The organism is Ferruginibacter sp. HRS2-29 (genome assembly GCF_024343615.1).
Lineage (GTDB): Bacteria > Bacteroidota > Bacteroidia > Chitinophagales > Chitinophagaceae > Ferruginibacter.
Genome location: NZ_RJUB01000159.1, coordinates 115,343 through 173,013, shown reverse-complemented (window position 1 = coordinate 173,013; position 57,671 = coordinate 115,343). Strand labels below are relative to the sequence as shown.

Here is a 57,671-nt window from a genome sequence, read left to right as displayed (position 1 = left end):
GGCCATGCCAAAGCCATATACTTTACCAAGGCCATTATCGCCAACCGCAAAACTGAAGAGTGTTCCCAATGTATTTCCCAGGTTCAAGACACCGCTGCTGAAATCGAGTGCTTTGCCCGGAGCGCCAATGTAGGCACGCACACTTTTTAACGGGCCGTTGGTATGTCCGCCACCGGCAACACTATAGCCTATAAGGCTCCCGGCGTTGATACCGGCATTGAAGGATACACTGTTTTCCAATGTCCAGTAAGGAGTGCTGTTGTAAGTACCGTTGGCATTGCCGGTAAAGATATAGGCAGCGCCACCTACAGCATTTGCGCCTATGATACCGATGCCGGTAGAGAGTGGTTCGCCCACAATGATATCGCCGATACCATCGCAGTTGGCATCATACATATTATCCATGGATGAGCCAAAGAGAGCATTCACATTTATATCGAGAGTAAGTAATTGTGTAAGCAGGTTGGGGCCGCGGGGCGATGTGATGGTTTGTGCGGATACGCCGTTGCTGTTTTTGGGAAACACATAAATATTACCCGTTTTCAGGCGCAGGCCAGGCAGGAGATCACTCAGCACGGATCCCGAAGGGGCGCCTACGAGTATGTTGCCGGTTCTTACACCATTGGCATCCCGCACACCTTTTACTTTATAACCAAACAGGTTGGCAACAGGCCCCAGCAACGGGCCGCCACCAGTAAGCTGTTGAATATTATTGGGATTGATATTGGTACCCGCCGCGTTACCCCTGTATACATAAGCAGTACCGCTCAGCAGGCTGTTGAGCCCGAGGCTCACGCCACCGGGTGCGCCTACTACTACCGTCTGCCGGTTGTTGTTGGAATGTGCACCACCACCATCTACACTGAAACCAAATAACAACCCCCCGAGATTGACGAGCCCGGGTAAAGAGACCAATGCAGGTGCATTCAATCTTGTAGCGGTATTGGTACCAATGTTGGAAGACAGGTATACAAATGCAGCACCGCTTCTCACCGGCACCAGCTCCAGCCCGGCATAACCGGGTGCACCTACCACCAGTTCCTCCAGGCCATCGCCATTCATATCGCCGGCGGCGGCAACCGAAAAACCGAAGAGTGCATTGATGGTCACGTTCGCACCCAATACATTGAGGATACCATTACTGAACAACCCGGCGCCGTTTAAGAACACTGAAGCTGTAGGGGCAGAAGGGCCGGCTGCGAGAGTAAGCCCGTTGAACACATATACCCTTCCTGCCGTAACGGTAGCAGTGGCCGGGGATCCGGCCACATTGGCGGTATACGATTCTCCCGGCGCTCCTACTATGATATCATTGTTGATGCTTCCTGCCACCGTACTGCCCACTACGTTTCCGGCCGCCACACTGAAACCGAACAACGCGTTCAGCAAAGGTGTAGCAGATCGCAACGTGCGGGAAGGCACAACCGGAAGCCCGGTAGATGAACCGAAATACAGGAACACCGCACCGGCACCGGCAATGGTATTGCCGCTGATGACATCTATCGCCGCTGGCGAACCTACCGCGATATCGTCGAAGCCATCATTGTTTACATCTCCTACGCCGGCGACCGTGTAACCATACAACGCATCGATCTGCAATTGCAGGTTGGTAAGCAGGCCGGGGAGTACCCCGTCCGCAGAGGTTTCCCATTCGGGAGCGTGTGTAAGCGGATCTACGGTGATGGGATATACGGCTTTGGAATCATCGATCACCAGGGCCATTTCATGTTCATTTCGCAATTCCATTTTTGCGATGAGTGGCGTGTGATGGGCATCCCACACTTTCAGCCCATCGTAGTTGAGCACACGTTTTCCCGATCGTTTGTCATTGAGTGTCAGCGTCTGATCGTTGAGCAAAGCGGCTTTCAGGTCGCCGGAAATTTGGAGCATCACGCGGAGGTCTTCAGTACCGGAAGGTTTTTCATGCACGATAAAATTTTGTCGCAGTCCTTTTTCCGTATTGTTATATTCAACATCGAATGCTGAATAATTGTACAACAAATGATCATCTGCAGCCTGCACTACCGCGGGGGAAGCATCAACGGAAAGGCCGCCCTTGCTGATCGCCGTGAGTTGCATGGTAGAAGACCAGTTGCCATCTGACGGATTAAAACGGATCGGTTTGGTGGTCAATGTTTTGCCATCTGTGATAAAACTCAGCCGTTGTTTGCGGTTGATCACCAGTTGTTTTCCATCAACGTTTTTGAAATAGTACTCCTGCTTTTGCAAATATTCTTTGGCGGCAGTTTCCCAGTTTTTGTCGGGTGCAATCTTTTTGAGATCGTTGTTTACAAGTGGATGATTTTGAGGAGCCAGTACATTTTTTGATAATGTTGATTGCGCCTGGCTGAGTGCGGGTACAACAATCAGTACCTGCAGGAGGAGTAGTAATTTTTTCATAGTAACGAGGTTTATTTAAAAAAACTTTCAGCTTTTCATCAACATCGGATTCGTATACAAACGTACGTAGGCGTGCTTCTTAGGGAAGTCCCCAAAAAATTCATTGTAATCCCCTAAAAGATCAAGTTGTGAATGAATTCGTAACCATCTGGTTCAAAAAATACTTCCCTTTTTATCTTTTTGGCACAATTTTGCAATGAAATCTTACGTAATCTTTTTGAAAATAAACCGAACCCCTACCACCTATGACTTCTTCTCCATCCCGCACCAACACTGCGGACCCGCTCTATAATTACATGCACAACGTGGCTAATAAATCAGAATGCGGATCCATCAACGACATCTTTCAGATACCCGCCGGCAAAGGCAAAGGCTTTGTAAAAAGTTTTTTTGTGGAAGAAGGTTTCTGCATGGGATACTATCATTTTTGTATGCACGAGGATATGTATTACAAATGGACAAACGACCGGGAAGACAACGGTGAGCAGACCTTCAAACTCATTTTCCGGCTAAAGAACAGCGAATACATTCATCCCGAAGACGATGGCAGCTGCACCCGTAATTTTGCAACACAGGATTCTACCATTCTCTACTCCACCGATTTTGAACGAACGGTTTTTGTACCGCAACATCGCTGGTACAATGCCATCGGCATGATCTTCTCCGAAACATGGCTGCAGCAAAATTTCCGCGAAGCCTCCAGGAGCATACACGATATGGTGAACCTGCTAATCAGAAAAAACAAACCCACGTTCATTTCCGAAAACATGGATCCGGCGCATTATGATATCGTGCGTGCACTTGCCCGTGAAATGACCAAAAAAGAATTTGCGCCCATACATGTAAAAACAAAAAGCCTTTTGCTGGTCAACGATTTTCTCGACCGCATCGTAAGCCGGAAAACATCCGACATCAATTCCAACCAGACCCTTTACCAGGCCGAGATGCAAAAAGTAGAATCGCGGCTCAGCGATTTTTTCAACAAGCCTTTCCCCAACCTCACCCTGCTCGCCAAAGAATTCAACATGAGCCCGGCTACGCTCAAGCGGCATTTTAAGATCGTGTATGGAAAAAGCATCCATCAATATTACCTCGAAAAGAAACTGGCATTGGGAAAAGAAATGATCGAATCCAAAAAGAAATCGATCTCGGAGATCGCGTATACATTGGGATATAATAAGATCAACAGTTTTTCAAAAGTGTTTAAGAAATATTATGGGAAGCTACCGAAGGAAATGAATTGAAGGGATGGATGATCTGTGATGATCACCCAGGTGAACGCTGTTTAGGGATGGAAGGATATTATATGGATTGGCACGCTCAGCTAAGTTATCGAAGGGTCGAAGGATTGCCTTCGAAAATTACCGTTTTTCAAAATTGGCCTTTTGTGTCTACCTTTTTTTGGGGGCGCAAGGGGGACACGAAAACGTGTCCATCGTCCTGTTTTTTTATTTTGTAGACACGCTTGCCTAATTTTCAAAAATCCGTTTTTTTTATTTTTTGCTTTTTACGGGTCGTTTACTCTCCCTTTTTCACGCATCACTTATCAGCCATCACTCTTCTGCCATCATTCATAACCGAGGAGTTACTAAATGTTTAATCCACGAATAAACTTAATAGTTCAACACGTTAATTATTAAAAAGTTTATATATCTTGATCTTACCAACAACTACCTGTATGAAAAAATTTAAAAAGATCTTCGGCCGCACGCTGCTTATTATTCTTGTACTGATTGGCGGAGCAATTGCTTATGTAAAATTTGCCCTCCCCAATGTAGGGGCAGCGCCCAACCTTACGATCGATAAAACCCCGCAGCGGGTAGAACGCGGGCGCTACCTTGCCAACCATGTGACTGTGTGTATGGACTGCCACTCTACCCGCGACTGGAGCCGGTTTTCGGGCCCCATGCAAGCGGGTTCCAAAGGGAAGGGCGGCGAATTATTCGATCAGAAATTCGGCTTCCCCGGATCGTTCTATTCCTCCAACATCACACCTGCCGGCATTGCCGGGTATACCGATGGCGAACTGTTCAGGGTGATCACTACCGGGGTAAATAAAAAAGGCAAAGCCTTGTTCCCCGTAATGCCTTACCACAATTATGGCAGGATGGATGAAGAAGATATCTACAGCATCATCGCTTACATACGCACGCTGGCCCCCATACAAAACACGGTACCCGAATCGAAAGCAGATTTCCCGATGAGCATTCTCATTAATACCATCCCTTCCAAAGCAGCGCTTACCAAAATACCCTCCCCGGCAGATAAAGTGGCGTATGGCGGATACCTCGTAAATGCCGCGGCCTGTATGGATTGCCATACACAATTCGACAAAGGCAAGCTGGTAGCAGGATCCGAATTTGGCGGCGGCAGGGAATTTCCTTTCCCGGATGGAAGCATCGTGCGCTCATCGAATATTACGCCGCATGAAAAAGGGATCGGCCTGTGGAGCGAAGATCAGTTTGTAAATACCTTTCACAGCAAAACCGATTCGCTTACGCAATCAGTCGTAATAAAACCAGGCGGGTTCAACAGCATCATGCCCTGGACGATGTATGCCAAAATGAAGGAAGAAGACCTGAGGGCGATCTATGCGTATTTGAAAACGATGAAGCCGATCGATAAAAGCTGGGAGAGGTTTACAGTGAAGAAGCAATAATTTTATTACAGGGTTGAAGCGGCGAGAACAACAAACTATTTGTTGCTTTTGCAGGGCATATAAAAAGAGGCGGCGTTCCGACAGCAAGAGAGATCTTTAAGAACGGAAAACAATCATGAAACTGATTTGCATCTTACATAATTTTACTTCATCAATAATTTCAAAATGACCAGATTATTCCTTCTGTTATTGCTGCCCTGTATATCCTTTGCACAGGCCGACAGTACCGATATCATTGTAAGGCGTATGATGGAGAAACAAAAAATTGTGGGGCTTTCGCTGGCTATCATAAAAAATGGCCAACCTGTTGTAAATAAAGGTTATGGCCTGGCCAATGCAGAACTGAATGTTCCTGTAAACTCTGAAACGGTGATCAGGCTTGGCTCGGTGAGCAAACAATTTTTTACCACGGCTATCTTAAAATTGATGGAAGAAGGCAAACTGGATATTGAAGACACGGTGCATAAATTTTTTCCGGATGCCCCCGAAACATGGCGGCCGATCAAAATAAAACACCTGATGTCGCATACATCCGGTTTGCAACGGGAAGGACCGGCATACGATAATTTCAAAATTCAACCGGATATCTACATCATCCGTTCGGCCTATAATTTACCACTGGTATTCACAACCGGGGAAAAATACCAGTATTGCAACCTGGCTTATTTCATGCTGGCAGAGATCATCACACGGGTAAGCGGCATGCCCTGGCAGGATTATATACACGACAACTTATTTGTACCGGCCGGGATGAACAACAGCTACCTCACCGATTTTTATATCATCATTCCCAATCGTGCAAATGGATACATGCATCGTGGCGATACCTTGCTGAACGCCACTTCCATGTATGCCATACGGCCCAGCGGCGGGTTTCTCTCCACCACTACCGATATGATCAAATGGGAAAAGGCATTAAGGGAAGAGAAGATCATTTTGAAAAAAGAGCATTGGGAAAAGTTATGGCAGCCATTTATCAAGACTTCGGATAAACCCGGTTCGAAAGAATATTATGGTTTCGGATGGCTGACGGATGAATACAACGGCCACAAACTGATCTGGCATGGCGGGTCGAATACTGGCTTCCGGTCTACCTTTACACGATTTGTAAACGACGGGCTTTCCATCATCATCCTCACCAATACAGATGAAGCAAATCCGAGGGCTATCGCAAATGAATTGGCGGATTATTATTTCAGAAAATAAATTCTGCCTTAGGTATTATTTCCAGCAATGGCTTGACAGAGAGATAAGAGCAGGAATGAAGCAGCTGCTTAATGACAGATCCGGGTAGAAATAGATTTATAAAAAACGGGGAGTAACCTGCGGCCAATAATTTGAAATTTTATTCAAAAATCGTCCTCCACTCATAAGGGAGTACCACTACTGTGGTTCATCCTCCCTGAAATAATTCTGAATTATTAAATAAAACGTCTTGTAGCAAATACCCTCCTTTGATTCTGCACGTTCCACAAATTGGCTGCGGTGAAAATCTTCTTCGGTTGCGCCTGCACGTTAGTGGCTAATGTTTCCGCTACTACGCTGGTAAGCTGTGTAAGTTCTGTTGCTGTTAAATGTACAAGTGCTGCTGTTGTTGTTGATTCAGTTCTCATGACTGTATTTTTTGTTGTTGAGTTGATTGTTTTTTTGATCGACCTATCTGGCCTTAATTTTTAATTCGTAATTCTTAATTGATTAGGCGAACCTCCTGATTGAAACCGCTTTCCTTTGTTTCTGAATGCTCCACAGATCGGCAGAAGTGAATGCTTTTTTAGTGGTTACTACTGCCAGTGTTTCGGCTACCTGTGTTGTCAACTGGTTCAATGTTTTTGAACTTAATGCTGCAAGAAATGTTGATTGAGTTTTCATGACTTTGTGTTTTATTGTTGTTGTTTAAAATGTTGTTGTTTTGTTTTCTAATAGTCTAACGAGGTCCTGTTTGTTTTGTTACAGATTTTTTAGCCTCCTGCTGTTTTCTGTTATCAGCGGTTAAAATCTTTTTTAAGAGGAGGATTGCTGGTTTGAGTTTTTTTTAGTCCCTTTCTCTTACCCTTCTTTCCCTTTTCCCGTTGATAGAACAAAGATATAACATTACTAGGTACTATACAACACATAGTACCTATTTAAAAATAGTAATTACTAATACATTTTAGTTTAATTCAATGAAATACATACAGTTAACTTATTCAGGCTGGGTTAAAAGGTTTTTTCAGGTTTATATGAACGGTAAATATCCGGGACAATCGGTATTTGAAGGAACGTCACTTTTAAATTTTCGACCAGGGGAGCAGGAAATTAAGCACACAAGAAGGGGCAAGTAGAAACCTGCCCCGTTTTGAAACAAACCTTTACCTACAGTAAAAGTGTATTTTAACTGATGATATTGTAAACGTAAAAATGTGGGGAGTACGGATGGGTGCCGGTGCGCACCTCATATACTAGACGAGGGCACAACTCAAAAGGTTTTGTAACATTCGAGAAATTACTACAAGAGTATTTACATTCCTCCGTTAGTAAAACTGCCAGACGAAATAACAATAAACTGTCTTAATTTTAAAGCCTATGAACAAAAGATCTTCATTGATACTTGCCCTGCTACTCGTGATACTACTGGCTTCAGTGGTATTTAATATATACCTGTTTAAAAAGAATGAAGACCTGGAAACGAAAGTGAAAACGTTCATTCCGGCGGCACTGAGCCTGGAATCGGAGAATAAACGGTTGCTTGAAAACGAAAAAGCCTGCCAGGAAAAACTCGATCAGCTGACCTTTTTCCAGGATAGCATCCTGAATGTATTGAAGAAAAATAATCCTGCACTTACACCGGAAAACCAATTAATGACACCTTATCCCTCAACCACTCCGGCAGATCCATCCATACAACAGCAGCAGGCTCCGATGCCGCAGACCGGAACGTTTAAGGACCTGAATAAAGGAATACAGTAAATGTAAGATCTATGATGTGAGATGTATGATATCTTCCGGATAGGATGATTTACAGAATAACTGAATATTCGCCAAGCAGGAAGATATCATATATCCTACATCTACCATCATACATAAAAAGAGCCGTTCATTACTGAACGGCTCTTCCGAAAATATATTTGTATTTAATTATACCCTGAAGTGAGCAAACGCTTTGTTAGCTTCAGCCATACGGTGTGTATCTTCTTTCTTTTTGTAAGAAGCACCTTCACCTTTGCTTGCTGCTACGATTTCGTTCGCCAGTTTGTCTGCCATGCTACGGCCATTCCTTTCGCGGCTGTAACGTACCATCCATTTGATGCTGAGAGATATCTTCCTGTCCGGACGAACCTCTGCAGGAATCTGGAAAGTAGCACCACCGATACGGCGGCTACGTACTTCAACACCTGGAGTAATGTTAGTCAAAGCTTTTTTCCAAACTTCATATCCGTCTTCACCTGTAGTTTTAGCTACTTTATCCAGTGCATCGTAGAATATGTTGTATGCTCCACTCTTTTTACCTTCCCACATAAGGTTGTTTACAAAACGGGTAACCAGTTTGTCGTTAAACTTTGGATCTGGAGCCAGAGGGATTTTTTTGGGCTGTGTTTTACGCATTGTTATTTATTTTTTCAGCGGCTGTAATAACCACCGGGAAATTTTTATTTAAATTATTTTTTAGCTTTTTTAGTACCGTATTTACTGCGGCTCTGCTTGCGATCTTTCACACCGGCGGTATCCAGGCTACCACGAACGATATGATAACGTACACCCGGCAGATCTTTCACCCTACCACCACGTATCAAAACGATACTGTGTTCCTGCAGGTTGTGTCCTTCTCCCGGAATATATGCGATCACCTCGATCTTGTTAGTCAAACGAACTTTGGCTACTTTACGCAAAGCTGAGTTTGGTTTCTTAGGCGTTGTCGTATACACCCTGGTACATACACCACGGCGCTGAGGACAAGCATCAAGAGCCCTTGACTTGCTTTTTGCCTTAATAATTTCTCTTCCTTTTCTTACTAATTGTTGAATAGTTGGCATTAATTAACCTTTTTTTTCGGACGGCAAAGGTAAGGGAAAATTTAGATGAAAAAAGAAAAAAATATAAAAAACTTTTTTGATTACATGAATTTTAGCGAATTACACGAATTACACTATTTTTTTATACAAAATCCCATACAATTCCAAGTACCTTAATTTATTCTTTATCATGCATTAAAGAAATATTCCCGCATTGGCGGGAATATAATTCGTGTAATTCGCTAAAATCCGTGTAATTAAAACTAGGCTTTCACCATCCACCCGTGTGTATCTTCCCTCTTGCCATAACGGATATCATTGAGCCTTGATTTGATCTCAGGGGCTGTTTTCCAGGCATTTGTATCAAATTCCATCACATAGTCCTTATAACGCAGTTCCTTAATCATAGAGATGGTAGCTGCAGTACCCGTACCGAATACCTCGTACAGCAACCCTGCCTTATGGGCATCTATCACATCATCAATGCTCAACGGGCGTTCTTCCACGTTGAACCCCATTTCTTTAAGCAATACGATCACGCTGTCCCTGGTAACACCGGCCAGTATAGTACCCGCTTCCAGGTCGGGGGTGATGGCTGTATTGCCAATGATGAAGAACACGTTCATGGTGCCGCATTCCTGTACATATTTGTGCTCATAAGCATCTGTCCACAGTACCTGGTCGTACCCTTTCTTTTTGGCTTCAGCGGTGGCAAACATGGCTGCCCCGTAGTTGCCGGCAGCTTTTGCATACCCGATACCACCGGGTACGGCACGTACATATTGCTCTTCCACGTAAATACGCATCGGGGCACTGTAATAAGGGCCTGTAGGGCTCAGAATGATCATGAATTTGTATTTTTCACTCGGGCGCACTCCTATCATTTCATCTGTGCTGAACATGAACGGGCGGATATATAAAGCATGGTCTTCCTTATTCGGTATCCAGTTGCTGTCCATTTCGATCAGTAATTTCATCCCTTCCATGAAAATATGTTCGGGTACCTGCGGCATCTGCATCCTTTCCGCGGAAATATTGAAACGGCTGAAATTGTCGGCCGGACGAAAGATATAAGGTTCTCCCTGTGGGTTTTTGTAGGCTTTGATGCCTTCAAAAATAGCTTGTCCGTAATGGATGGCTGCCAGCGAAGGCTCCATCAGCAGCGGCTGATAAGGCTTTATCTCAGGGGTTTTCCACTCACCGTCTTCATAATCCACTTCCAGCATATGGTCGGTGAAATATTTTCCGAAAGGAATATTCTCCAGATTGATATCGTTTAATTTACTACGTTCTACCTTTGTAATATTAAAATCAGCTGCTGCAATCATAATCATTAATTTTACTGCAAAGAAACGAAAATTCGGGGGGATAAAACACGCTTTTATGAGTTTAGACAATATTCAACTACCACCTGTTTTGATGCAGGATCTGTATAAAAAATCGTTGGTTGATTTAGATTCCCGTCAAAAGACAGTCGCGGAGCCTGTAACCGGCAGCTGGCCTTTTTTAGGCAAAAACGAACGCTCGATCGTGCTGATTGTCAATGAGAAAGACACCGCTTTTTTATCCGAGAACGATCTTGCATTCCTTATGGGAGTACTGGGTGCCTGCAAACTATCCATGGCGGATGTGGCGCTGCTCAACCTTTTCAAAGTGCCGGCCATGAATTATGAAGGGCTGATGCAACAATTTTCTCCTTCCACAGTGATCTTTTTTGGGGTAGAGCCGGCAGATATAGATTTTCCCTTACAATTTCCTCAATACAAGCTGCAGAACTATAACAACCAGACGTACCTGTGTGCACCACCTTTATCGGTGCTTGCTGCGCAAAAAGACCAAAAGGTATTGCTTTGGGGATGTTTGAAAACAATGTTTGGAATTGCTTAATCAATAAGACATCTCTCTGCCCCCCTGCCAACTCATGGTCTCACCAACCGCAGAGAACCAGAGAACACAGAGTTTTCGCAGAAATAAAAATCAGACAATGACCACATTAATATTTGCCACCAATAATCAAAACAAGGTAAAGGAAATAAGGGCCGTATTGCAAAATGGTTTTGAGATCATCACTTTGAAAGAAGCGGGTATCGATATCGATATTCCAGAACCGCATGATACGTTGAGCGCAAACGCTACAGAAAAATCTACCGTCATCCATCGCCTGACAGGCAAAAATTGTTTCAGTGAAGATACCGGCCTGGAAGTGGCCGCACTGAACGGCGAGCCGGGTGTAAGAAGCGCCCGTTATGCCGGAGAGGATAATAATTTTCAACATAATGTATTGAAACTTTTGGCAAACATGGAAAATACGGAGGACCGCTCCGCACAATTCCGCACGGTGATCTCTTTGATCCTGGATGACAAGGAATACCAGTTTGAAGGGATCTGCAAAGGCCACATAACACGCCATCAGCAGGGCGCCGGGGGATTTGGTTACGATCCTGTTTTTATTCCTGAAGGAAGCGATCGGACATTCGCCGAAATGACGATGGAAGAAAAAAATATTTTCAGTCACCGCAAGAAAGCGACTGCACAACTCATACAATTTTTAAACGCTCAGTATGGCAAGGATAAAAGTTGATATCCCCGAAAAAATATTACTCACGGTTAAGTTGCCCGTACGCATCACCGACATCAATTACGGCAACCACCTGGGCAATGACGCATTGATCAGCATCATCCATGAAGCCCGGGTGCTTTGGCTGAAAGAAGGCAATTACACTGAATTGAACATTGGCAATGCCGCCCTCATCATGAGCGACCTGGCAGTGGAATATAAATCAGAAGCTTTTTATGGCGATGAACTGTCTGTTGCCATCAGTGTGGGGGATGTAGGCCGCGTTAATTTCGATATTTACTTCCTCGTGACGAACCAGCACTATAAGGTGATCGCTAAAGCCAAGACAGGTATGGTGTGTTATGACTATACGGCGAAGAAAGTGGCACAGTTGCCGGAGGGGTTCAAGCGTTTCCTGGAAAAGTAGTTTTACAAAGTTCAAGAGGTTCAAAACGTTCAAGAGGTTCAAAATGTTCAAGGGTTAATCAATTTTTTAAACATTTTGAACCTCTTGAACCTCTTGAACATTTTTGAACATTTTAAACTTTTAAACCTTGGCTTTGCCACACCCTCCAGTTCTCTTCCGCCTGTATCAGCAGCATATCATAGCCGTTCATGATGGTGGCACCATTGGCCTTGGCCAGGCGAAGGAATTTTGTTTCGGCCGGGGTGTAGATGAGGTCGTAGCAGTAATGTTTGCTATGGATAAATTTATAAGGCAGATCGGGTGCCGCGTCTGTATCGGGCGTCATTCCAACAGGAGTGCAATTGATGATCACTGTGTATTCTGCAAGCAGGGATTCATCAATATCGTAGTAACTGAGCTCCTCTGCTCCGGGTGAACGCGAAACAACTTTGAAAGGAATATGCAACTGATCAAGTGTATACTTCACCGCATTGGAAGACCCGCCGGTGCCGAGTACCAGGGCTTTGTTGTGGTGTGGCTGAAGCAGCGGAACAAAAGACCGTTCAAAACCGGTCACGTCGGTATTATACCCTTTCAGTTTTCCGTTGGAAAATTTTATGCAATTCACAGCCCCGATTCTTTCAGCTGCATCGTTCAGTTCGTCCAGGAAAGGGATCACCGATTTTTTGTAGGGAATTGTTACCGCCAGCCCTTTAAGCTCAGGCTGATTGCGCAACAGGGCAGGAAATTCATCGATACTTTCTATAGGGAACAGTTCAAAAAAACAATCGCCCAGGCCTTCCTGCTCAAATTTTTCGTTGAAATATTTCTTTGAGAAGGAATGCCCGAGCGGAAAGCCGATGAGACCGTAAAGTTTCATTCAATGGAAGTTTATTATACAGGTTCAAAAGGTTCAAAAGGTTCAAAAGGTCAAAAGGTCAAAAGGTTGTTGAACCTTTTGACCTTTTGAACCTTTTGAACTCTTTAAACTTTCTTATCAAGATAAAGCTCAAACGTATCCCCCCGAAGGCCGATGCGCATTGCTTCCAGTGCTATCACTTCGTGAGGTGCTATGTTACCGAGGTTTACATTACAACCGATCAGTTCGAGGAAATACAGCTGTTGTGCTTTTTGCGGAGCTTCCCAGAGGATCTTTTCTTCAGGTATCTGGGTAAGTATCTCCTGTACCAACCCTTCCCTTACTTCACCGGTTCCGCGGTAGATACCCACGTTTCCGGCTTCCCTTGCTTCAGCAATCACGTATTCTGCTCCTGCAGCCAGCTCGGCCCGCATCAGTTCGATCCATTTGTAGGGAGGAATGATATGTGCGGCATCCTTGCTACCCACCTCGCTCAGCACTATTCCATGTTTTGACAATTTTTCGATATACCCGCATTTTTCCGAATGTGGAATTGTGATAGAACCATCACTTACTTCCATATAACTTACACCGTATTCTTTACAAACGCTGATATAATCATCTACCTGGTTGCGGATCAGGAAGGCTTCAAACAGCGTTCCGCCGAAATATACCGGCATGTTGTGCTCGCGGTAAACTTCGAGTTTCGCCTTAAGATTAGGGGTAACGAAGGAGGTACCGAAACCCAGTTTAACTATATCTACGTGTGGAAGGCCCACATCCATCAGGTTTTTTGCTTCCTGGGTGCTGAGCCCCTTGTCCATTACCATGGTAAGTCCGTGCGTTCTTGGTCGAACGGTGCGTTCAGGAATTTGCGTAAGGTTAAAATTCATAAAATGCTATCGTGTTTTGAGGACGCAAAGATAATGCAGATGTATGATGTATGATGTATGATGTGTGATTTCTTTCGGGTGAGGGTTTTTGAGTTGGGAAAATTGTGAGGTTTAGGGGTATAGCGTTAAATAAAAATCGCCGCTGACAGAAGCAACGGCGATACTATTTTAACCTTCCTTCCGGAAGACATCATACATCATATATTTACAACGATTTTTTCTTCTTATACCGTGCAATGATATCCACCACCTGCTGGTGCTGCAATATAGCCGGATTGATTTCGATGAATTTTTTGATGAGCTTCGGACTCTGGGCCATGCCGTTTTCGAGGTACACGAGTGCTTCCTTGAATTTGCCATTAGCATACAAAAACATGCTTTTGTAAAACAAAAAGATCGGTTTGCCTTCTGTCTGCTCCAGTGCAAACTGAGAATATTCGATCCCGTCTTCGTACAGGCCGGCCAGATGCAGGCATTTGAGGAGTTCTGTCCAGCCGTTGAGATTTTTTGGCCTTACCCTTACCACGTTGCCAAAATAAGTGATGGCTTCATCAAAATTATTCAGCTGCATATAACACTGACCGAGCGCCAGGTTATATTCCGGCTGCATCTTGTGCATTCTGGCAGCTATCTGGAGGCTTTTGATGGCATTCTGCCAGGATCCTTCATTCATATAGGTTCCGGCAATCTTGTAATGCATCTGGCTGTCTTCCTGGTTGAGATGGCTCGCTTTTTTATAATTGAACCTCGCCTGGGCGAAATTGGCCATTTTATCATAACAATGACCGATGGCTTCATAGATCACATACTCCGGCCTTGCCAGTTCCAGTACCTTTTCGAGCACTTCTATGGCATCTTTGTATTTGCGCAGGCGCAGATAAGCATCGCCGAGATTGCGGTAAGCATAGTCGAATTTTTCGTCGATCGCTACTGCATACAGATAGGCTTCAATAGCTTTTTCGTGTAATTTGATCCCCTGGTAAGCTGCGCCAAGGTTGAACCAGGCCAGTTCATTGAATGGATATTCTTCCACAATGCCCTGGTGCAAACGGATACTTTCCTCATTCCTGCCGGTAAAATCGGTCCAGAAGCAGATCTTGTATAAAGCTTCCTCATTATTGGGGTCCTGCCGAAGGATCATTATCAGGCAATCAAATACCTTTTCGAAATTTTCGTAATCGTCGTATACGTCGGCCAGTTCAAATAACAGATCCAGCTTTTCGTCACCCTCAAAGTTGATGATGGCTGTTTCCAGTACCTCCGCGGCCTTTTCCTGCATATCGAGTGCCAGGTAAACATCCGTTTTGAGTATATAAAGGGAAGTTTCGTTGCTATCCAGCAGTTCAGCCTTTTCCAATGTGGATAAAGCTGCCTGGTAATGACGTAAAATGATGAGCTGGTTGGCTTTCTGCAACAATAACGTGGAAGAATAGGGATATTGCTCCGTGGCGTACTCCGCAGCTTCGAGCGCCTGCTTATATTGCTCTTTTTCGTCTAAATGGTCTATAATCAGTTCAAAGCCATCTTCTTCAATAAAAGAATTGGGCTTACCGGCCTTAAGATTCTCGTATTGGATTAATAAAGCTTTTAACTCCTCTCTGTCCTGGCGATAAGGGTATTTACTCATGTATTTGTGGTAGGTTATTGTAATTTATGCAATATTGATTAAAAAAAATTGTTTTCTAAACAATATTAATTATTAACATACGTTGTAAAACTATATGTAGAAATATTTGATGAACGGCATCCGGATTGTAAAAAATTTAGTATATTTGTAACAGAATAATTAACACAAAATGAGCAACCTTAAAAAAATAGCACTGCTGGCCTTTCTGATGAATGGTATCATGTTCTCTTCCTTCGCGGACAGAGGCGTGAGCAAGAAGGCTAAAACCAAGGTTACGCTCAACATAAATACCACTAATTCAGGCTTTTCCAACAATCTTTCTTTCAATCTTAAATCAGGATTGAAATATAAAGGTTCCCTTTTATCAGGTACCACAAAAACCTCTCCTACTACTATAATACAAAATAATGTGGTTACTTACCAGAAGGGAAATTCAGTTTATGTGATCCCTTACAAACAAAAGATTATTGTTCCGGAAGTTCGCCAGGGCTATACTGGTATGAAACTGATCATAAAACCGAATTTATAAAAGAACTTATTTGATAAAAAAATCCCGCCTTTGGTGGGATTTTTTATTTCACTTCGTCATTGGGGTTGCACCCCATGACGAAGATAGATTTACCCCCTTCGGGGTTTGCATTCTTAATTCGTAATTGACTAGTTTCCTTTTTTCAACTGCTGGTTCTCCTCATACGTCATTACCCTGTAGCCAGTCCTCGGTTCTTCAAATTTTGCAGAAGCAACCGCTTCATAGCTCACTTTCGACAATGTGTATTTGAAAGTGAGGTTGCCGGATTTTATTTCATATTGCACCGGCAAGCCAGGCAACTGGTCAAATGAATTGTTGTACTGACGGTTTGCGATCGTAATATCAGGAGTGAAATAAATGTTGAATGTTTTACCATCCTGCATAGTGGCCGTGGCTTTTTTACAATCGTAACCACCCATAGATACGATAGCGGGATCGATGGTAAATTTCAGGTTATCGTTCCATTGATTCTTTTGCGCCCAGTTTTCTTTGGTAGCAGTGATCATCAGTTTCTGCCCGCTGTATTCACGCAGAATGAAGCCCTTTCCTTTTTGATTGTCATACACGGTCGTTTCGGTACCCAATGAACTTGTCATATCCGACCTGCTGAGTGTAGGCTTGAGGGAGATCACCAGTTGCGCCCCGGTAAGATTATTTCCGATCGCGTTTGAAGATGATTCGATAGCGATATTATAAGTGACAACACCTTCCGATAATTGTTTCTGTGCAAAGCTTTTATTGCCCATCGCAAAAACAAAAGCCAGCAACCCGATCCTGTAAATGAATTTCATAGTTTCCTTTTATAGTTTAAAGATAACGTAATCTGTAACCTTGAAGTTGTTTGGACTGCCGTAAATTAAAAACTGCACTAACAGGTAGTGCAGTTTAAAGTTATTTTAACGTTTGTTTATTTTTTCGTGGATTTATTTTTTTGCTCCTGCAGTTTTTTCTGTTGTTCCTGCATCGCTTCCATTCTTTCCGCCAGCTTCGATTTCTTTACCGGCTTTTTGCGGTTTTCGGCTATCTGCGCCAGTATCTTATCGTGGTTGATAATGTATTTCTGGATCACTATCTGCAGAATGAGCGTGATAGAATTCGACACGGTATAATACCAGGTCAGTGCAGCCGGCAGGTTGTTGAACACGCCCAGCAAAAGCACCGGGAAAATGTACGGCATGTATTTCATCACAGGATTGTTATTATCCTGCATGTTGTTCATGCTGTAGATGGAAATGATGAGGCTGGTGATCACCGCTGTGAGCGTGAACAAACTTACGTGATCGCCATAAAATGGAATAGAGAAAGGCAGCTTCGCGATACTATCGTATGCAGCCAGATCCGATGCCCACAGGAAGTTCTTTCCACGCAGGTCGATATTTGACTGGAAGAAATAATACAGCGACATGAAGATCGGTATCTGCAGCAATGCCGGCAGGCATCCGCCTAACGGGCTCACACCCGCGGTTCGCCAGAGTTTCATCTGCTCCATGCTGAAAGCCTGCTGATCGAGCTCGCCGGTCTTGGGATCTTTAAACTTCTCCTTCAGCGCATCCACTTCCGGTTTCAGCACTTTCATTTTTGCACCACTGAGGTAACTCTTGTAAAGGATTGGCGAAGTGATCAGCCTGATGAGCAGTGTAAGCAACAGGATCACAATACCCATGCTTGCGATGTTACTTTGCAGGAAATTAAATACCGGCAAAAGGAAATGGCGGTTGATATATTTTACAAAAGAGAAGATGCCGCTGCCGTAAGGCACCATGTTCTGCATCTTGTTGTCGTATTTTTTGAGAATATTATAATCACTCGGACCATAATATAACTGCAACGGAACTACCGCTGACGGCCCGGCGGCAATCGCATAATGTGCATTCACTGTTGTACGTACGATGAAGGAATTGGTGTCGGCCGGGGCTTTCCATTCCACAGAAGCCGAACTGAATTTTGATTTTGCCGCCAATGCGGTAATGAAGAACTGCTGTTTGGTTCCGATCCAGTCTACCGGTTTGGTGAAATCTTCGGAGCCTCCTGAGCCCAGTCTTTCAAAATCGAATTCATTGTTTTTTACAAATCCTATCTCCGTCTGGGTAGCTTCATATTTATGATCCTTTTCAATCTGCTCCGCTTCCGTTTGCCAACGCAGGTTCAGCATATTGCCGCTAAAAAGATTATCAGCACCGTTGACCGAGATAGTAAAATCTATCATATAATCATTTGGCCTGATCGTATATTGGTGTATGATCTTCCTTCCTGTAGAATCGCCGGCTACAAATGAAACCGTCTGGCTCTTATCAGCATTCACCACTACAGGTTGCGCAGCAAAAAGGATATCAGAAGATTCGATTGTATGGTTTGAACTTTCGTTCACCTTATACGAAATATTGTTGAAGTTCCCTTGTTGTAAAACTACCTGGGTACTATCGAACTTTTTATAATTTTTCAGGACAACCCTTTGAGGTTGTGCTCCCTTTGTATCAAAAACGATTTTTACCAGCTCATTTTCCAATACTACAGAATCAGCTTTCAGGCCTGTTTGCTGAAAAGCGTTCTGGCTTTGCGCTACAGCTTTTGAAGTGTCGATCTGTTGATTTTGTTTTGCCTGTAATTGAGCAGCGGCCAATGAATCAGCTTTTCTTTTGGCTACCTGTACCGGTTCATTTTCAAATGCCTGCCTGCTTTTATTGTTGATGAAAAGCATGGCGACCAATAATACCCCTATCAGCACAAAACCGATCACCGTATTTCTATCCATTCCCATTTTACATGTTTTAAGGCAGCAAAGGTAATCAGTTTACTATTGCTTTGCAGCGAATTTTTTATAAAAGAAAATGCCCTTTTTCAAGGGCATTTTCATATCGGGATTCTTTAATCGCTTATTTTTTAGGAGCAGCAGCGGCAGCAGCAGGGGCAGCTTTACCGGCAGGTGCTTTAGCAGCACTTGCTTCTTCCTGTTTCAACTGACGTGTCATGGTTACAGCCGCGATAGGAATACGTGGAGAGTTCAATACTTCCATGTTTTCTGCCGGGATGTCCTCAACGCGAATGTTTTCGTTCAATTCGAGGCCAGAGATATCCACTTCCAAAAACTCTTTAAGGTATTTTGGCAAAGTTTTGATCTTGATAGCTTTCATTTTGGTTACCAGTTTACCACCCGCTTTAACACCTGCAGGAGTACCTACATATTTCAGCGGCAGTGTAGCGATAACTTTTTTATCATCTACCAGTTCCAGGAAATCCACGTGAGTCAAAGCATCAGATACTTTTCCAAATTGCAGATCTTTCAGGATGCAACGGTAAGTTTTACCATCCACTTTAATTTCTGCGATCATGAACTCAGAAGTATACACGATGTTTTTGAATGATGGAGCCGGAGCTGCAAAATTGATTTCTTCTTTACCACCGTAAATTACAGCTGGCACAAGATCCTGAGAGCGAAGTTGGCGGGTGGCTTTTTTTCCGCTTTCGGTCCTCAGTTGTCCTTCGATTGTAATCGTTTTCATTATATGTTCATTTTTTATGAGGTGCAAAAGTAGGGGAAAACGGCTGAAAAACAAGGGATAAAATAAGTTTGCCAGAGATTCACCACGTTCCTTTTACTGGAAACACCTGGTAACTCTCTGGCAACTATTGATATATAATCAGTTATAGTCTATTTATTCCTGAGGCGGCCACGGATGAACAAGCTATTGATGCTTTTATTTTCGTAAGCATTCCGCAAGGCTACCGCAAACAATTCATCAACAGACAGCACTTTTATCTTTGAAGATTTCTGCTTAAGTGGAATAGTATCACATACCACCAGTTCCTCCAGCACACTGTTTTCGATATTTTCATACGCTTTGCCGCTAAGTACAGGATGGGTACACAATGCCCTCACGCTTCTCGCTCCTTTTTCTTTCATCAGGGCGGCGCTTTTGGTAAGTGTGCCACCGGTATCGCAGATATCATCGATAAGTACTATGTCGCGGTCGGTCACATCGCCGATCACCACCATGCTGGCAATTTCATTCGCCCTTTTGCGGTGTTTGTCGCAGATCACCATATCGCATTCGAAGAAGGAAGCGATCTCCCTGATACGGTTGGCGCTGCCTACATCAGGTGCGGCGAAAGTGAGGCTTTTGAGGTTCAGGCTTTCGATGTAGGGAATGAAGATAGCAGAAGAATCGAGATGATCAACCGGTATGTCAAAATATCCCTGTATTTGCGGAGCGTGCAGATCCATCGTCACTACCCTGTCGGCGCCCGCAGCTACCAGCATGTTCGCCATCAGTTTGGAACCGATTGCCACCCTTGGCCTGTCTTTCCGGTCTTGCCTGGCATAACCATAATAAGGCACTACTGCTATCACTTTGTAAGCCGATGCCCTCTTTGCGGCATCGATCATCAACAGCAATTCCATCATATTATCAATCGGAGAAAATGTACTTTGTACCAGGAATACAAAACGGCCACGGATACTTTCCTGAAATTCGACACCGATCTCGCCATCACTGAATCGCTGTATATTTACTTTCCCCAGCGGTTCTCCAAACTTTTTTGCAATTTTTTCTGCCAGGTATTGAGAGCCGGTTCCGGAAAATATTTTAGCATTAGATTCCATGTCAATAAGAATTGGTGGTGGTGAACGATGTGCGAAAATACATTTAGTTTACATGAATTAAAATTTGATTTTTATGGAAAATTTAGATAAGGCTGTTTCAAAGCCTATCAAGCATTGGGCGCCAGACGACCAGCCCAGGGAGAAGATGATGCGCAAAGGCGCTGCAGCGTTGAGTAATTCTGAATTACTGGCTATATTGATCGGCAGTGGGAGGAAAGAAAAATCGGCTATCGATATCTCGAAAGAAATATTGCGAATGGGCAACGACAACCTGAATGAACTGGGAAAACTGTCTTTGAAATCTTTTCAGAAAATAAAAGGGATTGGGCTGGCAAGGGCCGTTGCTATAGCGGCTGCGCTTGAGCTGGGCAGAAGAAGGAACAGCGCCGATCTCATCGAAAAAATATCGGTGAAGAACAGCGGGGAAGTAGCCCGGTATTTACAGGTGATGCTGAAAGATTACCGGCATGAAGTATTTGCTGTGCTATACCTCAACAGGGCCAACAAGGTAAGAAACTTCGAAATAGTAAGCCAGGGCGGAATGACGGGCACAGTAGCCGATCCGCGGGTGATACTGAAACGTGCTTTGGAAGAGGAAGCCACTTCCATCATCCTTTGCCATAATCATCCTTCAGGCAACCTGAAACCGAGCCGTGCAGACAAGGAACTGACCATTAAAATAAAGCAGGCTGCTTCTTACCTGGATATCATCGTACTCGATCATATTATTGTAAGCGAAGAGGGATATTTCAGCTTTGCCGACGAGGGGCTGATATAAAAAGCCCCGGATTTATCCATCCGGGACTTCATTCTCAAAATTATTTATTTAGTACGGCTATATATTAGTTTAGTGCATCTATAAAAGCGATCAGTTTCGCTTCTTTGTTATCATCAAAAGATGCGTTGGCCAAAAATGCCTGGGCTTTTGCATTCCCTTTAAATTCTTCCCGAAGGAAATTCGCGTTTGGCTTTAGTTTTTTGTACCCTTTTGGAGCAGAATTATCTACATAATAATATTCATTCTTCAATTCGAATTGCTGAAGGTTTGTCTGTGCGATATTATCCGAAGCGGGTACCATTTCTGATCTATACGATTTATACAATCCGAACTTATTGCCATTGGTAAGGCGCTGAACAAAGAACTTCTTTTTGCCATCCAGCCGGCTGGCGTTTACAAACATAGAGGGTGTACCAAGTTTACCGAAAGTATCTTTATTGACCTGGAAAGAATCTACACCACTGAATTCCAGGTTGAGCAGTTTTGTATCGTTTTCTATAAGTACTCCGAATTTCTGATCATAGGTATCCCATACAACATTCACATTTCGGGCATATCCTACGTTCATGAAAACATCGGTTGCATTGGCGCCACGTAAAAAAGCAGAACTGCCTTTTACCCGGTAAACACCCATAGTACGATATGCCTCGGGATTGACACTATAGGGATCTACTTTTCCTCCCCTGTTGTTCAGAGTGAACGTGAGGTCTGGCCCCAGGTTTACAAAATCCGAAATCTTTTCACCTACTACGTGCTGGAATCCCTGAGACGATGCCTCGCTGGTTTTAAGCACGGAAAAAGCCAGTAAGGCAAAACTGAAATAAACTTTAAGCATTTTCATAACAATTGATTAGTGTTGAGTTCTCTTAAAGTTACGCATAATATTTACTTATTCAAAGCATCGAAAAAGCGTACATATTTTAATTCTGTCTTAGCATCAACGCTGAGTGCCTGCAATGCGGCCGCGTTGTCTTTAAAATCCTTTTTCAAAGTGCCTTCCTTCCTGATCCTTACAAATTCCTTCCTGGTACTCATATCCATGTAATAATACTCCGGTGTGATCTCAAATTCACGAAGGCTGGTCTGAGCCAGGTCCAATGCAGCGGGACGCAGTTCTGTCTTATATAACTTATATAAATTGAATTTTGAGCCATTGGTAAGCCGTTGCAGGTAATACTTCTTCGATGGTTCGTAGCGGCTTGCATTTACAAAAAAGGCCGGTGCTGATACTACTGCAATATCATCGTTGGTCAACTTTACAGAAAATGAATCGAGCTGATCCAGTTTGATATCCACTACTTTGGAATGGTCTTCCTGCAACACACTTACTGTTTGTGTATTAGCATCGTATACCAGGGGCATATCAGCAGCAAAACCGAGATTTGTATAAATATCGCTTTTGTTGGCTCCTTTCAGCACATAAGAATTACCCTTTACTTTAAAAGCCCCCACATTCACAAATTCATCGTTCATGCGGTTTGCACCCTGTAATGCACTGCTATTGATAAAAGTCATACTGGCAGGTAGCTGCGCATCAGCCACAAGGCTGGAAAAAATAGATAGTATCGCCAGAGCGATGAAGCTCGCCCGGGAGAATTTTCCTGTGGTCATCATAATGTTTGATTAATTGGTTAAACTAAATTCTCTATCCATTTAAAGATGAGCGTCTGTAGGTGCATATCTCAAATTTTAAACCATTTGCAGGATGCCCGCTACTTAATTTGCTCCTAAAGAGTTAAACTCTTATGCCTCTGCAGTAGGGCCACCAAAATTAAAAGGGATTTCCACGGCTTCCAGATCCTGGATATTGCCGTTGGCGGCTTCAAATTTTTGAACATTATCGATCATTGCCTTCATCAGCCTTTTTGCATGGAATGGGGTCATGATGATCCTGCTCTTCACTTTACTTTTGGGTGCCCCGGGCATCACATTTACAAAATCCACTACAAATTCTGCATGGCTGTGGGTGATGATGGCAAGGTTGGCATAGGTTCCTTCAGCTGTTTCTTCGGAAATTTCTATGTTCAACTGGTTTAAATTTTCTGGCTGATTGGTCATACTCTTTTTTTTCAAAGGTAAAAGAAAAGAGCCCCTTGCGGAGCTCTTTCTCTAAAATTAATCTTATAATTTCAATTATGGCCTTGGACCAACATAAGTGAATTTTTGTGTCCACTCCCTGTTAGCTGCCGGGTTGAAAGTACCGTTAGAATTGTAGTTATAGCCGTACTTAGCATAGATGATCTTGTTGGTTGGATCGTAATGAGAATCAAAATCTAATGCCATCTGATAGAACGTAACTGCTCCTGAATATGCATTTTGAACAGTTACTTTGTTAGTAACAGCATCGAACGTATACTCTGGTTCCTGTGAACTAAAGTAGCTCAATGCGCCGCCCAAAACTGATGGTGGAGCGTAAGCATTTGCTGCAGGGAAGAACAATTTACAAGATGTACCACTTGTAGTTACCATGTAAACAGGAACGGTTGTACCTGTGTAACCAGGGTTTGAACTTGGATGGTAGTTTTTGAATTCAAGTGTATACTCCCCATCGTAGTCATTCTTAGCACCAATAGTGGTAAAGTAGCTTCCGAAGTTAGTGCTCAGAGTATACCCTGATTTATCAACACTTGCCAATTTGAAGTACAAACCATAAGTAGTAGATGGGTCGAAATTGATAGCATTGGTAGTGATCTTGAAAGATACTTCTCTTTCACCTTTTGGAATGGTTACTTTAAAACCAGTAGCAGGTAATGTGAAAAAAGAGTTGGGTAGTTTTACTACTGATTTGTCATTTGCATCGTTATAATCTTCTATAAAAGCTGCGGTTCCGGCAGTATCAAGTGTAACTGTGATATCTTCAGTTGCCGGCTCTTTCGATGCCAAACGAACGTTTACTACAGAAAGCTGGATGGAAGCATCCACGAAATCCGCCGCTGCCCCACCTTCATGAGCAAGAGAATTATACACCCCTAATTCGATGATCTTGCCACTTTCGATACCGGTATGACCGTATACGTGATCGTCGAACTCCTTGTCTTTAAGACAAGAGGTAAAACTTACTACAACAGCTGCTGCAAGAAGTGTTTTAAAATATTTATTCATTTTTATTTGTTTTAATTGTATTGCTAATAGTTGAACCAGAATTAATTGTTATCCCAGAAAATTGGTGAAGTCTGAGGCTCAGGGTTATTTTCTAAAGCAACGTTTGCTGCGTTATAGTTGTATTCGTTTTGTGGGTACCTGTACCTTAATGGGATATGATTTGTACCAATACTTGGGGATTCTGACCTTGGGATGTGTGGGTAAGGGCCTGTTGACTGATCAGGTGCTGTACCACTATTCAAAGTATTCAACCTTCTAAAATCAACCCAAGCTTCGAAATTGTTAACCCCTACAAGGCTCAGATATTTCTGTTTGTAAAGATTAGCTGTTGAGAATGGATTTGCTGCAATGATAGCATTTGCTTCAGTAGTAGCATTTGTTACACCCAACCATGTAAAAGATTCAGTGATCGCAAGCCCATAAGTAGCTGCAGCAGTAGCTCCTGCAAAAGCAGCTCCATTTGATAGGGTCCAACCACGGTTCTGAGCTTCAGCTTGTAAGAACAAGCTTTCAGTAGCAGTTAACATCCATTGTGGCTGAGAGAAGGATTTAGCTAGTCCCGGACCCGCAACACCTGATGAGTTAGCAGATTTTGGGTTATCCGGATCTGAATCCACAAAACCATAATCATAGCCGAAGTAAGTGTTGCCACTCAAAGGAGTTGCCGCTCTTTCGAAATAATACTGATAACGGATATCATTACCACCCCTAAGTTCATTCAAAACATAGTTATTGGCCCTGTTATACTTATCTATCGCAGTTCCATTAATATCCAGTTTGTAGTTATTCCAGAATGGATTCTGTTGGCTAACTTTTGCAGAGTTCTCTGCTTTTTTATACCCAGGATCAACCTGTGCAGTCTGCCCGCTATTCAGGAAACCATCTGAAGTGATCTTAGCCAATTCAGTATTCAGGTAAGAACTATTCACATTTGAAGTATGGATCAACAGTTTTAAACGCTGTGTATTGATGAACTTTTTCCACAATGTTACGCTACCGCCAAACATAATGTCAGTGCTATTAGTGAAAGTGTTCAGACCATTGTCACCAGGCATCGGAGCGCTAACCAGGGCCATCGCTTCGTCCAACTGAACAAAAAGGTCTTTGTAGATATCCGCACCTTTATCGTATGCAGGCAAAATGTTGCCGTTTACATCGAAAGCTTTGCTGTAAGGAACGTTATTATAAGTATCCACCAGGTACATGAAACCTACGGTTTTCATTGCTTTCGCAATTCCTTCGTAAAATTTCTGGCCGCTTGCATTTGCTTTTTTAGCGATCACACTGTAATCGTAAAGGTTATCGTACCATGAAGCCCAGCCACCAGCACCGAAACCGGTGGTGATGTTGTATGATTCTTCTTCAGTGCTCGGACCGTAATCTCCACCGCGTGTCCAATATCCCATCCAGCGTGCCACTGCAGCGTATCCTGCACCGGCGTTGGAAGCAGTTGCATTCAATGCATAAGGAAGGATCAATTCTGGTGTAATAGACTCCTCTGTAGGGCTATTCGGATTTTGATTTATATCAAGGTAACTCTTTTTACAACTAGCGATAGCTAACGTAAAGAACAGAATCACCAAATAAATGTATTTTTTCATAATAAATTATTTTTTCTGTTTATTCTTTATGATTTAGAAAGTAACGGTAACATTGATACCCATGACCCTGGTTGGAGGGCTGATCTTAGAATTGCTTACACCAGATGTGTTAGTATTGGTGAAGTTAAAGTCCGGATCGGTATACTGGTTAGATTTAGGAACAAATAAGAACAGATTCCTTGCATTTAACGTTACGTTAACCGCCTTGATCAGTTTCTGGTTAGCAAAAACCTGAGCAGGGAAATCATAACCCAATGATACTTCACGTACCCTCCATGAATCAGCTTTGATCAGGAAGTTTGAGTTAACGCTCCTATAAACACCTGTATAGAAATCATTTACGTTTGCAACAGTTACGCTTGTATTTTCAACATATTTACCCGTACCGTCATCATATACTGAATTAGGGAACACGAAACGTTCGCGGTGGTTTTGTGCTGTAGCAGCAGAAACACCAGTCCAGGCCATCGCAGAAGCGATATTCGCGTAAGCATAGTGACCGCCCCTGTATTCACCTACAACAGAGAAAGTGATCCCTTTGTAAGTGATAGAAGGTGTAAGACCTACGATCCATACCGGCATGCTACGACCATATTGTTTGTTGTTAGGGTCAACGATCGGGTAGCCATCTTCAGCACCTACGATCACACGTCCCTGATCATCCCTTTTGTAATCGCTCGCCATGAAAACGAAAGCTGGCTGACCTACGATAGCGTAGTTAGCAGCTGTGGTGTAACCACCAGCGAACAGCCTGTCAAGACCCGGGTAAATTGATTTTACTTCACTTGTACCGTAAGTTGCATTTCCTTTGAAGTTCAATTTAGCAGCACCGATGTTTACCAATGGGCTAAGTTTCAGATCCATTTCAATACCCCTGTTCACAAAAGACGCAGCATTTACGTATACGTTTGTATAACCTGTAGCAGAAGATACTGCAACCGGAATGATCTGATCTGTGTTATCCTGCGTGTAAGCAGCAACTTCGATACCGATCCTGTTTTTCCAGAAAGTAGCTTCCAGACCAACTTCTTTACTTTCGATGAACTCTGGTTTCAGGTTTGGATCATACAAAGTATTCTGAGCTGTATAACCTGGAACGTTCAGAGGGAAACCTCCATTGTTTGCTCCGTAAGTTGAAGCCAGTGAGTATGGTGCAATATCAGCATTCGCTGTTTTGTTCCAAGAACCACGAACTTTCAGGTAAGAAAGGAAGTTGTCGCTCTTAATGCTTGGGATCGCGTCAGAGATAACCAATGAAAGGTTGGCTCCGGGATAGAAGAAGTTATTGTTGTTGGTAGCCAGAACTGAAGTCCAGTCATTACGACCAGTCAATTCGAGGTTAACCCATCCCTTATAGCTGATACCTAATGAACCGTAAAGTGACATAGTACGGCTCGTGCTTACTGAATTAGAACCAGAAAGAGCAGAGCTCGCATTACCTACATTATACAATAATGGAACTACAAGGCTGGTAGAACCTACACTGCTGGCGCGTGTTTGAGATTCCCTGATATAGTGACCAGCGATCACGTTGAAACCGAAATCACCCGCTTTTTTATTCCAGTTACCGAAGATCTCAGAAGAGATACGGCTGCTGCGGCCGAATGACTGGCTAACAGCACCTGGAATGGTAGTATTTGTATTTACGTTCACACTCGGAATAGACAACTGGCCTTTAGAAGTACCTTGTGCATTTGTGTTCCTGAATGATCCTGCAAGCCTCCATGTGAAAGACAATGAAGAAGATGCTTTAAAGCTCAGATCCAGGTTTGCCAACAGGTCATCTGTCTGACCTTTCTGACGCCAGTTGTCAATCGCAGAGTAAGGATTGAGACCGTAGTGGTTGAAATATGTATTGTAATTAGCATAAGGATTGTTGTTGAAATCCTTATAAGAAGTAATTGGAACGTGCGCAGGTGTGTTGAAGATAAGGTTCAATAAACCGTCATTCAAACCAACGTTGTTAGCAGCGTTGTAATCACCCATCTGGTTGTCATCAAAAATGTCGTAGTTCTGCTGGATGTAGTTAACGTTGAACCCAGCCCTGAATTTACCATAATCGCGGCCTGTATTCAAACGGATACCAGTCCTGCGGTTTTTATCATCCGGAACTATACCCTTGATCCGTGCATCCTGGATACTCAGGTAAAAATCTTTTACACCGAAAGAAACGTCAGTCTGGCTTGTAACGCCAGTATTGAAAAATTCTTTCCTTGAATTGTTCGGGCTATATTTAACCATTTGCTGTGCACCATTTTTCAATGGAGAACCCAATGGCACCATAGAACCATCGAAAGCAGGTCCCCATGACCAGTTTTCATATGGAATATATTCTCCGTAACCACCACTTCCGAATTCAGTCTGGAATTTAGGGAACAAAGAAATAGTAGAATACTGTTGAGTCTGGCTGAAAGTTACTGTAGGGTTGTTCCTTGAACCACCTTTCTTAGTAGTAACAACTATAACACCATTACGTGCATCCGGGCCATAGATAGCAGCACCAGAAGCACCTTTAAGAACAGTTACATCCTGGATATCCTGTGGATTGATAGAAGAGATGTAGTTCAAAGGAGTCTGAACACCATCCAACAATAACATCGGGTTGTTGTTACCTGTCAGTGAACGGATACCACGAAGATTGATTTTCACATCTTCAAATACACCGTTGTTGATGGAAGTGATATTCAAGCCGGAAACTTTACCCTGAAGACCGTTAGCCACGTTTACCGGGCTGGACTGGGTAAGTTCTGCATTGTTCACTTTCGCAGTAGCATAACCAAGGTCTTTTCTTTGCCTCTGAATACCCAATGAAGTAACAACTACTTCCGTAAGAGCTGTACTTGCATTCCTTACAAGAGAAACAGACCCGGAATTTCCAGGTGCATCTGTAGTGATTGCATTGTAGCCTGTAGCAGAAATAGTCAAGCCGCCAGTTCCCCTCATTTTGATGGTATAGTTACCATTCTGATCAGCGACAGCATTGTTTTTGGTTCCGGTTTCCTGGATAGTTGCAAAAGGAATTGCAACACCATTTTCATCAGACACTTTGCCGGTCACCACCCGGTTTTGTGCATATGTCAATACTCCACAAAGCATTAACACAGTAAACAGTGATAAGAATCTTCTCATGTGCGATTAGTTAAAAAGTTTAATGAATTGTAAAAATAAGGATAAATCGTTAACATAAAAAAAATGTTAATTCTTTTATTTTGTCCCTTTTCCAGTTATAATTGAGGACAGCAGGCGGATAAAAAATGCTGCGTGGGAAATAAAAAATGTTAAAATCTGTACATTAACTGGAGCCTGACGTCCGTCTTATGCTTCTTATATATCTCATCCAGGCCGGTACCCACAGAAGTCTCGTCGGGGTAGATCGTCTGGGCCCATTTTGCCCATAGAGACAGCCTTTTTCCAAAATCATAGTTGATATTCATGTAATAACGATACCCTTTCCCGTAGAATAATGGGATGGAAAAACTGTACAGAACATCACTTTCGTAGGCATACAACCGGCTGTTATAGTCATCAGTTTCGAAGTATTGCAGACGGATATTACCCGACAAAGGCTTCATCACAGGCTTGTAAAGCACATCTGCATACAACAGGAAGCCATTTGCTGCGGCGGCGCCTTTTTTATCGTACCATACCATTTCAGCCCGGCTGCGGATGGTGAATGCCGTACTTACCCTGTAAGACAACTGCGTGCGCCAGTTTTGCTTTGGCTGCGGCACCACCGGGTTTAGCGGCAACTCTTCCGGATTATAATTGATCGATTTGCTCTCAGATTTGAAACGCGTGTAGATCTCCAGCACCTTATTGGGCTTGTAAGTCAACTGTACCAGGTAATCCGAACCGGTTGTAGGTGCATTCACCCTGTATTTCAGCCATGGGAAGCGGTACACGTCCGCATAAGCATCAATCCTCCAGCTGCTGGCGGGGCGGAGGGTGATCCCTGAAAAAAAGCCTTTTTCGTTCGTCGGGTAAGTATTTTCTGTAAAAGCGCTTGTGTAAAGCGATTGGTAACCTTTGGAGATATTGCGGTAGAAAAAACTCATGTCTACATTGTTGGAAACACTGATCAGCAAACCATTCACAAAAGCCAGGTAACCCTTATCGGTAGTGGCTGCTTCCCCGAACAAATGCATATTCTTATAAGTATAGCTGTAATCGAAGCTGTAATTGCCAAAACTTTTGCCCGTCAGGGCATATTTATTATAGGGCTCCGGTTGTTTTACCAAAGGAAATTTAAAACTGTATTGCACCGCATTCACACCGAGGTGCAGGCGCTTCAGCTGGTAACTAAGGTTGCCGCCAAATGCGAGCTGGCGCTGGGCTCCCTTGTCTTCCACTTCACTTTTGGTCCGGTGCAGCCCTGAAGTCTGAAGGGAGGAAACAAATTCATCGAGATTGCTGGAAGTATCTGCCGCGTTGAAATTGACGTCTATTTTCTTGTAAGACCCGAAAACAGTGGCTTCCCAGTTGTTTTTTGCAAGGGTGATACCAACCCCGCGATGAAAATTGATCTCACCCGCCGAGTTGTATGGCCTCAGCACAGATGCCTGCCGTTTGGTAGCAAGTATATCGGGCCCTTTTTTGAACGCGAGGCTCATCCATTGCGTAAGGCCCTGGCCCATGTTTACGGTGAAATCGCCGATGGCCAGCGACCGCACAATCCCTACATTCCGGATGAACAGGTGCGCCGAATAAAAATCGAAGCCGTTCTTCTGGCTTCCTTTGAAAAATTCTTCCCCCGCATCCTTCTCTCCTACCACACCATATTGCAACAGGTTTTTGTAATTATACTTATATCGTACAAATAATTTTTGCGGCGAACCGGGGTAATAACTGTTGGTAACGGCGGGGTCGGCCAGGAAGCCGCGTGATCTCTCCAGCGTCTGCGAAACCCTTACCAGCACTGACTGATCGCCATCGCGAAGCCTGGTGCCCAACGCATCCATCATCCCCATGTTGGTGCTCACGGAAACGTAAGGCCTGATCCTCTGTATGGTGGCGATATCCCAGCCGGGGATGGCCTGTATTTCGTAAATGCTGAGCAATTTTCCGAGGATGGAACGGTAGGCGATGAGGTTCTGGATCTGTATGGGCGAAAGCATCCTGAATTCTTTCAAAGTTCCTGCATCCACCGTATTGAGGTTGATGGGGTTTCGCTGGTATTGCGTTAATTCCTGGAGATAGGAATCATCTTCCGTCTCCATATCCTCATTGTTTTCGGTAATATTTTCGAGCTGCTGCTCAACGGTAGTACTGGGCTGCTCTACCGGGTTTACAGGTGTTTCCTTCACCTGCGAATACACGCTTCCGGAGGCAAGAAAGAATAGAAAAATGATGGCTATCCTTTTCATTCTTTATCCTCCCCGAAATTTACGATCAATAACAGACCGGGTGAAAAACCGAGTTGCGGATGGTAACTACCGGATACGTCTAAACGAAGATTTTTCCAGCCAACACCCACACCGCCAAATGCGCTGCCAGTCTCACTCATAAAGCCTGCCCTGGCAAAGAATTGTTTTTTGAATTGATATTGTATACCACCAACAACATTGATATCACGGTCTTCTTCTTTAACCATTTCAGCGCTTACATAAAAATTTTCAGAAGCGTCGTACCCTAATCCGAGTTTATAGGCCGAAGCAAGTTTTTCATTTTCTTCTTTATCCAGTTTTCCTCCTACAGGATTGTAGGCATGTATGCCCGCATTGAGTTTATCGGTAAGGTGCAGGATCGCCCCTGCTTCAAAATTTACGGTAGAAGCATTGCCGTAGGTCGGTATCCTGTATCCGTAGTAGTTGAATTGTACGCCGATATCTACTTTCTTGCCCAGCGAACGGCCATAGGCCAGCCCTGCTTTCTGCTCATTGAAATTTGAAAATCCTGAGTAATTTGCCTGCACCCCGAAATTGCCCAGCTTCGACCTGAATGCTCCTGCAAAACCATAAACACTGTTATCTGCTATCAGGAACCTGCGTTCTCCGAAAACGCCGATACCCGAAGTTTTCAGTTGCGCCAGCGCCGCCTGGTTATTGGTAAAGGCAAAAGGATCTGTTTGTTGGGTAGAATATGCGCCAAGGCTGATGTAAGGCATACTTACGCTATACCTTACTGATTGGGCAAATGAATGTTGTCCGTATAATAAGATAGCCAGGCTAAGAAGGGCTACCAGGAGTGATTTTCTCAAAGCAATAGTTGTTTAGTACAATAACCGATGAACAAGTTAAGTAAAAAGCCCAAATAAAACTCCGGCCGCCAAAACATATCATTAAATCAATATTACTTTATACTTTTGCACATGCAAATTTTAGATGGAAAGATCGTTTCACAGGCCGTAAAAGACGACCTGAAGCAACAGACATTAGATTTAAAAGCCAAAGCCGGTAAAACACCACATCTTGCAGCCATTCTTGTGGGCACAGATGGCGCCAGTGAAACCTACGTAGCCAGCAAGATCAAAAGCTGCGAAGAGATCGGGTTCAAAAGCAGTTTACAACGTTTTCAAAGCGATATTGATGAATCCACGCTGGTGGAAGCCATTGAGGCATTGAACCGAGATGCGGATGTGGATGGCATTCTGGTGCAACTGCCGTTGCCAAAACATTTCAATGAAGAAAAAATCATCAACCTGATAGCGCCGGAAAAAGATGTGGATGGTTTTCATCCCATCAGCCTGGGTAAGCTGGTGCAGGGTTTACCGACGTTCATTTCGGCAACGCCGTATGGTATCATGCTTTTGCTGAAGCATTACAACATCGATACCGTGGGTAAACATGCGGTGGTGATCGGCCGCAGCAATATAGTAGGCAGGCCGATGAGCATATTGCTAAGCCAGAATACCAATCCCGGCAATTGCACCGTAACCCTTTGCCACAGCAAAACACAGAACCTTAAAGACATCTGCCTGCAGGCCGATATCATTGTAGCGGCGCTGGGCAAAGTCTCTTTCCTTACTGCAGATATGGTGAAAGAGAATGCTGTGGTGATAGATGTAGGAATTACAAGGGTTGCAGACAGCAGCAAAAAATCGGGCTTTGCCCTGAAAGGTGATGTGGATTTTGAAAATGTGGCACCGAAGTGCAGTTATATCACGCCGGTTCCGGGTGGCGTAGGGCTGATGACCATTGCGGCGTTGCTGATGAATACGTTTAATGCATGTGTGAAGAAATAATGAAAAGTGTAGCAGAAAATACCGTGATGCCGGTGATGGAATATTTTTATACCATCCAGGGAGAAGGCTTCCACCAGGGAAGGGCCGCTTATTTTATCCGCCTTGGCGGATGTGATGTAGGCTGTGTATGGTGTGATGTGAAAGAAAGCTGGGATGCGGATGCGCACCCGAAAAGATCGGTGGATTTTTTACTGGAAGAAGTAAAAAAAACACCTGCCAGGCTTATTGTCATAACCGGCGGCGAACCGCTGATGCACAATCTTGATGAGCTGACAAATACGCTTCAGCAAAATGGATTTGAAACCAATATTGAAACCTCCGGTTCTTCTCCGCTAAGCGGCAGCTGGGACTGGATCTGCCTTTCGCCCAAAAAATTCAAAGCGCCGCTGCCAGAAGTTATTGCAGCCGCAAATGAATTGAAAGTGATCGTATTCAACAGATCAGATTTTAAATGGGCCGAAACGTATGCTTCACAGGTGCCTTCTTCCTGCAAGCTATACCTCCAGCCTGAGTGGGGCAAAGCAACTGAAATGATGCCGCTCATCGTGGATTATATCAAGGAGAATCCGCAGTGGGAACTGTCGCTGCAGCTTCATAAGTATATAAACGTTCCTTAATTTGGTATAAGGTACCGGCATTTCTTCCTGAAGCCTATCAGGTTTATATTCATGAATTCATTCTTACAAAATCAAATTAATAAACTAATAGTTGTCCATTTTTTTCAAAAAAAATTTTTTGAAAAAAAATGGACAACCTGCGTAAAAAATTTATACCATTGATTCAGGATAAACTGGCTGCCCGACTTCAATAATAACAATGTATCGGCCAGGCTACCGGAGGCTACCCCGGGAGGCACATCCTAATGAAATCCTAAACCCTGATCGCTAATCACTAAACGCTTTATCTTTACTTCCCATAAAAACCAATATGAAACGAAAAAGCGCAGCCATCCTCAAATCCACTTCCTTATTTTTTATTTTCACTTCCTTATTTCTGATTTCCTCAGGTCAATGGTATGACCCTGAAAAGGTGAATAAAAAAGCCGGCGAGATATATGGCAAGGCTTACGAAGAAGCACAGGAAGGGCGGTATAAGGAAGCGATCGCCAATCTTGATGAAGCATTGAAACTTGACCCTAAATTTGTGGATGTATACCTCTCACGGGCAGGCATATACGCAAGTATGAAAAACTATAAAGCTTCTGTAGCGGATTTTGAAACCGGTTTGCAACTCGATAAAGTCTATTCCGAAACATATCTTCTGCCCTACTCCATCTCTCTCGCCGGCACCGGCGATTTTGCCAAAGCGCTGGAAGCTGTGAATAAATTCCTGGCTACGCCAAACCTCAACGAACAAAGCATCAAAGCAGGTAAATACAGGAAATCCGTTTATGAATTTGCGTTGGAATACAAGAAGAACAATCCTGCGACTGATTATGTTTTTGCACCAAAAAACCTGGGAGACAATATCAATTCAAAAGCATTGGAATATTTTCCTTCATTAACGATTGATGGCAGTAAAATGATCTTTACCCGCAGGGAAAATAATGACGAAGATTTTTATGAAAGTAATTTTCAAAACGGTCAGTGGAGCAAAGCCACACCGGTAGAAGGTAAGATAAATACGAACCTGAACGAAGGCGCACAAAATATTTCGCAGGATGGCCAATGGTTGATTTTTACAGGATGTAATTATCCCGAAGGCGCCGGCAGCTGCGATCTGTACATCGCCTACAAGACCAGGTCCGGTAGCTGGACAGAACCGGAAAATCTCAGCGCCATCAACACCGATGCCTGGGAATCTTCGCCGTCACTTTCGCCTGATAAACGCGACCTCTATTTCGCCAGTAACCGCCCCGGCGGGTTCGGCGGAAAAGATATCTGGGTTACGCATCGCGGCCAGAACGGAAAATGGAGCACACCCGAAAACCTCGGCCCCACTGTAAATACAAGCGGCGACGAAGGCTGCCCTTTCATTCATGCGGATAATCAAACTTTATACTTCAACAGCAACGGCCACATGGGTTATGGCATGACGGACCTCTTCATGTCCAAGAAAAATAATGCTGACAAGTGGGAGGCGCCGAAGAACCTCGGTTACCCGATCAACACCATCGATGATGAGGGCTCGCTGATCGTTTCGTCTGACGGTAAAACATCTTATTACGCCAGCGATGGCGGTGATACAAAAGGTGGTTTGGACCTCTACAGTTTTCAACTGCGCGACGACATCAAAGCATCCAAAACTTATTGGGTGAAAGGAAAAGTATACGACAAAAAAAAGAATGAAGGATTGCCTTCTTCTGTGGAACTAACGGATATAGCTACCCGAAAACTGATCTCTAAATTACAAACCGACGAAGATGGCAATTATCTTGTAACATTGCCTGCCGGAAAAGATTATGCGTTCAATGTGAACCGCCGTGGTTATCTTTTTTATTCGGATAATTTTTCCATGCTCAATAACCTTCCTGATTCCTCGCTGACGGTGAACATACCATTGCAGCCCATCGAAAAAGGTGCTTCCATCGTACTCAAAAATATCTTCTTTGAAAGCAAACAATTTGCGCTGAAACCTGAGTCCATGGCGGAACTTGATAAGGTGGTGGCGTTGCTTACTGAAAATCCTAAGCTGACGATCCAGATCAACGGGCATACGGATAATGTAGGCAAGCCTGCGGATAACCTGTTTCTGAGCGTGAACCGTGCAAAAGCAGTCACTGCTTATATCCAGAGCAAAGGCATCGATGCCAGACGATTGCTGGCAAAAGGTTTTGGCGAAACCGTACCCGTGGCTTCCAATGCTACCGACGAAGGAAGATCGCAGAACAGGAGAACTGAATTGAGCATTACTACAAATTAGTTTGAACCACAGAATACACAGAGGTTTGTTTTTAATGATTGAACACGCCACAGGCACGTTCCTGCTCTGTGTGCCTCTGTGTACTCCGTGGTTCAAAATTCGCTTGTTATTTCCCTCATTGTCTGATCAGAAAAAAAGCATTCTCTCCCGGTGTTTTTCACCAATTGCGAAAGCTGTTTTAGGCTAATATTGCCGTTGCCGCCATCTGTGGCATCAGGATATGAACAATGAACTTTTATACCAGCTCGCCCTCACGCTCACGCCCAATATAGGTGATGTACACAGCAAAACACTCATCAGCATTTATGGCAATGCCTCGGATATTTTTAAAGCGCCGATGCACCAGTTGGAGAAGATCGAAGGTATCGGGAGGATCAGAGCGAGATCAATAAAATCTTTCACCGATCTGTCCGCCTGCGAAGAGGAGATCCGTTTCCTGGAGAAAGAAAAGATCATCCCCATTTTCATTACAGAAGAAATGTATCCGCAGCGATTGCTGAATTGTTATGACAGTCCGCCGCTGCTCTTTTTCAAAGGGAATACCAACCTCAATGCCGGCAAGATCGTATCGATAGTTGGCACCCGATCCAATTCAGAATATGGCAGGCAAATGTGCGAACGGATGGTGGAAGAACTGCGGCAGCAAAACGTGACGGTGGTGAGCGGACTGGCTTTTGGCATCGATACGATCGCTCACAGAGCGGCGTTAAAAAACAATCTTCCCACTATCGGCGTGCTGGCACATGGCCTCGACAGGATATATCCTTCACAAAATCATTCGCTCGCAAGAGAAATGCAGGAATATGGCGGCCTGCTGACGGATTTCAGGAGCGGCACTTCTCCCGACAGGCAAAACTTTCCGCGGCGCAACCGCATCGTAGCCGGTATCTGCGATGCACTTATCGTAATAGAAAGCAACCGCCGCGGCGGATCGCTCATCACCGCCGAAATTGCCGCCAGTTACAACAAAGACCTGTTTGCCATCCCCGGCAGGGTCAATGATATCAAAAGCGAAGGCTGCAATTATCTTATCAAAAACAATAAGGCCACGATGATCACTTCCTCGGATGACATTTTTCTCGAAATGAACTGGATGCCTAAAACACGCCCGGCAAAAAAGCAACAGCGCGAACTCTTCATCGAATTTTCGCAAAGCGAAAAAATTATCCTTACTATCCTGCAGGAATCGCCGCCTTTGCAGTTGGATGAAATTTACCGGCGTTCCGGCCTGGGCAGCGGTATCGTGGCAGAAGCACTGTTAATGCTTGAAATGCAGGGGATAGTGGAAAGCCTGCCCGGGAAAAAATACAAGCTCAATTAAGAATTAAAAATTAAGAATTAAGAATGTTTATGGTTTGAAGCACTTTCCAGGGAAGGAAGTCATAAAGGGCGGATACATTCTTAATTCTTAATTTTTAATTCTTAATTGTTTTTTTATCTTTGCACATGGCTACAATAAATAACTCCTCCAGTAACAAATCCCCTAAATTTTTCGGCGAAGGTTTAACGTTTGATGACGTACTGCTGATGCCTGCTTATTCTGAAATACTTCCCCGTGAAGTAGATATCCGCACACAGCTCACCCGGACGATATCGCTGAATATCCCCATGCTGAGCGCAGCGATGGATACCGTAACCGAAGCCCAGCTGGCCATTGCGCTGGCGAGGGAAGGCGGACTTGGAATTTTACATAAGAACATGACCATCGATCACCAGGCCGACCAGGTACGTAAGGTGAAACGCAGTGAGAACGGGTTGATCCTCGATCCTGTAACGCTTACGCCAGACGCCACTATCGGCGAGGCTTTGAGGCTGATGAAGGAAAACCGTATCGGTGGTATACCGGTAGTGGATGCCCAGCAAACACTGGTTGGTATCCTTACCAACAGGGATCTCCGTTTTGAGATCAACCATAAAGAAAAAGTGGGGAACGTAATGACTTCTCAAAACCTGATCACGGCGCCGGAAGGGACCAATCTTAAAAAAGCCGAACTCATCTTCAAGAAAAATAAGATCGAGAAATTGCCGGTGGTAAATAAAAAAGGAAAACTGATAGGCCTCGTAACATTCGGAGATATATTGAAGCTGAAAAGCCATCCGCATGCCATCAAAGATGATTTCGGGAGATTGCTGGTTGGGGCCGGAGTAGGCATCACCCGCGATACTTTACAAAGGGTGGAAGCGCTGAGCAAAGCCGGTGTGGATGTTGTCTGCCTCGACAGTGCTCATGGCCATACCAAAGGCGTGATAGACATGCTGAAATCCATCAAAAAATCTTTCAAAGGATTGCAGGTGATTGCCGGAAATGTAGGCACGGCTGCGGGTGCAAAAGCCCTGGCAGATGCAGGAGCCGATGCGGTGAAAGTGGGCATAGGACCAGGTTCTATCTGTACCACCCGTATCGTTGCCGGCACAGGCGTTCCGCAGATCACCGCTGTGATGGAAGCCGCCGCCGCATTGAAAGGCCGCAACGTAGGCATCATCAGCGATGGTGGTATCCGCTACACCGGCGATATGGTAAAAGCACTGGCCGCGGGCGCCACCTGCGTGATGATGGGGAATGTATTTGCCGGAACGGAAGAAAGTCCGGGCGAAACCATCATTTATGAAGGAAGAAAATTCAAGCAATACCGCGGCATGGGATCGCTGGGTGCTATGGCACAAGGCAGCAGCGACCGGTATTTCCAGGATGTGGAGGATGATATCAAAAAATTCGTTCCGGAAGGGATCGAAGGGCGTGTACCTTTTAAAGGGAACCTGAGGGAAGTGGCGCACCAGTTTACCGGCGGATTAAAAGCAGGGATGGGTTATTGCGGAGCCGCTACCATCAAGGCTTTGCAGAATGCCACTTTTGTAAAGATCACCAACGCGGGTATCAAAGAAAGCCATGCACATGATATCGCTATTACGAAGGAAGCGCCAAATTACAGCAGATAAAATTTATAATGGATAACGGAATAATGGATAATGCTTTCTCAGGAAAGTCTTTTCACCAGTAGAAAACTAATCCCCCCTCCGAAAATATTATCCATTATCCATTATACAATTATCCATTATTATGAGTTTTTTTTCAAGGACCATTTTAGTTGTTTTTTTTGCATTCATGCAAAATATGGCCTCTGCACAGGATTCATCGCGGCTGCGCATCTCCCTGCTCACCTGCACACCCGGCGAAGAACTCTACAGTACTTTCGGCCATAGCGCCCTGAGGGTGATAGACAGCAACAGCGTTTCCGATATGGTCTTCAATTACGGAACGTTCAACTTCGAAGAAAAAGGCTTTTATGTAAAATTCATCCGCGGAAAATTATTGTATTGCCTCAGCTGGTCTTCCTTTGAAGATTTCAAGGCTGAGTATGTTTTTGAAAACAGGGGCATCACCGAGCAGGTATTGGATCTTAGTGGCGAAGAAAAACTAAGGGTAATGGCGGCCATCCGGGAAAATGCGAAAGAAGAAAACAGGTATTACAAATATGATTTTTTTCTTGATAACTGCACCACCCGCTTACGCGACCTCATTGTAAAAAACAAATCGCCGAAACCTCAATTGCCCGCGGTAATGCCGGAAAAATTCCGCTTTCGCCAGGCCATCCATCAATACCTCGATCAGAATCATAAAGACTGGAGCAAACTGGGCATCGATATCTTACTCGGCGCTCCGTGTGATGCGGTGATGACCACAGCTCAACAGCAATTTCTTCCGGACAACCTGATGATAGCACTCGACAGTACGAAAAACACCCGAATGGTGCTATCATCGCAGAATGTTTTGCCGGTAGAAAATAATTTCTTTTCAGCCCTTGGCAAAAGCATGAGCAAATTAAAATTCAACCTGTTTGAATTTACCTGGTTCACGCCCATGGTTTGTTTTTCGATACTTCTGCTGCTTTTCATGGCACTCAGCCTGATCCATAAAAAAGTACGCGTATTGCTGAACGTGCTTGATGGCCTGTTATTTTTCACCACCGGCGCCCTGGGCATATTACTGCTCTTCATGTGGTTTGGTACCGATCACAGCATGACCAAAACAAATTACAACCTGCTTTGGGCATTCCCAATGCATATCATCATCGCTTTTTGCATGAACAGTAAAAAAAAACTGGTCAAAAAATATTTCCTCTTCACTACTTTGGGCATGACATTGGTACTGATCTCCTGGTCGTTTTTACCACAACAAATGAACAACGCGTTGTTGCCTGTGGCAATACTGGTATTATTCAGGGCATTTGCCCGCTACCGTAAAATGCAGGCGGGCGTGTAGTTTTCTTAAATCTACCTCATGCTGAAAAAAATCACTTTTTCCGGATCGGATATCCATTACACCATTTCAGGAAAAGGCAAACCGGTAGTGTTTGTCCACGGCTTTGCCGAAGACAGCCATGTATGGCACCATCAGGCCGCTGCCTTTGAAGCAGGCTACCAACTCATCATCCCCGACCTGCCGGGGAGTGGACGTTCGCAAATTTTGCAGAAGGAAAATGCGTCGCTGGAAGATTACGCGGAATGTATCAGGGCAATCCTGGATAATGAACAGATCACACAATGCATCATGATCGGCCATAGTATGGGCGGGTATATCACCCTTGCTTTTGCTGAAAAATACCCTTCCCTGTTGTCCGCGTTTTGCTTATTTCATTCCAGCGCTTACGCGGATGATGCCGAAAAAGTGGCAGCGAGGAAAAAAGGGATCGGTTTCATACTTGAACAGGGTGCGGAAGCGTTCCTTAAAGCAACTATACCCGGTTTGTTTTACGATCAGGGTAAAAGCAAGGGGGTGATGGACGAACTGCTGCAGAAAAGCAGTTCGTTTTTGCCGGAGGCATTGATCCAGTATTATACGGCCATGATCAACCGGCCAGACCGGACAAACGTATTGCGGGAGTTCAATGGCGCCATCGGCTTCATCATGGGGCAACACGATAAAGCGGTACCATTTGAACAAAGCCTTCAACAATCGCATCTGCCTGAAATGTCGTATGTGTACATACTTCGGGACAGTGCACATATGGGAATGCTGGAGGAAACAGAGAAAGCCAACGGTATTTTATCAATTTTTTTACAAAACAACTAGATTATCTTTAGAGCAAGACAGCATTATTGATTATTTTACGGTCTTATACTTAACGATGAAAAAAGCACTGCTTATATTGCTTCTGATCATATGTGGCTTGCCTGCTGCTTATGCCAAGCATATAATAGGCGGTGAAGTGATCTACGATTATATAGGCCCGGGTGACGCACCAAATTCAAAGATCTACAGGATCACAGTCCGGCTTTTCAGGGATGGGCAAAATTGTACGCAAGCCACAAGTTGCGCAGAATTGCCTGCCAGCATTCCCATCGGGATCTTCAACAGCGATAATAATAGCCTCAACAGGCCTATCTTTTTTGTTTCCCAAACTTCTTTCGTTAATAACCTGCCGATCACTTTAAAACCCGCCTGCCTGACGAATGAACCAATCTTTCAATACGAGGCGGCTGATTATTCTTTTACCGTAGAACTGCCGAATAATGCTGCTGGTTATACCGTCACTTACCAGACCTGCTGCCGTGTAACCGGCATCACCAATGGTGGGAGTGACCAGGGCGCCAATTACACCACACAGATCCCGGGTGATAACATCCTTATAAGCGGATTGACGGACAACAGCGCCCGCTACGGCACCGGTATTTCAGTTATCTGCTACAACAAGGCTTTCAAGCTCGATTTCAGTGCAGAAGATCCTGATCCACGTGACTCGCTGGTATATTATTTCTGCAATGCATACAATGCGGTCGGAGCATTTAATACAGGCTTCATCGAATTTGTTCCACCACCCTATGTTCCAATAAGTTATTTTGCACCTTATACCGGCAATACACCATTGGGCCCATTGGCAACGATCGATCCTAAAACGGGCATCATTTCGGGCACAGCTCCGGGTACGGGAAAATATGTAGTTTCAGTTTGTGTGGATTCTTACAGGGATGGGCGCTTCATCAATACACACCGCAAGGACTTCATCGTAACGGTGGCGCCCTGCGATTTTGCCGGTTCGGAACTGAACCCTACTTACACCAATTGTAAAGATTCAACTTTCACTTTTCAAAACCTGAATAATTCGCCGCTCAATATCACTTTCCTGTGGGATTTTGGTGATGGGAATACTTCCAATCTAGCCAATCCAACACATACCTACACAGATACCGGGCTTTACACCATCAAGCTGGTGGTGAACAGGGGGTCTGAATGTGCGGATTCCGTAACGGCTCCTTTGCGGGTATACCCGAAATTCATTCCGGATTTCAGCCAAAACTCCCCGATGTGCAAAGGGTTACCGGTGCAATTTAACGACCTTAGTTTTGCAACTTATGGTCCCGTAGACAAATGGAAATGGGATTTTGGCGTTTCCGGCACCCAGGCCGATACCAGCAGGTTGAAAAATCCTACGTATACTTATCCCCTGGCGGGAGAATACAAGGTTTTACTTACTTCAGGCAGCATCAAAGGCTGCAGCGATACGGTTTCTCAGGTAGTGACGATCGTAGACAGTCCTCCGTTCAGCGTGACCAACGATACATTGATCTGCTCGATCGATACGCTCAGGCTCAATGCCATTGCTACCAATCCGGGCACAATTACCTGGACACCGAATTACATGATCAGCAACATCCACAGCTTTACACCGTTGGTAAGCCCGGATGTGACAACGACTTATTACGCTACTTACAGCGATAATTTCGGTTGTACTGCCACCGATTCGGTAAGGATCCGCGTGGTAGATTTTGTTACCCTCTCAGCTATTCCGGATACCACTATCTGCCGCACCGACCAGGTTACCCTGACGGTCAATGGTGATGCGCTTCAATACACCTGGACGCCTGCCGCAACGCTCAGCAGTGCTACGGTGCAAAGCCCTGTAGCCACTCCTACAGCAGCATCTACTACTTACCGGGTGACCGGCCGTATCGGGAAATGCTTCAAAACAGAAGATATCGTCATCAGGACTGTTCCGTATCCTAAAGCGAACGCAGGAAAAGATACCAGTATATGCTTCGGGTTCAATGCGCAGCTGCATGCCACAGGTGGCAGTATCTATAACTGGTCGCCCACGTTTTTCCTGAATGCCGCTGATATTGCTAACCCCATATCGCAGGCGCCTACCGCTAACATCCAGTATATAGTGACGGTATCGGATACACTGGGTTGTCCGAAACCTGTAAAAGATACCATACTGGTGAATGTGATCAGGGTAATAGCCAACGCAGGCCCGAGGGATACTGCTGTTGTAACCGGCCAGCCTTTGCAGCTGAACGCCACCGTCAATATCCCCAACGGCATTTATTCCTGGAGCCCGGGCACCTGGCTTTCGGGTACTACCATCCCTGATCCTGTTTCATCGCCGCAGGCGGATATACAGTATACGCTGGCAATACGAAACAGTATCGGATGTATCGGAAGAGATACGATCAATGTAAAACTTTACCTCGTAAAACCCGACCTGTATGTACCATCCGCGTTTACGCCCAATGGTGATGCCACCAACCCGAATTTCAAACCTATCGCGTTGGGCATACGCTCGCTGGAATCTTTCCGTGTATACAATCGCTGGGGACAACTGGTGTTCTCCACCACACAGATAGGGACCGGCTGGGACGGTACTTTCGGCGGCCGGGGCCAGGAAGCTGCTACGTACGTATGGTATGCCGAAGCCACCGATTACCAGGGTAAAAAAATAAAGAGAAAAGGATCCGTAGTATTGATCCGCTAAAAAATCAATTTCAACAATGACAAAAACCGTTCTGATCACTGGCGCCACTTCCGGCATAGGAAAAGCATGCGCCGAAAGATTCGCAAAAGAAAAATATAACCTCATACTTACGGGAAGAAGGCAGGAAAGACTGGATTCTATCAAAGCACAACTGGAGAACGAATTCTCCATCCATGTATTCACCTGCTGTTTTGATGTGCAGGATAAAAAAGCGGTATTCGATTCCATACAGGCATTGCCGGCCGAATGGCAGGAAGTGCATATCCTTATCAACAATGCCGGTCTGGCCCTGGGCAGGGAAGCCTTTGACGAAGCCGATATGGATGACTGGGAAACGATGCTGCATACCAATGTAGACGGCCTTTTATACGTAAGCCGGGCAGTTTTGCCTTTGATAAAAAACACCGGCGAAGGGCATATCATCAATATCGGTTCCATTGCAGGCAAAGAAGTGTATGAAAACGGGAATGTGTATTGCGCCAGCAAATTCGCGGTAGATGCTATCACCCGTTCGATGCGGATCGACCTGCTGAAACATGGCATCAAAGTAACGGGCATACATCCGGGCGCCGTGGAAACCGAATTCTCCATTGTACGCTATAAAGGAGAAGAGACAAAAGCGAACGCCACTTACAAAGGATTGACCCCGCTGACAGGTGAAGACATTGCGGATACGATCTTTTATTGCGCCAGCCTGCCTAAACATGTTTGTATTAACGACCTGGTGATCACTCCTTTACAACAAGCCAGCACATATTATTTCTTCAGGAAAGACTAAACCGGCATTTCATACGTTATAGTAAGGTTGAAACTATTGACCATGGTCAATATTCCCTGGAACTTGAATAAATGACTGGCAATCACTAGGAAAAATTGTTTTTTGGTACTATACTTGTCTATCCTTTATTCTTATTATAACCACAAATGAAAAACCACCTTACCTCCCTACTAGCCATACTATTCCTTTTCGGAGGATTATCGTCGCAGGCGCAACAAGTCATCCGCCAGATGCCCTGCAAAAACCAGGAGATCATTCACCAGGCGGACAGCATCAAGCAGGAGTTAGCCAAACAAGGTTTTCTGATCGTAAAAGAAGCATCCATGACCATGGAAAGCGAATACGAAATGCCCGTGATCGTTCCGTTGGTGGAAGGGAGTTGGTACCAGTTCGTTTTCATTGGTGATATAAGTTCAAAATTATACGAAGTGCGCATGTTCGACTGGAATGAAAAACAGGTGGCTTATCAGAAAAAGCAATGGGGCGATGTAGATGGAAATGTGATCAGCTACTCCTACATTCCACGCTTTTCTGAATATCATATGATCAAGCCTTTACAGGTAAATAAGAAAAAGAAAAAAGAATTGTGCGGTTATGTGATGTTGCTGAAAAAGACAAAATGACCATCGACGATAGAGGATGGTCATGTTATAATGGTTAAAATTATTAAGGTATTCGATATTTTATCAAAACACAAGATTCATAAAGCTTCGGTGGTCGGTGGTCTGCCCTCTCCCGAATTTAGTTTGTACACTCCGCATTCCTGCGGAGTTTTTTATTCTGTAAGTTTGCAGAAAAAAAGGCATGCAACATAAACCTGTCTATTATGGTGAATACCTTCAACTGGACAAGATAATAGAAGCACAGTTTCCCGAAAGCGATAAACCGGGTAATGAACCGGCTCATGATGAAATGCTCTTCATCATCATTCATCAGGCTTATGAATTATGGTTCAAGCAGATCTTATTTGAAGTAAATTCTGTGATAGATATCATGAGCAAACCCGCGCTGAATGACAATTCCGCCGAATTACAAACCGTAGTGCATCGTCTTCAACGCACCGTTACGATCCTGAAAGTATTGGTACAACAGATAGACATTCTCGAAACGATGACGCCGATGGATTTCCTTGATTTCAGGGATATGCTCCGGCCGGCTTCCGGTTTCCAGAGCTGGCAGTTCAAGATCATCGAAGCAAAGCTTGGATTAAAGTTTGAAAAAAGACATGGACAGGAATATTACATTTCACAGTTGCAGCAAAAAGATATCGATACCATACAAAAAGCGGAAGATGGAAGATCGGTGATCGAACTGATCAACAAATGGCTCGAACGCATGCCTTTCGCTGAAGAAGAAAAATACAGCAGCCTTTTTACCGGTGGCTCTTTCTGGAACGAATATGAAAAAGTATACAGCAACAGCCTTTCGGAAGCAGAGAAAAACAACCTGAGTTTTTTCAAAAATATTTTCTTTTCCGAAGAAGAAAACCCAGAACGTACATTGACCCCGAAAGCATGCCGCTCTGCATTGTTCATAATGCTGTATCGCGGCTACCCGATGCTGGAATTACCATTTCAATTGCTGGATACCTTGCTGGAGATCGACAACCAGCTGGGCAACTGGCGTTACCGCCACATCAATATGGTTCGCCGTATGATCGGAACACGTATTGGCACAGGAGGCAGCACCGGCGCAGGTTATCTCCAGGGAGCCATGGACAAACATTACATTTTCAAAGAGATATCACAGCTGAATAGTTTTTTGATCGACAGAAGAAAGTTGCCGGAATTGCCGAAAGGATTGGCGGAGAAACTGGGGTATAACTTTTAGGGGGTTATTACACGAATTACAGCGAATTACACGAATTAGCGAAGAGTGATAAAAGCAGCGAATTTTCTAAGATGCCGTAGCTTGCCCCTCTGACCAGTCGCTAAAGTGATCGTGAATAAAAATGCCCCGCTTAAAACGGGGCATTTTTATTCTAAACTTCAATGGTTTCACTATTCACTATTCACTATTCACTATTAAACGAGCTCTTTCAGTTTTTCCACCACTGTATCCACTTCTTCTTTAGTATTGTATTTGCTAAAGCTGAAACGCACGGTGACCTGGTTGGGATTATTGTTGATCGCCCTTATCACATGACTACCCTGCTCTGCCCCTGAAGTGCAGGCGCTTCCGCCGCTGGCGCAGATATTACCTATATCGAGGTTGAACAATATCATTTCTGATTTTTCAGTTTTTGGAAAACTAGCGCTCAGCACGGTGTAGAGGCTGTTGCCAAATACATCCCCATTGAAGCCGATACCCGGGATATTCTTTTTCAACTGCTGGTGCATGTAAAGTTTCAATGCAGCTATTTGTGCACTGTCGTCTTCATACCTTGCTGTAGCGTTCTCCAATGCTTTTGCAAAACCTACGATGCCATAAAGGTTTTCTGTCCCTGCCCGCATATCACGCTCCTGTCCACCGCCATGTATGAAAGGTTTGATGCGTACATTTTCATTGATGTATAACAATCCCACCCCTTTAGGCCCATGAAATTTATGCGCCGCACCGGTGATGAAATGCACCGGGGTTTTACGCAGATCTATTGGAAAATGACCTACCGTCTGCACAGTATCGCTATGAAAAATGGCATTGTACAATTTGCACAATTCGCCTACGGCGAAAATATCGAGCACGTTTCCGATCTCGTTATTGGCGTGCATCAGCGATACCAGCGTTTTATCTTCCGAGCCTGCAAGCAATGTTTCCAGGTCATCAAGATCAACATGGCCATTCGGCAACAACTGAACAAAACTCAGTTTCACCAGGCCGGTTTTTGCCAGATGTTCTACCGTATGCAATACTGCATGATGTTCAATCGGGGAAGTAATGATATGTTTACACCCAAGGTCACGCACGGCCGCAATGATAGCGGTATTGCTGCTTTCGGTACCGCCACTGGTAAAAAATATTTCTGCAGGATGTGCATTCAGTATTTTGGCAACAGATTTCCTGGCCGTTTCAATCGCTATCTTGGTTTCCCTTCCGTAAGAATAAATGGAAGAAGGATTGCCAAATTTTTCCGTAAGATAAGGCATCATCGCATCCAGCACTTCCGGGTCAAGGGATGTGGTAGCGGCGTTATCAAAATAGATCTTATTCATGTTGCTTCTTTAGGTTAGAGGTTTTAAAAGTATCTATGATGTAAGATCTATGATCTATGATCTGCAATAATGTTCTAAAGATCATAGATCTTACATCATAGCTTCCTGTATATCTTTCATCAATCTCAGCGCAATATTATTCGCCGTATTTTCATGATTGCTTTCTGCGTAGATACGGATGATCGGTTCGGTATTGCTGGTACGCAGGTGAACCCAATCTGTTTCAAACTCGATCTTTAATCCATCATCGGTATTGATCGGCTGATGCTTGTATTTTTCTTTGATCTTGTCAAATACGGTTTTTACATCTGTTCCGTTCTCAAGCTGGATCTTATTTTTGCTCATGAAATAATCCGGGTAGGTCTGCCTTAATTGCTTGATGCTTTTCTGGCTTTTCGCCAGGTGTGTCAGGAACAATGCGATCCCTATCAGTGCATCCCTTCCGTAATGCAATTCCGGTACGATGATGCCGCCATTTCCTTCCCCGCCGATCACCGCTTTCACCGCTTTCATCTTATTCACCACATTCACTTCACCTACTGCACTGGCAAAATACTCGCCGCCATGCTTCACCGTCACATCTTTCAACGCCCTGGTGGAAGACATATTGCTCACCGTATTGCCCTTTTGGTTGGACAAAATATAATCCGCTACCGCAACAAGTGTATATTCTTCGCCAAACATGCTGCCATCTTCGCAAACAAAACAAAGCCTGTCTACATCCGGATCTACCGCTATTCCCAGCGATGCCTTCTGCGCTACCACTTCCCTGCTGAGTGCGGTAAGATTATCCGGCAGGGGCTCCGGATTATGGGCGAAATTACCAAAATCATCTTCAAATAAGATCGTATAACGCAGCACGCCCAATGCTTTGAACAATGCCGGCAAAGCGATAGCCCCCGTACTGTTCACCACATCGGCCACAACATTAAAATCTGCTGCCGCTATCGCTTTTACATCCACCAGGGGATGTTTGATAACGGCTTCAATGTGTGCATCCAGGGTAGAAACATCCTGTGTAGTAACACCTATCTTTTCTACCGTGGCAAATGAAAACGCTTCCTGTTCCGCGATGGAAAGTATGAGTTGCCCTTCATCGCCGCTGATGAATTCGCCTTTGTTATTCAGCAGTTTCAATGCGTTCCATTCTTTCGGGTTATGGCTGGCCGTTAGTATGATGCCACCATCGGCATTCAGCAATGTAACCGCCATTTCCACAGTAGGTGTAGTGCTGTAATCCGTATCAATCACATCAATACCCAATCCGTTCAGTGTTGCCACAACGAGATTTTTTACCATAGCTCCGCTGATGCGGCCATCACGTCCGATCACCACTTTCAGGTTGGTGCTTTTACCCGGGTTCGTTTGCTGAAGCCAGGTGCCGTAAGCGGCGGCAAATTTCACTACGTCTACCGGGGTAAGGTTATCATTGGTTTGTCCGCCAATGGTTCCGCGTATCCCGGAAATGCTCTTTATTAACGACATTTTTTACTGTTTTTTAAGGGATGCAAATATACGAAAGAGTTGATGAGAGTGCCTGCATCCACAAGGTGATTTCTTTACTAAATGAGGTAAAAATAGCAGTAAACAGGGTATCCGGGGGCACTTTATGCGTTTCAAACGGTTGCGTGAAAAATGTATGATGGAAGATATTAGATGTATGATGTTTCTCCAATTGAGCTTTTTTCCAATATTCAAAGTCTTTTCTTCCTAAAGAAATCATACATCTAACATCTTACATCATACATTTGCTTTATGAAAGGTCCATGGTTCAAAAACTGGTTTAATTCCCCTTATTACCATCAGTTATATTTTCACCGCGATGAAAAAGAAGCGGCAGCATTTATCAATAAACTGATCGATTACCTGCATCCGCAGCAAGGCAGTAAAATGCTGGATGTTGCCTGCGGAAAAGGGCGCCAGTCCATGCAGTTATCTGCAAAGGGATTCGACGTGACCGGCATCGACCTCAGTGAAGACAGCATAACCGAAGCATTACAACATGAAAATGAAAATCTTCATTTTTTTACGCATGACATGCGACTTCCCTTCTGGATAAATTATTTCGATTTCGCTTTTAATTTTTTCACCAGTTTCGGATATTTCCGCACCGAAAGGGAGCATGACAATTCCATTCGTAGCATTGCACAATCCCTAAAACCCAACGGCACTTTTGTGATGGATTACCTGAATGTGCATTACGCCGAAGATCATCTTATCCATAAATCAGAAAAAGAAATAGACGACATCAATTTTGTCATCACCAAGTGGTTCGATGAACATCATTTCTACAAAAAAATTGAAGTGGAAGATGATGCCCGCCAGGAGCCTTTGATATACACGGAGAAAGTAGCAAAGTTTTCATTGGGCGATTTCACCGATATGTTCGCCTACCAGGGCCTGCAGATAAAAGAAGTTTTCGGGGATTACAATTTTGGCAATTATGATGTAAAAAAATCGCCGAGGTTGATAATGATCGCTGAGAAAGTGAGATAGCAGACTACAGACGATGGACAACCGTACTTCTTCAAGACTTGAAATTCTTTTAGAGTTGGCAATAATTTAAAAGTGGAATTCTGGCAATGCATCGGTCGTCGGTGGTCTGTCGTCCGTGGTCTATTTATTGTTAAACAACATCCACCTGGCCGTTTCGTACATGGCGGAAGTGAGCTTCGACATTTCTTTCTTTATGGAGTCCTGTTGCTGTACGCTTATGGACAACGAATCTGATTTTATTGATACCAGTTCTTCTTTTTGTATCCTTATGTTTTTGCGGTAAAAATAATCGTCGTTGGCGATACCGATCCAGCCGGGGGCATGATAAATGATGAATGCCACATTGCCGCGTTTGTTCGGATTGAGCAGGTCACGGCCTAATGTTGAATTAGTGTAAGGTTGCTGCAACATGCCGGCAATGGTGGGCAACACATCTATCTGCGAAACCGTTTCGGTATGCCTTTGCGGGGTAAGCAGCGGAGAATAAAACAGCAACGGCACATGCTCATCGCTCAAACGCTGCTCTGTCCAGGCCTTAGGATAAACCGCAGTTGCATTTCCCTCCACCCCATGGTCGCCTACAAATACAAAGATGGTATTACTGAAATACCTTTCCTTCTGCGCCGCTTCCATGAACCGGCGGAAGCAGTAATCCGTATAAGCAAATGCATTGTATTCCTTCAACGATTCAAAACCATTTTTCTGCAACTCTTCTTCCGGAATTATTTTTTGTACAAAATCATTATCCTCTTCGGGAATATTGAATGGGCGGTGGTTGTCGGCTGTCTGGATGATGGCAAAAAAAGGTTTTGTCTGTTTGGCCATTACCTGGTTAGCTTCCAGGAAAAGGTTCTTATCACTGATGCCCCACACGTTGATCGGCTTCGCTTCATAACTACCCTCTTCATAGATCCTTACTCCGTGGATATTTTTTACAAGCCCGTTGAAGTTATTGAACTGGCTTCTTCCACCTATAAAATAAAATTTGTCATAGCCTTCAAAATCATTGATGATCATACGCTGGCCCACGCTCTCTTCATTACGCGTAGCGAACTTGCTCAACTGCACATCAGGAATGCCGGTAAGCGTAGCGAATACGCCACGTGCCGTACCGAATGTAGGAGAAAAACATTTTTCAAAAAATATACCCTGCCTTGTAAGCGAATCGAAATACGGGGTACTGTTGAGCACATTCCCGCTCATGCTGCTTTTGTACATGCTGAAACTTTCGCAGATGACCAGCACCACATTGGGCTGGCTTTCGAGCGCTTTGCTGCCGGGATGTATAAGACGTGTGTATTTATTACTCCACACATTATTAAGGTTGAGAAAATTGCTCATTACCGGAAAATATTCCTGCGCCCTTGTATTATAATCAGGATCGCGAAAACGCAATGTGGTGAAAAAATTCTGTAGTGGGTTCAGTGCAAGATTGCTTTTGAACTCATCGTTGAGGCTGAAGGCGCGGAAAAAATTCAGCGGCCGGATGGTAAGGAAACCATACATGAACCAGCCGAGCAACAGCAATGCGGCAAAGTGCCATCTGCGGCGATACGTGAATTTGTGAATGTTCACATTTTTATCATGCACATCCACATGCGTACGCCTGAACATCCACACCATCATTAACACAGCTCCAACGAGCCCGATGAGGATCCATATAACAGGATAACTCTGCCAGACCATCTTGAGACTTTCCCGGGGATCTTCGGCAAAAATGAGTGCATCGGCATTCAGCCTGGCATTGATATAAGAGAACTGTCCAAAATCGGCGCCATAAAAAAACAACACCAGCAAGGTGATGATCCCGAGATACAAGGTCCATACCTTTTTGGAACGCTGGCTGCTGAAGGGAGCAAGTTTTGGAAAAAGCGATAAAAAAGCGATGGGAAATAAAATGAACGCGATCCAGCGCAGATCATACTTCAGCCCCAGCCAGAAGGAGGGCAGCAGATCGGTAACCGGTATGGTCTTCGGCTTGAAACAAACCACCGTTGCCACTCTGAATGCAGTAAAGATCAGCAGGTAGATAAAGAACAACTTCACTATCCATTGAATCGTTTTTGGCACCCGCCATTTTATAAGCATAGCTTTACAAATATGAATTGAGCGACAAAGTTAACTTATAGCGGTTTTAAAAGTATGATTTTTATTATTCACTTTCTGAAAGCCTCAAGCGATCTTACTGTCAGCCTGAGCTTGTCGAAGGTGATCATGAGACCACCTTCGACAAGCTCAGGCTGACAGCGAAGTTTATTTTTTCTTTTTGTTGTTCAGCAGCTGGTATTGTGCCGTCAGGTACCACGCTTCGGTAAGTTGTGCCATGTGCTTCCTGGCACTGTCATCATTCACAGGCAAATTGTTGCGCACCGACACAAATTCGGTAATACCGGTCTTGAGGTTTTTAGTGTAGTAGTAATCGTTACTTACAAGCCCCATGTTCATGATATCCGGATCGGCGATAAAGGCGTAATGCACTCCGGGAACGGTATCGAACAGGTTTCTTCCGAATGCCGAATTGGTATAGGATTGTTTTGCGATAGTGGCTACACTCGGAAGAATATCCAGTTGGGACGCTACATCGGTGACACGTTTTGGCTGTATCAGCTTTGGCGCATAAAACAACAATGGCACATGTTCTGCCAGGATTCCCTGTTTGGTAAAACTCTGTGGAAACATATTGCCCGCATCGCCGCGAAGGCCGTGATCGCCTACAAAAACGAAAATGGTATTATCGAAGAAGGGTTCTTTTTTAGCCGCTTCAATGAATTTGCGGTAGCAAAAATCGGTGTAACGAAAAGCGTTCAGCTGGTCGTTGTCATCAAATCCGTATTTGGTAAGTGTATCTTTCGGGTACTCCACTTTTTTGAACTCTGCCTGATCCTGTGCAGGGATGGTATATGGGCGGTGATTGTCGGCTGTCTGAATGATGCTGATAAAAGGTTTCTTCTGCTGGCCCAGAATGCTGCTCGCTTCCAGGAAAAGGTTCTTATCACTGATGCCCCACACATCCACTTTTTTTGCTTTGAAATCTTCTTCCTCGTAAATCTTCAGGTTATCGATATTGTTGGTAAGCAATCCCCGGATATTGGCCCAGGTAGTGCTTCCGCCGAGGAAATAAAACTTATCGTATCCTGTAAAATCATTGATGATCGTATGTTGGTCTACCGCCAAAGGGTTGCGACTGGCTGTGCTTCCCCGCTGCACATCCGGTATGCCGGTAATGGTTGCCCAGACGCCACGTGCAGTGCCAAACGCAGGCGTGAAGCAACGTTCGAAGAAAGCGCCTTCGTTGCAAAGAGTATTGAAAAACGGCGTAGGATCCAGTTTGTTGCCAAACATGGAGCTTTTATAAGCGCTGAAGCTTTCGCAGATGACGATGATGACATTGGGCTTGGGCGACAAACTATCCGGGAATGTAAAACTGCGGGTATAGTTCAACGTTAGACTGTCTTTTTGCTGAACCCCCAGATAGTCTGCCATCAGCGGGTAATACTTCTTTACATTGGCGATATCGTAGGTAGCATTTTTAAATTTCAGGGTGCTGAAAAAACTCTGAAAAGGGTTCAATGCAGTATTCGCTTTAAAATCGTCGCGTACCGCAAAGGCATCGCTCCAGCGAAGCGGGTACTGGCTTAACTTTCCAAAGATCGCCAGTCCAAGTAAAAGGAAACTGACGATGTAAATAATCGTTTTCGATCTTTTTTTACCGGCAACTGCGGGTTTCTTTTCCAGCCTGCTGAAATTGCGTTTTGCCCACCACACAAACAATACCATGGCGGCAATGAGTGCCAATATGATCTTTATTACCGGGTATGTCTGCCACATCATTTCCCCGGAAATACCCGCATCCACCAGGAAATTAAGCACCGAAGCGCTCAGCCTTTGTTTTAAATAATCATAGTGATAAAAATCGCTGCCATAAAAGACCAGCACCACCAGGAATACGATCGACAGTATAATCAACCAGCCTTTTTTGGCCCGTTTACTGTGAAACGGGTTCATCGCCGGAATGCTGCCAATGATGAGCATCACCACAGCCAGCACGGAAACGATCCGCAGGTCATACCGCAGGCCCAGCAGGAATGTCTGCCCGGTAAAAGGCCTGTGTTCCGGCCGGTAATGAAAGAAAAAGAAGAACCGGTATGCGGTCATCAGTACAATCAGCAATAAAACGTAGGAGATCACCCAACGGATGAGCCTCGGGACTTTTGAATAAAAAGCCATGTGTATCTTTTTGAGCTACGAAGTTAAGGAGAACCGACGACGGACGACCGACGACCGACGACCGTCAGGTGTTATTTCCGGCAAATCTTATAAATTTTCAGGGTTTCGCAAGGGGCCACGTATATAATGAAGCATCAGTCGTCGGTGGTCTGTGGTCAGTCGTCGGTTCTCCGTGATCAGCGTTCTCGTACTAAATGCCTATTTTTGATCATTAGTCGCAAATCAATATGCAAAATCTACTAGCGCTGGATAAATATCTCTTCCGGCTCATCAACCAGCAATGGCACAATGCTTTTTTCGACTGGCTGCTGCCCCTGGTGCGTAATTCTTACTTTTCTATTCCATTATACCTTTTCCTGTTCCTCTTTGTGATCATTAACGGCAAAAAAAGTGTGGGCTGGTGGATCGTTTTTGCCGCCTGCGTGCCTGTTCTCGCCGATTTTGTAAGCAGCAAACTCATCAAGGAAAACATTTTCCGGCTACGCCCCTGCAATGATCCGTCGATGGCTGATGGCCTGCGTTTCCTGTTAAGTTATAAGCCTCAAAGCTCCAGTTTCACTTCATCGCACGCCACATCACATTTCGGGATGGCCATGTTTTTTTACAGTACGTTGAAGAATATTATTGGCAAATGGTCATTATTGTTCTTTCTTTGGGCGTTTATTATTGTATATGCACAAGTGTATGTAGGCGTACATTTCCCGGGCGATATCGTTTGCGGAGCGCTGATCGGCATGGCGATAGGATATATCGTGGCACGCCTTTTCAATAAAAACCATTCGTTAGCTTAAGCTAAAATTATGACTGAAGTATTTATCTTATTGGGACTTATTTTACTGAATGCACTTTTCGTTATGTCTGAGATCGCCCTGGTGAGCGCCCGCAAAGGCAGGCTCGAAGGGATGGCGAATAAAGGCGACCTCAAAGCGAAAGCTGCATTGGACCTGGCTGAAAATCCCGAGAAATTTTTAAGCACCGCACAAATAGGCATTACGCTGATCTCCATCCTGACGGGTGTGTACTCCGGCGAAAAATTCGGCAAGGAACTGATGCCCTTTTTCGAAAAATTCGAACCCATCGCCAAATACGCCGATACCATTGCCACTTCTGTAGTAGTAGTGATCGTTACATTTCTTTCCATCATTTTCGGCGAATTGATCCCGAAGAAATTCGGTCTGCTTCGTGCAGAAAAGATCGCCCGTGTGGTGGCCGGCCCAATGAACCTGCTGACCATGATCATGCTGCCGTTCGTATGGTTCTTGTCCAACGCGACCAATCTTATTTTTAAAATATTCAACATTAAGAAGGCAACAGACAGTGCAGTTACAGAAGAAGAGATCAAACAGATGATATCCGAAGGCAGCGAGCATGGTTCCATTGAAGAAGATGAGAAAGAGATCATAGAAAGGGTTTTTCATCTTGGCGACCGTAACATCACTTCATTGATGACCCACCGCACCGACATCGTATGGCTCAACATCAACGACAGTGTGCAGGATGTAAAAAATAAACTGGACGATATCGTATTCAGCACTTTTCCTGTTTGCGAAGAATCGATCGATAACATTAAAGGGCTGGTGTATGTGAAAGACCTGCTGAAGGCTTCACCGGAAACCAAGCTGGATAAATTATTGAAACCTGCTTTGTTTGTTCCGGAAAATAATAAAGCATACCAGTTGCTGGAAAAGATCAAGTCGACTAAAATCCATACTTGTTTTATCGTAAACGAATACGGGACCATGGAAGGTATGATCACGCTGAATGATATACTGGAAGCCATTGTTGGCGATGTACCGCAAACCGGCCAGGAAGAATATGAGATCGTAAAACGCGAAGACGGAAGTTTCCTGGTAGATGCCCAGATACATTTTTACGATTTCCTTTCTTACTTCGAGCGTGCCGACTGGATGAATGAAGGCGAGCACGAATTTGATACCGTTGCAGGATTTGTATTACATGAACTGGAACATATTCCGGCTACCGGAGAAAAATTTGAATGGAAGGATTTTTCGTTCGAGATCATCGATATGGATGGGCAGAGAATAGATAAGATACTGGTAACGATATCGCAGGAGTTGAAAGATCAGCTGGAAGAATAATTCAGATCACGGATTATAAATTGATTAGGGGATTACACAGATTATTTTTTACTCCGTAAAAAATAAATGCAGTTTAGAAAAATTTCAATTATTTTATAAACTGCATTTTTATTTTGCGAATAGCAAAACATCCGTGTAATCCCCTAATCAATTTATAATCCGTGATTTCCTGATCTCATTAAAAATTAAATATCACCGTGGCTTCCGGGTTATTCAATTTATAATTTTTCATTTCCCCATTCACCGTACAATGAATCAATCCCATCTGTTGTTCCTTGTATTCGTATAAGATCGTGCTGGTAATGCCAATTGATTTTACCGACGCGATATTATCTCCTTCAAAATAACAATAGACCCCCTCTTCTAATGGCTCAAAACCGATGTACTTCAAAGCAGTTGCCTTTCCATTTACAGATACCTTAAACCGTTTTTGAATGTAATCGTTTACCAGCTTATCCATGGCCGGTTTATTATTTTTATCCAGCAGGTCCACATGAGTATTGTAAGCTGTCCGTAATGCTTTTTCAAAATCGTCGGCAAATAATTTGCAGCTGATCTCCAGTTGTTTCTCTTTCGCATTGTATTCAATTTCGGCTATACTTATATACACCGGATGATGTAATATTCCGACAGGCAACAATTGCATGGACGCTATTAAAAACCATTTATATAAAATACCTGCCATCAAAGCATTGAAATTAGTTATTAAAAACAGACTTGGATATATTTGTCTGCCCAAAAATAACGCAATCGGGGTTGCTACTGGTATTCATGGATAATTTTATATTTTATTTCAAGATTGGCTGGGATCATATCATCAGTATCAATGCCCTGGATCACCTGATGTTCATCATGGCGTTGGCGGCCATTTACATGGTCAGCAACTGGAAACAGGTGTTGATACTCGTCACCGCATTCACCATCGGGCATTCGTTGACGTTGGCTTTGAGCGCTTATGATGTGATCCGTTTCAACAGCGAATGGATAGAATTTCTGATACCGCTTACCATCGTGCTTACCGCATTGATCAATATCCGGAAAAAAGATTTCAGCAACAGCAGTTTACAAATACAGTATTTTTTAGCATTGTTCTTTGGGCTGATACATGGAATGGGGTTTGCCAATA

The 57,671-nt window shown here is 44.2% G+C and carries 50 protein-coding genes (2 of these 50 running past the window's edge); 24 read left to right on the top strand and 26 right to left on the bottom strand.

The annotated features are described in order from the left end of the window. On the bottom strand, positions 1-2,400 hold the 5' portion of the coding sequence (locus EGI32_RS20075) for an Ig-like domain-containing protein (RefSeq protein ID WP_255157454.1). 1,341 nt of this gene lie to the left of the window's left edge; only the first 2,400 of its 3,741 coding nucleotides appear in the window; it begins with the start codon at positions 2,398-2,400; its stop codon lies off the left edge, out of view. Positions 2,401-2,645: 245 nt separating this feature from the next. Between EGI32_RS20075 and EGI32_RS20070 the strand changes: the two genes are divergently transcribed. The 3 genes from EGI32_RS20070 (at position 2,646) to EGI32_RS20060 (ending at position 6,265) form a co-directional block, all read left to right on the top strand. After that, on the top strand, positions 2,646-3,644 hold the full coding sequence (locus EGI32_RS20070) for an AraC family transcriptional regulator (protein WP_255157453.1): 999 nt from the start codon (positions 2,646-2,648) through the stop codon (positions 3,642-3,644). A 434-nt stretch (positions 3,645-4,078) separates the two neighbouring features. Then, positions 4,079-5,059, top strand: coding sequence for a c-type cytochrome (locus EGI32_RS20065; RefSeq protein WP_255157452.1), 981 nt, complete (start codon positions 4,079-4,081; stop codon positions 5,057-5,059). 165 nt (positions 5,060-5,224) lie between these two features. Further along, complete coding sequence (locus EGI32_RS20060) at positions 5,225-6,265, top strand: serine hydrolase (RefSeq protein ID WP_255157451.1); 1,041 nt, start codon at positions 5,225-5,227, stop codon at positions 6,263-6,265. 215 nt (positions 6,266-6,480) lie between these two features. Here the strand turns inward: EGI32_RS20060 and EGI32_RS20055 are convergent, their stop codons facing one another. Next, a complete protein-coding gene (locus tag EGI32_RS20055) occupies positions 6,481-6,672 on the bottom strand; it encodes a hypothetical protein (protein ID WP_255157450.1) in 192 nt (63 codons plus the stop codon). Between the two features lie 82 nt (positions 6,673-6,754). After that, entirely contained in the window at positions 6,755-6,928 is a 174-nt protein-coding gene (locus EGI32_RS20050; RefSeq protein WP_255157449.1) for a hypothetical protein, read from the bottom strand. A gap of 693 nt (positions 6,929-7,621) precedes the next feature. Between EGI32_RS20050 and EGI32_RS20045 the strand changes: the two genes are divergently transcribed. Next, complete coding sequence (locus EGI32_RS20045) at positions 7,622-8,005, top strand: hypothetical protein (protein WP_255157448.1); 384 nt, start codon at positions 7,622-7,624, stop codon at positions 8,003-8,005. Positions 8,006-8,173: 168 nt separating this feature from the next. On the opposite strand, the gene rpsG is transcribed toward EGI32_RS20045, so the two are convergent. The 3 genes from rpsG to EGI32_RS20030 all read right to left on the bottom strand — a co-directional run bounded on the left by rpsG (position 8,174) and on the right by EGI32_RS20030 (position 10,376). After that, entirely contained in the window at positions 8,174-8,641 is a 468-nt protein-coding gene (rpsG, locus tag EGI32_RS20040) for a 30S ribosomal protein S7 (RefSeq protein WP_255157447.1), read from the bottom strand. 53 nt (positions 8,642-8,694) lie between these two features. Further along, on the bottom strand, positions 8,695-9,069 hold the full coding sequence (gene rpsL, locus EGI32_RS20035) for a 30S ribosomal protein S12 (RefSeq protein WP_255157446.1): 375 nt from the start codon (positions 9,067-9,069) through the stop codon (positions 8,695-8,697). Positions 9,070-9,311: 242 nt separating this feature from the next. Next, complete coding sequence (locus EGI32_RS20030; RefSeq protein ID WP_255157445.1) at positions 9,312-10,376, bottom strand: branched-chain amino acid aminotransferase; 1,065 nt, start codon at positions 10,374-10,376, stop codon at positions 9,312-9,314. A gap of 55 nt (positions 10,377-10,431) precedes the next feature. On the opposite strand from EGI32_RS20030, the gene EGI32_RS20025 reads away from it, so the two are divergent. The 3 genes from EGI32_RS20025 to EGI32_RS20015 all read left to right on the top strand — a co-directional run bounded on the left by EGI32_RS20025 (position 10,432) and on the right by EGI32_RS20015 (position 12,032). After that, positions 10,432-10,935, top strand: coding sequence for a hypothetical protein (locus tag EGI32_RS20025; protein ID WP_255157444.1), 504 nt, complete (start codon positions 10,432-10,434; stop codon positions 10,933-10,935). Positions 10,936-11,032: 97 nt separating this feature from the next. After that, entirely contained in the window at positions 11,033-11,629 is a 597-nt protein-coding gene (gene rdgB, locus EGI32_RS20020; RefSeq protein ID WP_255157443.1) for an RdgB/HAM1 family non-canonical purine NTP pyrophosphatase, read from the top strand. After that, positions 11,610-12,032, top strand: coding sequence for a thioesterase family protein (locus EGI32_RS20015; RefSeq protein ID WP_255157442.1), 423 nt, complete (start codon positions 11,610-11,612; stop codon positions 12,030-12,032). Before rdgB ends, EGI32_RS20015 begins: the two co-directional genes overlap by 20 nt. Positions 12,033-12,144: 112 nt before the next feature. On the opposite strand, the gene EGI32_RS20010 is transcribed toward EGI32_RS20015, so the two are convergent. The 3 genes from EGI32_RS20010 to EGI32_RS20000 all read right to left on the bottom strand — a co-directional run bounded on the left by EGI32_RS20010 (position 12,145) and on the right by EGI32_RS20000 (position 15,390). Then, positions 12,145-12,891 (bottom strand): shikimate dehydrogenase, encoded by a 747-nt coding sequence (locus EGI32_RS20010; RefSeq protein ID WP_255157441.1) that lies wholly within the window; start codon positions 12,889-12,891, stop codon positions 12,145-12,147. 104 nt (positions 12,892-12,995) lie between these two features. After that, positions 12,996-13,763 (bottom strand): phosphosulfolactate synthase, encoded by a 768-nt coding sequence (locus tag EGI32_RS20005; protein WP_255157440.1) that lies wholly within the window; start codon positions 13,761-13,763, stop codon positions 12,996-12,998. Between the two features lie 205 nt (positions 13,764-13,968). Then, on the bottom strand, positions 13,969-15,390 hold the full coding sequence (locus EGI32_RS20000; protein WP_255157439.1) for a tetratricopeptide repeat protein: 1,422 nt from the start codon (positions 15,388-15,390) through the stop codon (positions 13,969-13,971). Positions 15,391-15,559: 169 nt separating this feature from the next. Here EGI32_RS20000 and EGI32_RS19995 point away from each other — a divergent pair, with 169 nt between their 5' ends. Beyond that, positions 15,560-15,919, top strand: a complete 360-nt coding sequence (locus tag EGI32_RS19995) for a hypothetical protein (protein WP_255157438.1) — start codon at positions 15,560-15,562, stop codon at positions 15,917-15,919. A 128-nt stretch (positions 15,920-16,047) separates the two neighbouring features. Here the strand turns inward: EGI32_RS19995 and EGI32_RS19990 are convergent, their stop codons facing one another. From EGI32_RS19990 to EGI32_RS19975, 4 genes are all read right to left on the bottom strand, one after another. Next, entirely contained in the window at positions 16,048-16,710 is a 663-nt protein-coding gene (locus EGI32_RS19990; RefSeq protein ID WP_255157437.1) for a hypothetical protein, read from the bottom strand. Between the two features lie 116 nt (positions 16,711-16,826). Next, on the bottom strand, positions 16,827-18,677 hold the full coding sequence (gene yidC, locus EGI32_RS19985; protein WP_255157436.1) for a membrane protein insertase YidC: 1,851 nt from the start codon (positions 18,675-18,677) through the stop codon (positions 16,827-16,829). Between the two features lie 115 nt (positions 18,678-18,792). Beyond that, entirely contained in the window at positions 18,793-19,419 is a 627-nt protein-coding gene (locus EGI32_RS19980) for a 50S ribosomal protein L25 (protein WP_255157435.1), read from the bottom strand. Positions 19,420-19,568: 149 nt separating this feature from the next. After that, positions 19,569-20,519 carry a ribose-phosphate pyrophosphokinase gene (locus EGI32_RS19975; RefSeq protein WP_255157434.1) on the bottom strand — a complete coding sequence of 317 codons (951 nt, stop codon included), beginning with the start codon at positions 20,517-20,519 and terminating at the stop codon, positions 19,569-19,571. Positions 20,520-20,592: 73 nt separating this feature from the next. On the opposite strand from EGI32_RS19975, the gene radC reads away from it, so the two are divergent. After that, the gene (gene radC / locus EGI32_RS19970; RefSeq protein ID WP_255157433.1) at positions 20,593-21,297 is read left to right on the top strand and encodes a DNA repair protein RadC; all 705 of its coding nucleotides are present in this window, start codon (positions 20,593-20,595) and stop codon (positions 21,295-21,297) included. Positions 21,298-21,361: 64 nt separating this feature from the next. Here radC and EGI32_RS19965 read toward each other — a convergent pair whose 3' ends face one another. From EGI32_RS19965 to EGI32_RS19930, 8 genes are all read right to left on the bottom strand, one after another. Beyond that, complete coding sequence (locus EGI32_RS19965) at positions 21,362-22,138, bottom strand: hypothetical protein (RefSeq protein WP_255157432.1); 777 nt, start codon at positions 22,136-22,138, stop codon at positions 21,362-21,364. Between the two features lie 44 nt (positions 22,139-22,182). After that, positions 22,183-22,911 carry a hypothetical protein gene (locus EGI32_RS19960; protein WP_255157431.1) on the bottom strand — a complete coding sequence of 243 codons (729 nt, stop codon included), beginning with the start codon at positions 22,909-22,911 and terminating at the stop codon, positions 22,183-22,185. A 129-nt stretch (positions 22,912-23,040) separates the two neighbouring features. Continuing rightward, positions 23,041-23,355 (bottom strand): DUF3467 domain-containing protein, encoded by a 315-nt coding sequence (locus tag EGI32_RS19955; RefSeq protein ID WP_255157430.1) that lies wholly within the window; start codon positions 23,353-23,355, stop codon positions 23,041-23,043. A 75-nt stretch (positions 23,356-23,430) separates the two neighbouring features. Further along, on the bottom strand, positions 23,431-24,399 hold the full coding sequence (locus tag EGI32_RS19950; RefSeq protein ID WP_255157429.1) for a DUF1735 domain-containing protein: 969 nt from the start codon (positions 24,397-24,399) through the stop codon (positions 23,431-23,433). A gap of 41 nt (positions 24,400-24,440) precedes the next feature. Beyond that, on the bottom strand, positions 24,441-26,000 hold the full coding sequence (locus EGI32_RS19945) for a SusD/RagB family nutrient-binding outer membrane lipoprotein (protein ID WP_255157428.1): 1,560 nt from the start codon (positions 25,998-26,000) through the stop codon (positions 24,441-24,443). Positions 26,001-26,033: 33 nt separating this feature from the next. Then, entirely contained in the window at positions 26,034-29,129 is a 3,096-nt protein-coding gene (locus EGI32_RS19940) for a SusC/RagA family TonB-linked outer membrane protein (RefSeq protein WP_255157427.1), read from the bottom strand. A gap of 149 nt (positions 29,130-29,278) precedes the next feature. Beyond that, a complete protein-coding gene (locus tag EGI32_RS19935) occupies positions 29,279-31,363 on the bottom strand; it encodes a helix-hairpin-helix domain-containing protein (protein WP_255157426.1) in 2,085 nt (694 codons plus the stop codon). After that, positions 31,360-32,196 (bottom strand): hypothetical protein, encoded by an 837-nt coding sequence (locus tag EGI32_RS19930; protein WP_255157425.1) that lies wholly within the window; start codon positions 32,194-32,196, stop codon positions 31,360-31,362. Before EGI32_RS19930 ends, EGI32_RS19935 begins: the two co-directional genes overlap by 4 nt. Before the next feature lie 111 nt (positions 32,197-32,307). On the opposite strand from EGI32_RS19930, the gene EGI32_RS19925 reads away from it, so the two are divergent. The 11 genes from EGI32_RS19925 (at position 32,308) to EGI32_RS19875 (ending at position 46,401) form a co-directional block, all read left to right on the top strand. Next, the gene (locus EGI32_RS19925; RefSeq protein ID WP_255157424.1) at positions 32,308-33,180 is read left to right on the top strand and encodes a bifunctional 5,10-methylenetetrahydrofolate dehydrogenase/5,10-methenyltetrahydrofolate cyclohydrolase; all 873 of its coding nucleotides are present in this window, start codon (positions 32,308-32,310) and stop codon (positions 33,178-33,180) included. After that, positions 33,165-33,797, top strand: coding sequence for a 7-carboxy-7-deazaguanine synthase QueE (locus EGI32_RS19920; protein WP_255157423.1), 633 nt, complete (start codon positions 33,165-33,167; stop codon positions 33,795-33,797). The genes EGI32_RS19925 and EGI32_RS19920 overlap by 16 nt, the downstream gene beginning before the upstream one ends. 310 nt (positions 33,798-34,107) lie before the next feature. Beyond that, entirely contained in the window at positions 34,108-36,042 is a 1,935-nt protein-coding gene (locus EGI32_RS19915) for an OmpA family protein (RefSeq protein ID WP_255157422.1), read from the top strand. 220 nt (positions 36,043-36,262) lie between these two features. Further along, positions 36,263-37,363: a DNA-processing protein DprA gene (gene dprA, locus EGI32_RS19910; RefSeq protein ID WP_255157421.1), complete on the top strand. Its 1,101-nt coding sequence runs from the start codon at positions 36,263-36,265 to the stop codon at positions 37,361-37,363. A gap of 125 nt (positions 37,364-37,488) precedes the next feature. After that, entirely contained in the window at positions 37,489-38,979 is a 1,491-nt protein-coding gene (guaB, locus tag EGI32_RS19905) for an IMP dehydrogenase (protein ID WP_255157420.1), read from the top strand. 121 nt (positions 38,980-39,100) lie between these two features. Then, a complete protein-coding gene (locus EGI32_RS19900) occupies positions 39,101-40,303 on the top strand; it encodes a DUF4105 domain-containing protein (RefSeq protein ID WP_255157419.1) in 1,203 nt (400 codons plus the stop codon). An 18-nt stretch (positions 40,304-40,321) separates the two neighbouring features. Beyond that, positions 40,322-41,113, top strand: a complete 792-nt coding sequence (locus tag EGI32_RS19895; RefSeq protein ID WP_255157418.1) for an alpha/beta fold hydrolase — start codon at positions 40,322-40,324, stop codon at positions 41,111-41,113. A gap of 55 nt (positions 41,114-41,168) precedes the next feature. Further along, positions 41,169-43,793: a PKD domain-containing protein gene (locus EGI32_RS19890; RefSeq protein WP_255157417.1), complete on the top strand. Its 2,625-nt coding sequence runs from the start codon at positions 41,169-41,171 to the stop codon at positions 43,791-43,793. 16 nt (positions 43,794-43,809) lie between these two features. Continuing rightward, positions 43,810-44,571: an SDR family NAD(P)-dependent oxidoreductase gene (locus EGI32_RS19885; RefSeq protein ID WP_255157416.1), complete on the top strand. Its 762-nt coding sequence runs from the start codon at positions 43,810-43,812 to the stop codon at positions 44,569-44,571. Between the two features lie 146 nt (positions 44,572-44,717). Next, positions 44,718-45,194, top strand: coding sequence for a hypothetical protein (locus EGI32_RS19880; RefSeq protein WP_255157415.1), 477 nt, complete (start codon positions 44,718-44,720; stop codon positions 45,192-45,194). A gap of 181 nt (positions 45,195-45,375) precedes the next feature. Further along, positions 45,376-46,401, top strand: coding sequence for a tryptophan 2,3-dioxygenase (locus EGI32_RS19875; RefSeq protein WP_255157414.1), 1,026 nt, complete (start codon positions 45,376-45,378; stop codon positions 46,399-46,401). Positions 46,402-46,595: 194 nt separating this feature from the next. Here the strand turns inward: EGI32_RS19875 and EGI32_RS19870 are convergent, their stop codons facing one another. Beyond that, positions 46,596-47,723 carry a cysteine desulfurase family protein gene (locus EGI32_RS19870; RefSeq protein WP_255157413.1) on the bottom strand — a complete coding sequence of 376 codons (1,128 nt, stop codon included), beginning with the start codon at positions 47,721-47,723 and terminating at the stop codon, positions 46,596-46,598. A 90-nt stretch (positions 47,724-47,813) separates the two neighbouring features. Further along, complete coding sequence (gene glmM, locus EGI32_RS19865; protein ID WP_255157412.1) at positions 47,814-49,208, bottom strand: phosphoglucosamine mutase; 1,395 nt, start codon at positions 49,206-49,208, stop codon at positions 47,814-47,816. Between the two features lie 270 nt (positions 49,209-49,478). Here glmM and EGI32_RS19860 point away from each other — a divergent pair, with 270 nt between their 5' ends. Continuing rightward, the gene (locus EGI32_RS19860) at positions 49,479-50,219 is read left to right on the top strand and encodes a bifunctional 2-polyprenyl-6-hydroxyphenol methylase/3-demethylubiquinol 3-O-methyltransferase UbiG (protein ID WP_255157411.1); all 741 of its coding nucleotides are present in this window, start codon (positions 49,479-49,481) and stop codon (positions 50,217-50,219) included. Positions 50,220-50,339: 120 nt separating this feature from the next. Here EGI32_RS19860 and EGI32_RS21450 read toward each other — a convergent pair whose 3' ends face one another. Beyond that, positions 50,340-52,289, bottom strand: coding sequence for an alkaline phosphatase family protein (locus EGI32_RS21450; RefSeq protein ID WP_255157410.1), 1,950 nt, complete (start codon positions 52,287-52,289; stop codon positions 50,340-50,342). 183 nt (positions 52,290-52,472) lie between these two features. After that, complete coding sequence (locus tag EGI32_RS19850) at positions 52,473-54,446, bottom strand: LTA synthase family protein (RefSeq protein WP_255157409.1); 1,974 nt, start codon at positions 54,444-54,446, stop codon at positions 52,473-52,475. 227 nt (positions 54,447-54,673) lie between these two features. Between EGI32_RS19850 and EGI32_RS19845 the strand changes: the two genes are divergently transcribed. Next, positions 54,674-55,237 (top strand): phosphatase PAP2 family protein, encoded by a 564-nt coding sequence (locus EGI32_RS19845; RefSeq protein ID WP_255157408.1) that lies wholly within the window; start codon positions 54,674-54,676, stop codon positions 55,235-55,237. 9 nt (positions 55,238-55,246) lie between these two features. Next, positions 55,247-56,545, top strand: a complete 1,299-nt coding sequence (locus EGI32_RS19840; protein WP_255157407.1) for a hemolysin family protein — start codon at positions 55,247-55,249, stop codon at positions 56,543-56,545. A gap of 178 nt (positions 56,546-56,723) precedes the next feature. On the opposite strand, the gene EGI32_RS19835 is transcribed toward EGI32_RS19840, so the two are convergent. Continuing rightward, a complete protein-coding gene (locus EGI32_RS19835; RefSeq protein WP_255157406.1) occupies positions 56,724-57,230 on the bottom strand; it encodes a DUF6702 family protein in 507 nt (168 codons plus the stop codon). Positions 57,231-57,262: 32 nt separating this feature from the next. Here EGI32_RS19835 and EGI32_RS19830 point away from each other — a divergent pair, with 32 nt between their 5' ends. Next, positions 57,263-57,671 carry the 5' portion of a HupE/UreJ family protein gene (locus tag EGI32_RS19830; RefSeq protein WP_255157405.1) on the top strand. Its footprint extends 224 nt past the window's final position, so 409 of the gene's 633 nt are visible here — the first part of the coding sequence; its start codon is at positions 57,263-57,265; its stop codon lies off the right edge, out of view.

What these genes read in the sequence shown, in the direction of transcription:
- EGI32_RS20070 (WP_255157453.1), top strand. Translation starts at nt 2,646, where the DNA reads ATGACTTCTTCTCCATCCCGCACCAACACTGCGGACCCGCTCTATAAT.
- EGI32_RS20065 (WP_255157452.1), top strand. Translation starts at nt 4,079, where the DNA reads ATGAAAAAATTTAAAAAGATCTTCGGCCGCACGCTGCTTATTATTCTT.
- EGI32_RS20060 (WP_255157451.1), top strand. Translation starts at nt 5,225, where the DNA reads ATGACCAGATTATTCCTTCTGTTATTGCTGCCCTGTATATCCTTTGCA.
- EGI32_RS20055 (WP_255157450.1), bottom strand. Translation starts at nt 6,672, where the DNA reads ATGAGAACTGAATCAACAACAACAGCAGCACTTGTACATTTAACAGCA.
- EGI32_RS20050 (WP_255157449.1), bottom strand. Translation starts at nt 6,928, where the DNA reads ATGAAAACTCAATCAACATTTCTTGCAGCATTAAGTTCAAAAACATTG.
- EGI32_RS20045 (WP_255157448.1), top strand. Translation starts at nt 7,622, where the DNA reads ATGAACAAAAGATCTTCATTGATACTTGCCCTGCTACTCGTGATACTA.
- rpsG (WP_255157447.1), bottom strand. Translation starts at nt 8,641, where the DNA reads ATGCGTAAAACACAGCCCAAAAAAATCCCTCTGGCTCCAGATCCAAAG.
- rpsL (WP_255157446.1), bottom strand. Translation starts at nt 9,069, where the DNA reads ATGCCAACTATTCAACAATTAGTAAGAAAAGGAAGAGAAATTATTAAG.
- EGI32_RS20030 (WP_255157445.1), bottom strand. Translation starts at nt 10,376, where the DNA reads ATGATTGCAGCAGCTGATTTTAATATTACAAAGGTAGAACGTAGTAAA.
- EGI32_RS20025 (WP_255157444.1), top strand. Translation starts at nt 10,432, where the DNA reads ATGAGTTTAGACAATATTCAACTACCACCTGTTTTGATGCAGGATCTG.
- rdgB (WP_255157443.1), top strand. Translation starts at nt 11,033, where the DNA reads ATGACCACATTAATATTTGCCACCAATAATCAAAACAAGGTAAAGGAA.
- EGI32_RS20015 (WP_255157442.1), top strand. Translation starts at nt 11,610, where the DNA reads ATGGCAAGGATAAAAGTTGATATCCCCGAAAAAATATTACTCACGGTT.
- EGI32_RS20010 (WP_255157441.1), bottom strand. Translation starts at nt 12,891, where the DNA reads ATGAAACTTTACGGTCTCATCGGCTTTCCGCTCGGGCATTCCTTCTCA.
- EGI32_RS20005 (WP_255157440.1), bottom strand. Translation starts at nt 13,763, where the DNA reads ATGAATTTTAACCTTACGCAAATTCCTGAACGCACCGTTCGACCAAGA.
- EGI32_RS20000 (WP_255157439.1), bottom strand. Translation starts at nt 15,390, where the DNA reads ATGAGTAAATACCCTTATCGCCAGGACAGAGAGGAGTTAAAAGCTTTA.
- EGI32_RS19995 (WP_255157438.1), top strand. Translation starts at nt 15,560, where the DNA reads ATGAGCAACCTTAAAAAAATAGCACTGCTGGCCTTTCTGATGAATGGT.
- EGI32_RS19990 (WP_255157437.1), bottom strand. Translation starts at nt 16,710, where the DNA reads ATGAAATTCATTTACAGGATCGGGTTGCTGGCTTTTGTTTTTGCGATG.
- yidC (WP_255157436.1), bottom strand. Translation starts at nt 18,677, where the DNA reads ATGGGAATGGATAGAAATACGGTGATCGGTTTTGTGCTGATAGGGGTA.
- EGI32_RS19980 (WP_255157435.1), bottom strand. Translation starts at nt 19,419, where the DNA reads ATGAAAACGATTACAATCGAAGGACAACTGAGGACCGAAAGCGGAAAA.
- EGI32_RS19975 (WP_255157434.1), bottom strand. Translation starts at nt 20,519, where the DNA reads ATGGAATCTAATGCTAAAATATTTTCCGGAACCGGCTCTCAATACCTG.
- radC (WP_255157433.1), top strand. Translation starts at nt 20,593, where the DNA reads ATGGAAAATTTAGATAAGGCTGTTTCAAAGCCTATCAAGCATTGGGCG.
- EGI32_RS19965 (WP_255157432.1), bottom strand. Translation starts at nt 22,138, where the DNA reads ATGAAAATGCTTAAAGTTTATTTCAGTTTTGCCTTACTGGCTTTTTCC.
- EGI32_RS19960 (WP_255157431.1), bottom strand. Translation starts at nt 22,911, where the DNA reads ATGATGACCACAGGAAAATTCTCCCGGGCGAGCTTCATCGCTCTGGCG.
- EGI32_RS19955 (WP_255157430.1), bottom strand. Translation starts at nt 23,355, where the DNA reads ATGACCAATCAGCCAGAAAATTTAAACCAGTTGAACATAGAAATTTCC.
- EGI32_RS19950 (WP_255157429.1), bottom strand. Translation starts at nt 24,399, where the DNA reads ATGAATAAATATTTTAAAACACTTCTTGCAGCAGCTGTTGTAGTAAGT.
- EGI32_RS19945 (WP_255157428.1), bottom strand. Translation starts at nt 26,000, where the DNA reads ATGAAAAAATACATTTATTTGGTGATTCTGTTCTTTACGTTAGCTATC.
- EGI32_RS19940 (WP_255157427.1), bottom strand. Translation starts at nt 29,129, where the DNA reads ATGAGAAGATTCTTATCACTGTTTACTGTGTTAATGCTTTGTGGAGTA.
- EGI32_RS19935 (WP_255157426.1), bottom strand. Translation starts at nt 31,363, where the DNA reads ATGAAAAGGATAGCCATCATTTTTCTATTCTTTCTTGCCTCCGGAAGC.
- EGI32_RS19925 (WP_255157424.1), top strand. Translation starts at nt 32,308, where the DNA reads ATGCAAATTTTAGATGGAAAGATCGTTTCACAGGCCGTAAAAGACGAC.
- EGI32_RS19920 (WP_255157423.1), top strand. Translation starts at nt 33,165, where the DNA reads ATGTGTGAAGAAATAATGAAAAGTGTAGCAGAAAATACCGTGATGCCG.
- EGI32_RS19915 (WP_255157422.1), top strand. Translation starts at nt 34,108, where the DNA reads ATGAAACGAAAAAGCGCAGCCATCCTCAAATCCACTTCCTTATTTTTT.
- dprA (WP_255157421.1), top strand. Translation starts at nt 36,263, where the DNA reads ATGAACAATGAACTTTTATACCAGCTCGCCCTCACGCTCACGCCCAAT.
- guaB (WP_255157420.1), top strand. Translation starts at nt 37,489, where the DNA reads ATGGCTACAATAAATAACTCCTCCAGTAACAAATCCCCTAAATTTTTC.
- EGI32_RS19900 (WP_255157419.1), top strand. Translation starts at nt 39,101, where the DNA reads ATGAGTTTTTTTTCAAGGACCATTTTAGTTGTTTTTTTTGCATTCATG.
- EGI32_RS19895 (WP_255157418.1), top strand. Translation starts at nt 40,322, where the DNA reads ATGCTGAAAAAAATCACTTTTTCCGGATCGGATATCCATTACACCATT.
- EGI32_RS19890 (WP_255157417.1), top strand. Translation starts at nt 41,169, where the DNA reads ATGAAAAAAGCACTGCTTATATTGCTTCTGATCATATGTGGCTTGCCT.
- EGI32_RS19885 (WP_255157416.1), top strand. Translation starts at nt 43,810, where the DNA reads ATGACAAAAACCGTTCTGATCACTGGCGCCACTTCCGGCATAGGAAAA.
- EGI32_RS19880 (WP_255157415.1), top strand. Translation starts at nt 44,718, where the DNA reads ATGAAAAACCACCTTACCTCCCTACTAGCCATACTATTCCTTTTCGGA.
- EGI32_RS19875 (WP_255157414.1), top strand. Translation starts at nt 45,376, where the DNA reads ATGCAACATAAACCTGTCTATTATGGTGAATACCTTCAACTGGACAAG.
- EGI32_RS19870 (WP_255157413.1), bottom strand. Translation starts at nt 47,723, where the DNA reads ATGAATAAGATCTATTTTGATAACGCCGCTACCACATCCCTTGACCCG.
- glmM (WP_255157412.1), bottom strand. Translation starts at nt 49,208, where the DNA reads ATGTCGTTAATAAAGAGCATTTCCGGGATACGCGGAACCATTGGCGGA.
- EGI32_RS19860 (WP_255157411.1), top strand. Translation starts at nt 49,479, where the DNA reads ATGAAAGGTCCATGGTTCAAAAACTGGTTTAATTCCCCTTATTACCAT.
- EGI32_RS19850 (WP_255157409.1), bottom strand. Translation starts at nt 54,446, where the DNA reads ATGGCTTTTTATTCAAAAGTCCCGAGGCTCATCCGTTGGGTGATCTCC.
- EGI32_RS19845 (WP_255157408.1), top strand. Translation starts at nt 54,674, where the DNA reads ATGCAAAATCTACTAGCGCTGGATAAATATCTCTTCCGGCTCATCAAC.
- EGI32_RS19840 (WP_255157407.1), top strand. Translation starts at nt 55,247, where the DNA reads ATGACTGAAGTATTTATCTTATTGGGACTTATTTTACTGAATGCACTT.
- EGI32_RS19835 (WP_255157406.1), bottom strand. Translation starts at nt 57,230, where the DNA reads ATGGCAGGTATTTTATATAAATGGTTTTTAATAGCGTCCATGCAATTG.